Source organism: Nostoc favosum CHAB5714 (assembly GCF_020829495.1).
GTDB classification, from domain to species: domain Bacteria; phylum Cyanobacteriota; class Cyanobacteriia; order Cyanobacteriales; family Nostocaceae; genus Nostoc; species Nostoc favosum.
In genome coordinates, this window is sequence record NZ_JAIVFQ010000001.1 from 173,014 (window position 1) to 230,684 (window position 57,671).

Genomic DNA, 57,671 nt, shown 5'->3' on the forward strand with positions numbered 1-57,671 from the left:
CGCAGCATCCAGCCACAGAGATTGCTAGTGTAAAAAGTGCGATCGCTTTATCTTTAGGGCAGTTAGGCGAAATGCAAGCTATTGAACCATTGATTTTGCTGCTAGCTGATTCTAATGCATCGGTGAGACTACACGCGATCGCGGCACTGAAAAATTTGGATGGGGAAGCCACATATCAACAATTGCAGCAGTTAGCAAATAACCCCGAGCTTACACCAGATTTGCAACAAGGAATAGCGATCGCTTTAGCGGAATGGTAAATTTTTTCAAATGGCAACAAGACTGATTTGTATCAGCAATTGTGTCAAACCCAGATTTCACAGTTATAAATGGTCTCTCAAGGTATTTTTCAAATAACTCTATAAGGATTTTACTATAAACACCCTCTGATAAATATTATCCTCACAATCAAGGATTTATGGCTTTTTGAGCTACAATATGTCCTCAAACCGAGTATATTCGATAAAGACAAGATATTCTTGTCTTTTTATTATCGAAAACTACCAGCTAAATGCGAGTCCGTTTTTTTATGGCTGACACTTATTACTTTATTAAAGACTTGATTAATGATTTGGAAAGAGGAAGAATCAAGATTCCATCTTTTCAAAGAGGTTTTGTTTGGGAACCAAATCGCGTTGCCTATTTTATAGACAGTATTTATAAGGGTTTCCCTTTTGGCTCTGTATTACTTTGGAGAACTAGAAATCCTCTACGAACTGAAAGAAATCTTGGCCCTTACAGGCTTCCTGAGAATGATCCAGAGTACCCTATAGATTACGTTCTTGACGGGCAGCACTGATTTTTTCACAAAAAATGTCTTCAGAATGTCTTCAGTGGCAACTAATACTTTCATTCTCCTTCTAGCACAGGCTAAACCCTTAAACTTTATTCAGGGTACAAATATATCTTTACAGGATGTTTTATCTCAAGGCAATCGAAAAGAGTTTCATCATATCTTTCCTAAAGCCCATCTACAAAGATTAGAAAATCAATATAAGGATGAACAAATCAATTGTCTGGCCAACTTCTCAGTGCTTTCCAGAACCGATAACAACAAAATTAAAGATCAATCACCTAGTAAGTATCGTTCTGAAATGCCTACTGATGATCAGATTCTTGACCAAATATTGGCAACGCATTTTTGCCCAATTAATGTGTTTACAGACGATTATGAAAGCTTTTTAACTTCAAGGGCTGAATTGCTTCTAAAAAAAGCAAAAGAACTGTCACAGGTTATTTAGTATGCTAGAGCGTTCCAGTGAAGTTAAGTAGACGGCAAGAGCATTTGACATGGAATTTGAATGGAACCCAGACAAAGCGGCGTTAAACCTTGAGAAACATGGTATTTCCTTTCCGGAAGCCGCAACAGTGTTTAACGACCCGCTATCTGTGACCTTTCCCGATCCTGACCATTCTATTGGAGAAAGTCGTTATATTATCATTGGTGTATCTAGGTTTGGACAACTCTTAGTCGTTGCACACACTGATCGAGGAGAAAAAGTACGAATTATCAGCGCTCGAAAAGCCACCCGTCAGGAGAAAAGGTTTTATGAACAAAGAAATTGAGAATGAAATGGAAGACGAATTACGTTCTGAGTACGATTTTGCTCAAATGGAGGGAGGCATCAGAGGCAAGTATATTGAGCGGTATCGTCAGGGAACAAATTTAGTACTTTTAGATCCCGATGTTGCCCAAGCTTTTCCTAATGATAAAACGGTGAATGACGCATTGAGGTTGTTAATTCAGGTTGCCCAACGCCAGCAGCCTAATACTGCGGTGCAGCAGACAGAATAGAAATAATCTACATAATTCGTAATTAGTAAATGCAAGTATGACGCGATCGCAGCCGTATTCGCAAGTTGCACGGCTATTTGCTTGAGGTTGCAAAGAAAGTTGTGTTACTGAAACCTTATAATGTGATGAATTAAAAATCTTATTTAAAAATTTATATATTGCAGAAGAAAATAGTCAAGTCTTTTTTGGCGGAATTTACCAAAAAATTTTGTGCAAAGCGGATAATTTGCGAAAAAGGGAGTATAGCCCGATTTACATAAATATAAATTTTTAGAAAAGACATGTAACAAAATATACTAAATTTTAGGTAAAAAACCGTTAACTTTAATGAAAGTTATAAATGTAATTCAGGCTACATAAAAATGCGCCTAGAGCAGTTGCAAGCCTTTCTGGCGATCGCACAAACCGGCAGCTTTCAACAAGCAGCGCGAACATCTGGTGTTACCCAATCGACGATTAGTCGCCAAATCCAGGCATTAGAAGCAGATTTGGGTATAGAACTGTTTCACAGAAATAGTCAGGCAAAATTAACGCTGGGAGGTGAATGTTTACTACCCCGTGCCCGCAAAATTTGCCAAGAATGGCAGACAGCTACAGAAGAATTAGCCGATTTAATCGCCGGGAAACAGCCAGAACTTTGCATTGCCGCGATTCACTCCCTTTGTGGATCTTACTTGCCCCCAGTGTTACAAAAATTTTGCCATGATTATCCAAATGTGCAATTGCGGGTGACTTCATTGGGAAGCGATCGCGCCCTGAAAGTCCTCAAAGATGGATTAGTGGATTTAGCAATTGTGATGAATAATCGCTTCTTAACCACTGGTAGAGAAATGGTGGTAGAAGTACTTTATGATGAACCTATAGAAGTTCTAACCGCAGCCAATCATCCACTAGCCCAATATGAATTAGTCCCTTGGTCGGAGCTAATTCGTTATCCCCAAGTGGTTTTTAAAGATGGTTATGGGATGCAGCGTTTAATACAAGATAGATTTGAGCGAATGGAAGCTACACTCCAAGCGGCTTTAGAGGTAAATACCCTAGATGCCTTCCGGGGAGTAGTGCGCCAAGGAGAATTGATAGCTTTGCTACCTCAATCAGCATTAGTAGAAGCTCGTCTTGACCCTACCCTAGCGATTCGTTCCTTAGCTAGCAATAGTACTAGTGGTTTAGCAGATGGTTCCAGTTTGACCCGTCGGGTAGTTATGGTAACAACTCAAGATCGCCTTCAAATTCCCCCCATCAAGCACTTTTGGCAACTCGTGCGAGAAAATATCCCATTACAAATTGACCAGCAGCGATCAGCTTCTTAAGCGTTATTAGTTATTAGTCATTAGTCATTAGTCATTAGTCATTAGTCATTAGTCATTTTCGGTTATTCACAAAGGACAAATGACAAAGGACAAAGCACAAAGCACAAAGCACAAATGAGCAATATATTTAGGGAATTACTGCAAAAAGTAGGTAGTGGAAACCACACAAGCGAGAATTTAACTCGCGCCCAAGCAGCCACCGCCACTAAAATGATGCTGCTGGGTGAAGCTACACCAGCCCAAATCGGAGCGTTTTTGATTGCTCATCGAATCAAACGTCCCACAGGGGAAGAGTTAGCGGGAATGTTAGATGCATATCATGAACTGGGGCCAAAACTGCAACCAATCGTCTCTCGGCGACCAGCGATCGCTCTTGGTATCCCCTATGATGGCAGAACACGCACAGCACCAATTAGTCCGGTAACAGCTTTACTACTCGCCGCAGTTGGGCAACCAGTGGTAATGCACGGTGGCGATCGCCTCCCAACTAAGTATGGATTACCTCTAATAGATATTTGGCAGGGTTTAGGAGTCGATTGGACTAGCCTACCACTAGCAAAAACCCAGCAAGTGTTTGAGCAAACGGGAATCGGCTTTATTTATCTACCTCAGCATTTTCCCTTAACTAACAGTATTTGGGAGTACCGCGACCAACTTGGCAAACGTCCGCCATTGGCGACAATGGAGCTAATCTGGTGTCCTTATACTGGGGATGCTCACGTAATTGCTGGGTTTGTGCATCCGCCGACAGAAGGGATGTTTCAGATAGCTTTGGGGCTGCGGGGAGTAACAAAATTTACATTAGTGAAAGGATTGGAAGGTAGTTGCGACTTACCGCGCGATCGCACTGCGATTATCAGCTTATCTTCATCCGTAGCATCCCAAGAGGTAGAACGATTGCACCTCGTGCCGCGTGATTACGGCTTTACTACCAAGAACGTACCCCTTGGAACTACTGAAGAACTGGTGGCGGATATTCAGAAGGTTTTAGCAGGTGAACCAGGCGAACTAATGCAAACAGCCTTGTGGAATGGCGGTTTTTACCTATGGCGGAGTGGTATTTGTGGAGATATGCCAGAGGGTTTAGCTAAGGCAGAAGAATTATTAACCAATGGTGCAGTAGCAGCAAAACTCCAAGAACTCAGCCAGTTAGTAAATTCGCTCTCAGCAACATTTGTGCCAGTGTAATTAATTACGAATTACGAATTACGTAGCTTGCTTCTCGCCTTTGGCGAGTATTACGAATTATTTCGTCAGCAACTCCTCCAAAATAGATTTTTGTTGCAACCAATCCTGCCCTACTTGGATACTGATATCCGAGCCAAGGTTGCCAGTACTTTCCACACGCACTTCGCCAAACCCCAAAGTGTCACGAATTGATTCGGCACTGTCACCATCTCCTTGCTGGGCGACAATGTGAGTTACTTCTAGAGGTTCACCCCATGCCTTAGCCACATAGATGTTGCGATATCCAGATTTTTCCAAAGCTCTAATCAATGGTCGGAGGTTAGAGCGATCGCCACCTGTACTATCTTGAATTGCTACACGCAAAGAGCCTGGATCAGTCGCACTCGCCTGCTGTTCCTCTTCTGACTCCAAACCAAAGTGTTGAGCCATTAGTTTGGCAATACCATCTTTGTTGGGCAACCAATAGCTAGCATCAAATTCATTCTTATCGCTAAAGCGACCTGGCAGCATTAACATTTGCATATTAGAGCGATTTGTTCGCACCCCAAAACCCATCAGCGCCACTAACTCTTCAACCGTCAAGTTAGTATCGATGTGGTCTTTCACTACATCAAGAACTTGAGGTAATTGAGCAACAGTAGCGGGGTTAAGTGTTTGATCCATCAAGGCACGCATGACCATTTGCTGCCGCTGAATCCGACCAATATCACCGAGTTCGTCATGGCGAAACCGCAGCAATTGCAGTGTCTGCTCACCGTTGAGATGCTGCTTACCCGCCTTCAAATTGATGTACAAATGCTGAGAATCATCTTGGTACTTCATATCTTTGGGGACGTAGACTGTTACGCCCCCTAAAGCATCGATCAGCTTGGCAACTCCCAAAACGTTAATTCGCACATAGCGATCAATTCCTGCCCCACCTAAGAGATTACTGACGGTTCTGGCAGTCAAAGCTGGCCCACCTTCAACATTGGCGGCATTAATTTTTTTCACCCCATACCCCTCTATTTCTGTACGGGTATCTCTGGGAACGGAGAGCATAACTATTTTTTTAGTCTCTGGATCAAATTTGACCAAGAGCATCACATCGGCAAGACCATCAAAGGAGTTTACTTGGGGCAGGTATCTAAGGCTTTTGGTTTCTTCGGGAGGGTTTTGCACATCTGGGGGAAGTACACTCATCCCCATAACCAAGAGATTCACTGGGCGAGTTAATTCTGAAAATCGCAGCACACCTCCAGAAATGCGATCGCCATCAAACACCGCTTCATCCTGTGGACTTAGCTGGGCTTGTTGCAAAGGCGTACTGGTCAAAGACACTGCCAAAAGCGCCCCTGCTGTTGCTGACACCATTGCAATCCCACTCATACCTACCCAAAACCACAGCCAACGCCCGGATTTCGAGTTATGGGACAGGGGAATTCTTTTACTGGACTTTGAGGCTTTTCCCGACTGGTTTTCTTCCGCCGAACTTCTTTGAATGGTCACAGACTTCCTCACACTTACTCACTAATCAAATTCGGTAAATTTGCAAACTAAAAACATCCAAACAAATCAACCCATAATAACTAACTCTTAATTATCAGTGCTAATTTTTTTAATGTAGTGTCAACCACAACACTTATAGCAGCATTTTTCCTTTTTTTGGGTCAACCTAGAGATGTTTTACTGAAGTATGGCAATAATAAACTGGATTTAACTAGATATATAGATAAATCAACAGTAATTTTTTAGGAAATAGGTAAAACTACTGAAAAATTCTCACCCTAAAAAATTAAGATAAGTACTTTCCTAGCACTCGTTCGGCTAAAGTAGTAAACCCTGGTAAACGCCCAGATTTGCCCTGCATCAGGCGCAAAATCAACCAGACACTTACTAAAAAGTAACCCGACGTGAGAAAGCTATTCAGGATAAAAAGACGTAGCCCAAAAAAATCTGAAGTTGCTGCTCCGGTAGCTAATAATAGATATCCCAACAGCCAAGTAAGCGCCAAAGTAATAGACATACGGCTAATAGCAAGTTGTTCCCGACTCCCTTGGCCCCGATAGAGAGTCCACAAGGACGGAAAAAAGCCGATGATCGGAATCAAATATAAAAGCAACTGTGTTTTGGGAATTGGGCATTGGGCATTATTACTATCCCTCTGCTCCTCTGCTCCCCTGCTCCCCTGCTCCCCCAGTAGAGAAGCGATAAATCGCGTCTCTACCCACTCCCCACTCCCCACTCCCCGCTCCCTATTCTCTTTTGATTCAAAATTTTTCATTGGGGTTAGTCTAACTCCTAAACTAGAAGGATGAATGAGACTCGTATAGTTAGAGATAATAATCTGTAAAGAAAGATTTTATTTAGTTCTATTTCGCAATCAGCTCAAAATGCAGACACGTAAGCTACTCGACTGGTGGCAAACATTTACACCAATAGCGCGAATCGGGGCGATCGCGTTATTCCTTCCGCTGCTAGTTCTTAATGGTTGGGCACTTTCGGTATTTTTTGATTATTTCCATTCTCTCATAGTCATTTTAGTCGGAGCCTCAGTGCTAGCATTTCTGCTCAACTACCCCGTGAGCTGGATGGAGCATCATGGTGCTAGGCGAGAGCAAGTCGCTATCCTAGTATTTCTCTTGGCTTTATCGATTTTATTGGCGTTGGGTGTGACACTTTTTCCGTTAGCCCTTACCCAAGCTCAACAACTGGTAGCTCGTTTGCCAGAGTTGATCGACTCTGGACGCTCTCAGTTAATGATATTAAACGAAAAAGCTGAGACTTATAGTTTACCGATTAACCTTGATGCTCTGGTAGTGCAAATCAACGATCGCGTCAAGGGACAATTGCAAGCGATCGCTGGACAAGTTTTAAATCTGGCGGTAGTTACAGTCACTAGTCTGCTAGATATTCTCTTGACGATGGTTTTGACTTTCTACCTTTTACAGCATGGAGGTGAACTCTGGGAAAGTTTAGTGGAATGGTTACCCTCTAAATTTCGCGATCCTTTTTCTAAAACAGTCCGCCTGAGCTTCCAAAATTTCTTCATCACCCAGTTGATTTTATCGACTTGCATGGCATCAGCCCTGATTCCTACCTTTTTGTGGCTGAAAGTACCATTTGGTTTACTATTCGGCCTAACTATTGGTCTGATGGCTCTCGTCCCCTTTGGCGGTTCTGTAGGTATCGCGCTGACTACACTATTGGTAGCACTGCAAGATTTCTCAATGGGTGTGAGAGTTTTGATAGCGGCAGTAATTGTACAGCAAATTCTCGAAAACTTAATTGCCCCCCGAATTTTAGGCAGCTTTACTGGTTTAAATCCAGTTTGGATTTTAATTTCGGTCTTAACAGGCGCAAGAATTGGCGGACTGTTGGGTGTAATAGTGGCAGTACCCACAGCTGTTGTGATTAAGACTGCTTTAAGCGCCTTGCGTCCTGGGAGCCTAAGCAGCGAGATAGATGACAGCGCCACTGGGGAAATAACTGCACCTATTGCAGCAAACGATTCTCCAAAAGCTGACCCTAAAAACACTCTGAGTATTTCTGAAGCGACATTACCTTAAGTTAAATTCAAAATTCAAAATGAAGAAATTTTGAATTTTGATGTTACATATTTGCGGGATGATTTAGCAACTTCCAAAATTCTCCCCCTGCTTCCCTCAATTCATCCCACTGTTCTGCAATGCCTAAATTTTTTACTGTGGATCAATGATGGAACCCATAAACAAAAGACTTCCCGTCTGATTATCCCTAATGGCACAGAAGAAGGGACGATCAACAATCATTCGGAATGGTTCTGGTTCATCTCTCAAAGATGTTGCGACTATTCCCACTGAGGTAGCCGCAGCCGCTTCAGTGCCTTCTTCGTTCACTTCAACAAAAGTTTTATGTTTAACTTGGCTAATGGCAAAATTTTTACCCATGCCGGAAAAATTGGCTTTGTTGCTGAAAGCCTCCTCCATGCCTAATGTTTTCAAGGCATCATTTAGTGTAACTTCGTAATCTGTTTTGAAGCGGGGTAGGCGAATAAACCCTTTTTGCTTGTTGAACTGAGTCATCCATTTTTCCCAGTTCTCAACATTCAAGTTTTGATAGAAGGCTTTAAGGTTAGAGTTCTGTTTGGGCAGGAAAATATAAAAACTGAATTTCCCATCTTTGCCGTAAGGTAAACTAACTGCCTGAAACTGTTCGCTTTCATAGTACCTGTAGTCACCTTCCTGTGACATCATTGGGTGTTGTTTTCGTCTGCCAGATGTAATGTAAAAAGGGTATTGAGCAGTTTGATTTTTGTCAAATTCGTTACTCCAATTACCTTTAAAATAAATGGCGTTAATCAGAAATAACACTTGATTGGGTTCAATTGTTTCAACTATTTTAGTGATTTTACCCTTAGTATTTTCTTTTACCCAGTTATTAATAATACTAGATGCGGCGGCATCTTTAAAATTTAAATTGCTGACCTTAGCTTGATAGAAATCCTGGGTTCTCTTGAGGAAGTCTGGCGCAAAGCTAACATCTTGATTTGCCCAAAGTGAGTTAGCAATGCTCAATTGCACCTTCGCATCCTGATTGTCTAAAAGCTGCTTTAATGCCGCCGCGTAAGAAGAGTTGATTTCTGGTAGAGTCATCCCCTGTAATTCCAGGGTTTTTGCCATTGCTTGTTGAGTCGAGCCGCTAGCGCCGTTGTAGGTCATAGCAAGAGCGATCGCTACACTCGAAGGTGAGATAAAAACATTCTTCTCAGCCTGATCATCTTTGAGTTCTGAAAATAGTTTGAAGCCAAACTTGTTGCTAGACTCAACTATTCTTGTATCAGGGTTGACTGTTTTTTTTTGCAATGGAGTTTCTGGCTGAGGTAAACTAGATTGGGCGAGGGCACTTTTGTTACTCTCGACTTGAGAACACCCTAATACACTCAATAGAACAACACTTGCAGCTGCCAAAGCATAACGTCTGCCCAGACTAACACCGTAACGTCTTTGCAGGAAATTTTCTTTCGCGTCACTAAATTTTTGTCGATTCATTCTGCTACCTCACTTGCCAAAGATTCCCGATCTGTGCTCATGGTTGACGCAGAAACTGTGTCAATGATTAACTATTGCATTTGCTCCAATAGAAAATGGGACTGTTACAGAAACTGTAACAGCAAGTGATTAGCTCAGAGGAATTAAACACAAGCTATTAGAGTTGCTAATTCCTAATTGAGGCAGCGATGCAGACGAATTATGAAAAATCTCGATTCTTAGGAATTTTCCTATTTATCTATAAAAGTATTGTAGATTACCTAATCACCAAATAACCAGCGCTCTTGGTTTTTAAAGATAAAATCACGCTTTTCAGTTTACGAAATACCAAACTTTTATAGGGACAGACGGCTGTGCTACCCGATAGGGGAGTGTTGTTGAAATAAATGAAAAACGCTGTAAGTTGTACAGATAACAGTTGTGCTAGCCTATTTCAATTGATAGGTACACTCCACCAAGCTAAACTATATGGTTGAGTCACTTCATTTCGCTTTTGACGAAACTGGACGCGGATTTTGTAATTGCCAGCAGCAGCAACGGGGCAAAAAATATGTTCTACACTATCGATTTGGCTGATTGAGGAGCAAACAGCACCAGCATCTGAATTTTGAGCATTAGCTTTTACTAAGTATAGGTCGAGATTATTCAAACCGCGATCGCGAAAATTTTCGCCTATGTCATATTGCTGGTTTTTATTTTTATCGTTGAGTTCTACCAATCGATCCCAACTCAGAGTAACAGCAACAAAACTTTCCTGCTTTAACGGTTTTGCTAAGATATAGTCAACAGATGCTCCAGCATTGACTGTGCGATAATCCCAACCAATGGCTGGTATCGCAGCTGATGACTGCCATTGCCCAGCACTAAATTGCTGATAAGCGCGAAATACATTTAAATGACCCGCTCCCATTTCGGCATCCAAGGGAATTGTGGGATCTTTATAAGCATCAGAATCTAGCCAGTTTTGATTTTGTTTATCAATTAGCGTCCGGCTCATTCCCAACCGCAAGCCATCACCGCTATCTAGGATTTTGTCTGCTGAATTCAGCAATACAGCTTTCATTACTTGATGATGCCGAGAATTAATGCTCCATCGGGGTTGTTTTGTCCGTATCTGTCGATCAGCAAATTCTTGCAACAGAGCAACACTAGCCGTAACTTGAGGCGCTGCAAAACTGGTACCTGTAACCTTGTTCAATTTGCCATCTGGATTGAGCAAGGGAATATTATTCCCAGGAGCAACTAAACTGATAGCGCGACGCCCATCAAGATTAAATTCCCTTCCAGCTAGCCTTCCACTCACTCCTTGGTTAGCGCCCGCCAGATTAGCCACATCTACTTTGTTAAAAACTCCCCTTCGGCGGGATGAAAAAGCCACGTTCATTCCGTTAAAATTATCTGTAGGGATGGGAATACCGCCCTTACCCTGGTTGCCTGCGATCGCATACAAAACATCATGAACGCGACTAGACCAGTCAACACATAAAGTTAGTAAAGCATTGCCGTCTAAAGTAGCCTCTGGCCGAGGATCGCGGCTCAAAGGTTCACCAAAGCTAAAATTAATGGCACGGACATCGCCACCATTTTGTAGGGCTATGTGCTGGGCTGATAAGCACTCTTCTGGCTGACCCATGTTTTTAGTGGAACCCACCGCAGACGAATACAGTCGCGCTCCCGGAGCAACTCCCGGCAAAGCTTTATCTTTACTCACCATCACACCAGCGACATTGTAAGCGTGGGGGTCAACACCATTATTTGATTTAGCTGGCCCATTGCGTAAGAATACCGCCGCTAAAGATATAGCGCGATTTTTAGACACCGCCTTATCCCACCCAAACATTCCCGGTCGGCCAATTTCCACTTGACCAATAGCAATCTTACGACCGATTAAATTATAAGGAGCTTGGTGTAGCTTCAGAGCATCAATGCCGTTAGTTCCTAAAGCAGATTCTAAAGCCGAAGCAATTACCGGCGCACTCAGACAAGAAGCACTTAATCCCCAAATTATCCAGGTTAGTTTTTTAGCCATTAGTCATTAGTCATTAGTCATTCAATTTTAGATTTTAAATTTTGGATTTGGGATTGAAGGAAAAATCCAAAATCCAAAATCCAAAATTAGCAGAGTTAGGAGTTATTATTCTCCCCACTCGCTACTCCTCATTCCCTACTCCCCAAAAAGACCGGGATCAAAGTTATGAGTCTTGCTCAATGTTTTGTTACAATGCTTACAGACGAGGACGCTTAAAAACCCACTAGCCATGACCCAAAACCTATCTCAAAAGCCCATTGTCATTTCTCCATCTATCCTATCAGCCGATTTTAGTCGTCTGGGTGACGAAATTCGCGCCGTAGACGCGGCTGGAGCGGATTGGATTCATGTTGATGTCATGGACGGTCGTTTTGTACCTAATATTACGATAGGCCCTCTGATTGTGGAGGCGATTCGTCCGGTTACGACCAAGCCACTGGATGTCCACTTGATGATTGTGGAGCCAGAAAAATATGTAGAGGGATTTGCTAAAGCGGGTGCCGATATTATCTCTGTACACTGCGAGCATAATGCTTCCCCACACCTGCACCGCACCTTGGGGCAAATTAAAGAGCTTGGTAAGAAAGCTGGAGTTGTACTTAATCCTGGTAGCCCTCTAGAGCTAATTGAATACGTTCTAGATTTGTGCGATTTAGTACTGATTATGAGCGTCAACCCTGGTTTTGGTGGTCAAAGCTTTATCCCTGGTGTATTACCCAAAATCCGCAAGCTGCGTCAAATGTGTGATGAACGCGGTCTTGACCCTTGGATTGAAGTGGATGGAGGACTCAAGGCAAATAATACCTGGCAAGTTTTGGAAGCGGGAGCTAATGCAATTGTCGCCGGTTCAGCTGTATTTAACGCTAAGGATTATGCTGAGGCTATTACATCAATTCGCAACAGCAAGCGTCCTACGCCAGAATTAGCTAAGGTTTAATTCATTTTTGGATTAACCATTCTCTACAAAAAGTAGGGTGGGCAAATTGCTCACCCTATTTTTATTTACACTAGGACTAGCCCTTTCAAGGTGTTGTGTGACGGTATTCTGCGATCATAGACCATGTTGTAGGGGCACAGCAATGCTGTGCCCTTACGAAAGATATGGTTTTTAACCTTGCTCCATATTTATTTAGTATTTATTGTCAATGCGTAATATCATGTCCGCATAAATAGTTATGCTAACCACAGTCATTACACCCCACCCCCAACCCCTAAGAGCTCTTCGGGAGGGGAGACAAAGCATAGCTTTGGCGGGGTAGGGTTCTTCGGGTTTAATAAGCAATCAAGCGGACATGATATAAGTTGTATACACATAAAAAAACTGGAAGCTATTCAAGTTTTGAACTTCCAGTAGTTGCTATATAAATTGAAAATTTAGAAAGCAGAGATAATCCAGGTTGGGAGGACTAGGATTACAATAGTCGAAAGAGAAAGAGAAGCGTATGACCTACTAGTACAACACAGCGCAAATCAAGCTATCATTTTAAAACTTGCAAAAGCCTTGATATACAAAACTTTTGACTTTTGAATGCGTGACTTCCGCCTTGCGGTACTAGTTCTACCAGCCACGACAACGATTTTACCGTAACTTTTCTGTTTCCGTTCCTGTTATTGGTGTTAAGCGTTTGCAATATTTAACTAAAGCAACACCAACCACAGGATAGAAAGTTTTATAAGCATTACTCCCATCGTCTGCAGTCGATGAAAGCTGTGTAAAATTTGGATTGGGGGAATCCACCTCCCCAAATTCTCTTTGCTGAGACTTCCTCAGAAAAAGAACCACCAGTAGCAACGGTTGTATCGTTGGTCTTGGTATAGGAGTTATTTACTCCATAAACTGCTGACTACTTTTGTAATAAATTTGATTTATTTCATAGTCAGAACTAATCATTGATTTTATTTTTTTAAATTAACTTGTTGCCGCTAATCACCTCTATTTTGGTTGAAGTTGTAGTTGTTATTAGTTTATCAATATCGTTCAGTATATATTTGCCAGTTTGGCAGATTTTTGCAAATAAATATTAAATTAATCACTGCTATAGAAAACCTACCATGCTAAAAATTTTAAATTAGCATAGTAGGCTCTCAGATACTCAATCAACTCTAGGCCAGAATTTCTGGATTCCAAATTGTTTTTAATTGACTCCACAGCGTTTCAAGGAAATATCTTGGCTGCCTTCTGGTTTTAATGGCGATTTCCTTGATTGATGTTCGTTAATTGGGTGTCCCAATCTCTGCTCTAAACTACCACCACGGATTTCTGTTTTTTGCTTTCCAACTACTTCAAGATAAGCAGGTCTTGAATCTTTCAGCATTTTTAGATTTTCACTTTGCTGTTGTTTTGCTCTGTTGGTTTGAGAGTTTTCTTTAAGCAATCGATTGTAGGTACGGTACGGAATGTAATGGAGAGGATTATAACCAGCAAAACGTAGCATTAAAACACATGCCCAGGAATACTTTCCAGCAATAATTGCTTCAACTACTTTGTCAAATTGTTGAGCCTTGACTGTTGTATCTAAGTTACTACTAATACCAGCAATGTCTTGATTCATCATAGTGTTTAGTTATCTTGGATGAAGTAAGCTAGTTAAATTTCTGCGATTGTTAGTGTTTAAATTGAGGTTTACAAACTGCACTAACCTTTTTGCAGCTGTTGAATCGCTTTCAGGTAATTATCAGCAATTTGGCGGTGTTAGATGTTGACGAAGGATAAAAATCTATCAATCAACAGACACGTACATAATTTTCCCAAACTCTGATTGGCTCCCGTAGCTTTGAATGATAAAGATACAGGCTGAAACTTCTCTGCTGTTTAAGCTTTACCTTGGCGCTATTGAGCAGAGTTTTAGTAATTTTGGCTGATAACTCCCTTAATAAACTAGTTTTGGCAAGAGCTAGCTCGTAGTAGGGATACAAATTATATAGATTCATTCCTGAACTGTCCCCTTGGCTTGAGGTTTCGACTGCATTTGACCTGATGATTTTTTTCATGAAGTAACCATTGATTAAAAACTTGATTGTTTTTAATCAATTTTGTTGGCTGCTCAGTCTTAATTATCCAGATTTCCTGCGATGAATTGAGGAAACTTTCCTTATAGCTTGTTAGTAAGTGAAAGGTAAAAATTTATCTTTTGTCTTCTCATTTTACTGGTAGGACAAAAGTCTTGGCGTAGCTCTTAGTAGATGCAGTTTTGTCCTCTGAAACTTTCTCAACTCCTAATTCAATAAATCTTCTCTGTTAAAACGCCTGTATTTCTTACTACTGCTTAATTAAGCATTTTCCGGCAACTTTCCATATTTTTTCGATTAGTGGTAAAAATTTATTTATCTTTGAGCTTTAATAACGCCATTCGTATTTATACTATTTTTTGTCGTTAATGTCATCTACTAAGTTAGTAGATTTTTAAGTTAAATTTACTGAATGTATTTCGATACGTACTTGCGGATTGTGCAACTTTAAATTTTGTCCTACTTTGCTAATTCATGAGGGGTCTGACCCCCCATACAATCTCAATTTAAACCCTTTATTATTGTCGAGTTGCTAGAAAATACTACCATTAACTATGATGTAAAACAAGTTATAAAAATAGTAAAATTTAAAGAATAAAAACTTTCCAGGCATAAGATTGAACGTATTTTATTAATAAGTTCAATTAGAGAATTATATTTGTTATCCTTATATTTCTTGATTTACAAGAACTACAGCTTTAGCGTATCTAAATAAAATCACTGTAAACTTATCGTGAATTATTTCATGATTATCAGCTAGTAATGATAAATAGCCTAGTTGTGAAAAAAATACTGGCTAGTAGTAATAGAGATAGCTGGTTTGAATTATCATTAATTGAATAAAGCAAAATACTTGTAGCAAGATGCTTGGAATAAAAAAAATATATAGCAATCCTAAATCCTTTGTGAGATAAAAATCGCTGAAAAGCCTATAATTACGTACTTTTAATCTCAGTATTTTCTCACGTTTCAATTCGGATTGCTATAGCAGGTTAAGTCAGTAAAATATTCAAAAGCTTATTAATAGAGATAAAGTTAACTAACACATAATATTGTTAAGTTGATTCAACAGTAACTTATAGAAGAATCGTAATTTGTTTTTGAAAAAATTTAAGTAGTCTTGTAGGGTGTGTTAGCGGAGCGTAACGCACCATTCTAAGATTTGGGTGCGTTACGCTATCGCTAACACACCCCTACGTGGATTTCAAAAATAAAATCGGAGTCCTATATGTGTCTTAATCTTTAAAACTTTTATAAAGTTGAGATTATGGATGCTGTGGCAGTTGGGCTAAATGCTAGTCAAAACTACCAATGTTTATGAGTTCGCGATCGGTGCCTTGCTCAACACGAATACCTCGGTCTAAAACAAAGATATAGTTGGCATAGAGTAGTCTTGAATTCTCAATGCTCAACTCTTACCATTACTAAAATTTTCCTTCGCTTCCGGAAACACTCGGAAAATAAAATCACAAATCTAGACTCTGCTTTCTCAGAGAAAGACAGGCTAAATTTAGCAACGCATATACCATAAGTAGGTAGGCAGAAATAATTAGAATATAGTCTAGGGTGTATTACGGCTTTTAGCAGCTACTGAAAACCTAAAAACTTAAGCTAAATCTAGTTTCCAGCCTCTAGCTGGAAATGCTCCTCATTGGGTACTTGCTGCAAATATAGCGTTTCCCAAGCAACTGAGGTACACCAAAATCTTGTTTATCAAGGTTAGTAGCTTTGAAAACATACATCACCAGGTCGGGAACCGCTATAAAAGCTAATACGGTTCAGTTAAGGTTACAACTCTTTCAAAGTCAATTTTTTTAACGAACCGCAGAGGCGCAGAGAACACAGAGAAAATGCTTAACCCGAGCGTATTGCTATAAAAGCTTGCTCTAGATTGGCTTTCACCTTGAGTTGACACGCATGATAGCTGTGCGCTTGTATGTGTGTTTTATCAATTAATAACTAAGTAAATTCCCCAAATTGCCATTGCCCGTAAGTAAGTGCTAGCGCGGAAAGTACCAGCTGCGGTGATAGCTTCAGGGGTGCGGAATTGCAGCCCATTGTCATAAATTTGCTGCACCACAGCTTGCGTCAACCTAAACGCTTCATCTTTCATTCCCATTTGCACGAGAAAAGCCGCCAGGCCAAAGTTTATCCCTGTCCAGACTTCTAGGGGATGAGTCGCTTTGGGGTTTTCTGGTGAACCGTCAGGACGAACACCATTAGCAGCACCAAACTCACCATTGCAGAATTTTAAAAAGCACGCATCATAAACAGTTTTTAGGGCAGAGAGAGCGCGATCGCTCGGTACAATATCTGGTAAGTCCAGCAGACGAGCGTAGAATTGTCCGCATAATTGATCCGCCATCACCACATCGGAACCACTTTCACTATCAAGTTTGTAATATTGCCCATTCCAGAGTTTTTCTTGGTAGATAGGAAGAGATTGTTGTAACCAAGTTTCATAAGTGGATTTTTGAACCGCCAACTCTGCTGTGTCACCTGTCTGGTAAGTTAATAAAATATCGCTAATTGCGATCGCAGCCTCTAGCGCTGCTAACCACAACCCACCACAATAGGCGCTGACACCCTGTAACCGCCAATCATCAAAGGTTTGATCAGGCGCACCGGAATTTTCGGGAATCCCATCGCCATCAATGTCAAAAGTTTTCAGGTAGTCGAGGGTTTGAACGATCGCACTCCAGCAATCTGCCAAGAATTCTACATCGTCAGCACCTGTGAGCAAAAAATCACGGTATACTTGCAAGACAAAATCACTACCCAAATCTTTCCATAGATTGCAGTCTTGATAGCTGGTGTAGTTGGTTTTCTCCCATACGTGTTCATTCGGTGCGCCTAAATCGTGGGGTGTTGCACCTACTACTTTGCGAACTGCAATTGGGCTTTCTGCTTTAATTGTCATGTAATAGCCAATTATTCGGGGTGTATCATCACCTTGAGGAATCGCCCGTGCAAATGCCCGCATTACCGACTTTTCTAATTCTGGAAACAGCATCAGTAGGGCAAAAGAGCCGTATAATCGCACATCTAGACTTTCATACCAACGGTAATCTAGGCACTCCAGCACTGCAAACTGACCGATGGGGTCAAGTTCTGATGCTGCACTCCAGAGAGTACCGCCGCTAGTGAGGTCGTAAAGCTCATTAAATAGAGCCATTTTAAACCAGTCGGGTAAATCTTCTCGGTCGAGAATCGGTTTTTGCCAACTTTGAATTTGCGATCGCCAGCTTTGGTATTCTTGTAGGGCAGTAGATGCGATCGCCCAGGCGTTGTTTCCACTTTTACCAAAAAAATCTGTATATCTGCGGTAATAGTTAACTCCGGCGGCAAATTCTGTGATTGGCAAATCCCAAGCGAGGACAAAGGGGATTTCGAGAGTTTCGCCTGGTTGGAGAGTGAAACGGAGTGCCATCGCAGCTCCTAATTGTGTATTCTCTATTGCTGTTGTATCTAAATAATTAGGCAAAGAACCATCTTTAGTAAAGCTTTGCCACACCTCATCACCCGTTCCTTCAGGATTCCATCGGCTGTGGTGAAATACTTCCACCTGGGGATGCTTCAGTGTCGCAATACACCAAGTTCCGTCACCTTCTTGCAAAGGTTCATCACTACCAACCCGACCTAAAACACAGCCAAACTTTTGTGTGTTTTCAATTATCTGGTTGTAGTTTCCTTGACTTTCGCCCCAGCGTGGTTGGTATTCGTAAACCGGACTACCATCATCGCGCACCCGCAGTTGAGGGGATTTTAGAGCGTTTGTAAACCAGCCCACCATATTTTGCCAAGTCAGCATGATGCTGAGAGTAATCGGTGCATCTGTGGGGTTGTGGGCATTCCAGAGGAATATTGCCACAGGGTAGCTAGTTTCTTGATAATTACCTGCCCAGATTGGGGAAAACTGCTCACAAGTCAACTGTGCTTGAAATACATTTTCATACACAAACCAGCTACGTGGATATAGCACATGATAATTGCCCGTTCCCTTTGTGGCGGGAAGTGTCGGATACCATTGCCAAGCTTTGAGAGTGCCATCATCGGGCGCTTGGGTAGACAAAGCGTAGGCTTGGGAAGATGTGCTATTGGACTCAAACACACTGAATTGACAAGCGGGAACGTTTTTGAAGGTATGCTCACCGCCGTCGATGTGCCACAGGTTAAAATCTCCCCGTGAAGAACGACCGATGCAACCTGCACCAAAGCCACCTAAAGGCATACCATGCCAAGGGCCATCATCGATATTACTTGCGTAGCGGACAGTATAAGGTTTGTCCCAACCTAAGCCGATAGGACGGCTCCAAGTGCAAGAGGGAATTTTCGGAGAGAGTTGATTTGTCATCGCCTAATGTTACAGCGTGCGGTTACGTCAATGAAGACTAACGCGATGTGCGATTTTTCTCAAGTAAAACGCAGTAAGGGTGTAACAATGAACAATATTGTGACCTGACTATACAAATTTATATTAGACAAAAGCTTTTTAGATAGCATTAAATTAAGTGCAAGTTTAATGCATAATAAACTCTATGCTAAATATTAGTCGAGACATCCATTCACTCTCTAGTTTTAAGCGCAATACCTTGGAATTCGTACAGCAGATGAAGCAGACAGGCAAACCTGTAGTGCTGACAATTAATGGTAAGACCGAACTTGTGGTTCAAGATGCAGAATCTTACCAAAAACTGCTGGATGCATTGGAAAGATTAGAAGCGATCGCCTCAATTAAGCAGGGACTTGAAGATGTAGAGGCTGGTAGAACCAGTACCCTTAGCGAATTTGAGCAAGAAATGCAGCAAAAGTATGGCATTTCAAGTTAGGGTGACTCAGACTGCAAAAGCTGAAATTGATACTGCTTACTCTTGGTTGAGACAGCGTAACCCAGTTTATGCGGATAAATGGTTTCGGGAGTTGATGGATACTATTGCGACTCTGCAAGAAAAGCCTCTACGTTGCCTCTAGCTCCAGAAAATGATGCACTTACTGAAGAAATCCGTCAACTTATTTACGCTAAGTCAAGAAATAAGTACCGAATTTTGTTCGCTATTCGGGAAGATACTGTTTTTGTGCTTCATGTACGTCATAGCTCGCAAGCTCCACTGATAGGCGAGGAAGTTGACGAGGAAGAAGAATTTTAATTGTTAAAAGCGTGGCGTAGCCTCTCGTACAGAAGCGGCTTGTCGTAGACATCGCTCACCCTTTGAACTTGGTAATCTTTATTGGTCGCATTGAAATTCAAATTGTATATGTGGGCACTCTAAAGTTAAGCAACATATTGGAGACTAATTTCTATGTCCACAGCCCCAATTAGTGCAACACTAGCGCAATCAGAAAGAGATGCTGTGTTGCAAGCGATCGCCACAATAAAAGAAAAACTACCATTTTTGATTGATTTAAGTAACGAGGAGCGTAAAGCTTTACCCAAGATGGGAGATAAAAGCCGCGCATTTGTAAGCATTGCATTGGAGGTAGCGACACAGAACCCAGAGTTTTTACCGCGATCATTTGACCTCAATGAGATGCGGAAAGACGTACAATTATTTGAAGCTTTGTATCCAGTATTGCTGTCTTTGTCACAATTACAAGAGTTGCTGGATGATACTTCGCTAGCAGTGGGTAGTGAAGCTTATGCAGCTGCCTTGCAGGTGTATAATTATGCCAAAGCTAGTGGACAAGGCGCTGGTTTAGATGCAGTAGTTGAGGAAATGGGGCAAAGGTTCGCCCGTAAATCTCGGAAAGTCAAGCCTCAAGCAGCAGCATTGTAGAAAATAGCTCGGCGATGTCTACGACGGGCTACGCCTACGCACTTCTAAGGTGCAATGTTGAGGTTCAGAACTCGGATGTTGGAGTAAATTGCTCGGCGTTCCGAGTTCTGAACTCGAAGCTTCAACCTCGGAACATGGAATTTCGAGATAAGAACACGAAACTTTAAGCTATGAACAGCAACATCTGAGATACAAGAGTGAATGATGGAGAGTGGAAGGCGATGGTTTACTCTTTGAACTCGGAACTTCGACCTCTGAACTCGGAAGTTCGACCTTTGATCTCGAAACTTTATGCTCAGAACAGCAACATCTGAGATACAAGGGTGAATGATGGTGATTCAAGGGCGAATATTTTCCTTATTATTCCATCTTCACAAACTTGCAAACTAAAGCTACCACAAATATCTTGCGTAGGGGCACAACATTGTTGTGCCCTGATAGAACTGTTCACCGCAGCCAAGAATTTATTTGTAATTTTCCCTAAAAGAACTTTGATAGATAAAAAATGCGTTGCGTAGCCCGTTGTAGACATGACTTGGTATGTAATGGTACGTCTACGCTTATCCTGAGAACTCGGATATTCTAAACTATAACTAGATTGTTATACCAATTCTGTATGAAGATGCGCTAAACCATATATAAATACAAAAAAGAAAAAAGAAGTAAGAAAAACGAACCGCAAAGGACGCAAAGGACACAAAGAAAGAAAGAAAGAAAGAAAGAAAGAAAGAAGTTAGAAGGGTTTGGCGCAGCCTCACAAAGAAATGGTATTAGCACTCGATGATGGTACAAATCACATTTAAGGTTGAAGCATTTTGGGATTCAGACGCAGAAGTTTGGGTAGCAACTAGTGATGACGTACCTGGATTGGTAACAGAAGCTTCTACGATTGAGGTTCTGACGCAAAAGCTGCGAGAAATAATTCCAGAACTGATCATTCTCAACAAAATTGTCCCTCCTGACTATGTGGGTTCTATCACTTTTGAGTTAACCAGCCATCGACAAGAGTTCATTAAGGTGGCTTCATAGATGGGTGCGTCGTTTACTCCTGAGTTGAAAAAGATGCTTTCAGAAGTTGGGTGCTACTTTGAACGGCAAGGCAAAGGAGATCATGAAATCTGGTACAGTCCAATTACAGATCGTCGGTTTGTTGTAGACGGAACCGAACCATCAAGTCACGCCATACCGCTAACGAAGTTTTAAAACAAGCTGGACTTCCGAAAGCCTTTTAGGGAGGTAGCAAGTAGCAAGTAAGGAGGGTAGAACAGGAAAATAGACTTCTAATCAGCAAGCTTGAGGCTGGGAACTCGGAACTTCGTGCCTTGAACTGCAACAACCGAGTTCTAAGGATGAATGATGGTGAATCAAATGTATTGGAAATGGGGCTTTAGACTATTAATTGCATTCTTCGGGCTGTGGCTACTCCTGGATTTGAGTTCCCGCGTGGGAGCAGAGATTTTTTGGTTTCAGGAAGTCGGCTATCTCCAAGTATTTCTGTTGAGGCTAGTGACTCGTGGCGTTTTGTGGGTAGTGGTGGCTGGGATAACTGCCGCCTATCTATTGCTAAATCTGGCTCTAGCACAACGGCTAAAATATTCCCAGTCTTTGAAAATTGAGGAAGTCAGGCGTGAGGAAGCAGAACTCACCAGTGAATTAACAAATTTTCTCAGTCCTCATTATCCAAGACGCAACGAAGCCCGGATACTTGCGCCGCAACGCTTAAAAAAAATGAGATTGCGCGGGTTATTACCCCTAACTCTAGTACTGAGTTTGTTGATCGGGTTAATGCTGGCTCACTATAGTCAAATTGCTGTTTCTTACTGGCATTCTCCAGTTAATCAGGGTATTCTACCCATTCCCGGCCTATTCCGACCAGAGACAATCTGGCAACTATTGAGGCAGATTGTCTCTCAAGTCTGGTATCTCGGTTTAATTGTGGGAGTAGCGATCGCAATCTTAATCTATCCCCAATTTTTACTAACCGCGATCGCAGTTTTCTTCAGTCCGATTTTTGCGTTCATCATATTTCGACACTGGCCAAAGGTGTTGCAATATTTCCACCCCACCCTTTTCAACAGCACTGAGCCTTTATTTGGTAAAGATATCAGCTTTTACGTATTTTCTTTACCCTTTTGGGAACTGCTAGAACTCTGGCTGATGGGATTATGTTTGTATGGCTTCGTCGCCGTTACCCTCACTTATCTACTGTCGGCTGACAGTTTGAGTCAGGGGATTTTCCCTGGTTTTTCGCCCCAGCAGCAGCGTCATTTATTCGGTATGGGCGGCTTGTTGATGCTGGTAGTAGCTCTGAGTTACTGGCAAAGTCGCTATGAACTCGTGTATTCTAGCCGTGGAGTAAGTTATGGTGCTAGCTATACGGATGTGACAGCCCAGTTGCCAGCTTACACCGTCTTGTGCATCTTGGCAGTAGCGATCGCCTTTTACCTACTTTGGCGAACATTTTTCTGGAAACCCAAATCTCAGTATCGTCCCTTGGTATTTTACGGGTTAGGGGTTTATTTAGTAATAGTTGTAGCAGCTGATGTTGTTCTACCTGCTGTGGTGCAATATTTAATTGTTCAACCTAATGAGTTGCAACGAGAGCAACCCTACATTCAACGGACTATCGCCTTGACTCGCCAAGCATTTGATTTAGAGGCGATCGATTCTAGAAGCTTCAACCCACAAGGAAAACTGACTGAAGCTGATATTCAAAAGAATGACTTAACAATTCGCAATATTCGCCTGTGGGATGAGCGGCCACTATTAGAAACCAACCGTCAACTGCAACAAATTCGGCCCTACTATCAGTTCCCCGATGCCGATATTGACCGTTATACTCTCAAAACAGATGTAACTTCACGCCGGACAGCTGCTCCCCAAAAGCCACCAGAACCTAAGCAGGAACCAGTTGAACCAACAGAACGGCGGCAGGTACTGATTGCCGCACGAGAATTAGACTACACTGGCGTACCACAGGAAGCTCAAACATGGGTTAACCGCCATTTAATTTATACCCACGGTTTCGGGTTTACTGTTAGCCCAGTTAATACAGTTGGGGCGGGTGGGCTACCAGAATATTTTGTCAAAGATATTAGCGGTGATAGTAGCGCTCTGACAACTTCCAGTGCAGCCATTCGTGACAGTATTCCCATTGGGCAACCCCGGATTTATTACGGCGAGATTACTAATACCTACGTAATGACTGGCACAAGAGTTAGAGAGTTAGACTACCCCAGTGGTAGTGATAATGTTTACAACTCTTACGATGGTCTGGGTGGTGTTGAAATCGGTTCAGCGTGGCGACGCTGGTTATTTTCCATATATTTGAAAGATTGGCAGATGGTGCTGACGCGGGACTTTTTGCCAGATACAAGGGTGCTACTTCGGCGAAATATCAAGCAAAGAATTCAAGCGATCGCACCTTTCCTCAAATTTGACAGCGACCCTTATTTAGTGGCTGCTGCTGCTAATCAAGATTTACCAAGCAATCCCAGTTATCTTTACTGGATTGTTGATGCCTACACGACGAGCGATCGCTATCCTTACTCAGATACTGGTAGCGACGGGATCAACTACATTCGTAACTCGATCAAGGTAGTAATTGATGCCTACAACGGCAGTGTTAATTTTTATATTGCCGATCCAAGCGATCCGATTATTGCCACTTGGTCAAAAATATTTCCCAACACCTTCAAACCGCTCAGTGCCATGCCGGTTAGTCTCCGCAGTCATATCCGGTATCCGGTGGACTTTTTCAAAATTCAATCTCAGCGGTTGATGACCTACCACATGACCGACCCCCAGGTATTTTACAACCGGGAAGACCAGTGGCAGATTCCTAACGAAATCTATGGCAGTGAAACCCGTCCGGTAGAGCCGTACTATTTGATTACTAGTCTACCCACCGTAGCCTTTGAGGAATTTATTCTACTTCTACCCTATACTCCCCGACAGCGAACTAATTTAATCGCTTGGTTAGCGGCGCGATCGGATGGCGATAATTACGGTAAGTTATTTTTATATACTTTTCCCAAAGAAAGACTGGTTTACGGGACAGAGCAAATCGAGGCGCGGATTAACCAAGACCCAGTAATTTCCCAGCAAATTTCCCTGTGGAATCGCCAGGGGTCGAGAGCCATTCAAGGCAATCTATTAGTCATTCCCATTGAGGAATCGCTGCTGTATGTCGAGCCAATCTATTTAGAAGCCACACAGAATAGCTTGCCAACTTTGGTGCGGGTAGTCGTGGCTTACGAAAACCGGATTGTCATGGCACAAACATTAGAACAAGCCTTGCAGGCAATTTTTAAACCAGAAGCTACACCAGCCCCGGCGATTATCCGTCCCTTTGAAGAAGCAGCCCCGCCAGGTTAAAATAATTCGTAATTCGTAATTCGTAATTCGTAATTCGTATAAACTTAAGGTTGCCACATACTCACCCGAAAGGAAGTTTTTGCAAGATATCTATTAACAAAATTTATTGCAACAGACATAGTTTAATAGTTAAACATAATGTAATAGACACTAAAAGTTAATGGACATGGCACAAAGTAACCAACTAGAGATTCGCCACATTAGTCCTGAAGTGAGGCAGTTGATTAAAATGTACGCCGATGTTAATAACTGTACGCAGTCTGAGATGTTGGAACGCATTATTTTGGAGTGGAACGCCCAACAAAGCGAGAGCGAACGACCGCCAGGAGACGAAGATGAATAGCTTTCTTGGACAATCTCTGTCAGCTTCTAGCGAGAGGCTTCCATGAATTTGGCTCTTTAGTTGTAGAAAAACTTTCTAGAGATTGGGTCTTGTTTGAGGGATTGAATAAAATCCCTCAAAGTCATCATGCTGCCTGTTAAAGTGAATTTAGGAGTGCCATTTTGAGCAACGATTCTCACTTCACCATCTTGGATCTTAATCTTATTTTTAATACTATCCCATAGAGTCTCGAAGCTCTGATCATCATTGCAACCATTGGCTTCAAGGAATCTTTGGTGTACTTCTGTTTTTAGTACTAGTGCTTCTGCTGCTTGAGTCCGCGCCTCAAAGTGCTTAATTACATCTTCGTAAGCACTCTCCCTGAGAGTTTTGTTTTCAGCTTGAACTTGCTCTAATTGAGTTTTTATAGCTTGCAGTTGGGACGCTAAAGCAGCTGATTTATGGTATTCAAGTTTTAAGGCTTGCTTTGCATTGGCTAACAAAGTTTTATAATCTAGCTGATCTTGATTTTTTTCGGATTGCATTTTTATGTCTTGAGCAACAGATTTTCGGTGATCAACTCTCGTCAGTTATATGATAAAACTGGCGAGAGCTTAGTAAATATTCTGTGTGTTATCTGAGTATTCGTTATTTCACCAATAATGGTGTTTCTGAGTGAGGATTCTCCTGGATACTACTCAGACTAGAACTAATGTGGGAGCGGATAGCTCGTTCATAAACACTAGTCTGCTGAGTGCGTACCCCTACAGCCTGATATATTAAGTTTACATCTGGGAATTCAGACCAATACATTAAAAAAATGTCTTTAGCTGGAGTAATAATTTCATAATTATTCTCTTGTCTTTTCTTTCTAAGTTTACAATTATTTAGTTGCAATTTTTGTCTGAATAGTTTTTCAAATTCTGGAATTAAATCTGAAGTATTTTTCATGGTTCATACACGTTAAAACGTGTTAATTATGCAAAGACTATCTGGTGATATTACTAAGTATGACACTTCAGATACCTCTTACTATATAGTGTATCAGTTATCGGGTATTTGAGAAGGGGATTCAGACGCAGGGTAACTCGTTGGCTCAGGCTCTGGTAGAAAAGAGGCTGTGCGATCGCTGCGATCTGTTGATCAGGATTTTACCTAGCACAACTCTGGTATTTATTTACTTATACTTACTAACAGTTTCGCGTAGACCCATATTCCTAGGTCGAAGCAAGCTACGCATAGCGTCTGGTAGAGAAGCGCCTTGCCGTAAGGCATCGCTGTTTCAGTGTAGCTAGTTAGCAGAGACACCCTATATAATCACATAGCTAAATCATATTCTCTTTAGAGCCTTGCGGGGCAATCAGTATCTACAGACTACAGCCTGGGCCTTCAAGACCCTCTCCAAAGCTAATTAATTCCAAGTAATCAGGATTATCCAGCAGCTTTTTGGCTGCTAGCAATCCAGCAATGCTCCAAGTTTGATAAATTCTGGCTTCTTTGCCAATCAAACGACCATTGTTGCCATCGTAGTATTCCGGGAATTTATCCTTAAATAAACGCCTTTCGGCAATGGCTACAGCTGCTTGGGCAAGTTCTGTTCGACCTGCTTTTAGTGCTGCTGCGGTAAATAACCACAGCAAAACGGGCCAGTTACCGCCGTTGTGATAAGACCAAGCCCTGTTCTTAGAATCACATCCTGTAACAATTCTCCACTCTAAACCTTCCAAAGCGGGAAAGCAGATTTTAACAGGCATATAGCCGATCAAGTCTTGCCAACGTTGGGCAAATAAATTCATAATGCTTTGAGATTCTTTAACGCTTGCTAAGGAAGCTAAGATAGCCATCAGATTTCCCAGAGCAAAAAAGCGAAAATCGATCCGTCCCGGCCCCAGATTTCCTGCTAAATATCCTCCAGTTTCGGGCAACCACTCGGTCAACCAACTGGGAATTGATTCTGAGTTGATGTTGAATTTATTAACAATTTCTTTACCAAATTCGTTATCCTTGTAACGATAAATTTCCCCCAATCGCTTCAGGTCTAGCCAGTAATAGTTGCGGATATGATATTTCAAAGATCCCAATCGCCTATTGACTTTGCCAAGGTAGGTATCGCCATCCCCATCTGGTAAAAGCAATTCACTAGCAGCCCTGAGGGATGCATAGAATAACACCTGAATTTCTAGAGGATGTTCGTAGACTCCCATGCGACGGTCAATCATAAAGGCGCCATCGGGAACTAACATTGTTGGGTACATGGAAAAGCGATGTACCAAGCAAAGATCCAAAATTAACTTGATTCCTGCTTGAAAATCTGGCTGACGGGCTAGAGTCAAATCGCCTGTAGCTTTTTCATAGGCGCGTAGCAGGAGAATCCACCACATACAGGAATCAATTGGGGGAACGCGAGCGATCGCTAGTTCACCAAAATCAGCGACCAAAAATTCCTCATTCCCATTAGAATGTACTTTGAAACTTGCAGGCATTAATCCCGCTCCTGGTTCAAAGCAGTCTATCTGCTTTTCATGACTTTGTAATTTCAGTGTTTCTACTAAGAAGTTATGCACAATCTCTGCTTTGCCGTGCATGAGAAACACCAATGCAGAAGGGACAAAATCGCGGAGGAAGCACTGGTCATAATTGAGTGCATCTGACTCCCGATCGTGGGCGGCTACAGTCCCAATGGGTTTTCCCTGGTAATAGATTACCGACTTTTCCAACAATTCCCAGGCTTCTGCTTCCAGCAGACTGTTCTTATCGATCGCGCTAGTCATGGGCGTTTAATTCCACTAATGGTATGTATCGACTCAATTGTGGAAAGTACGCAAGCCTTACCTCACTCAAGCTGACCAAGATTCTCGGAAGTCAGCATACAGAGTCAATCCACCATCTACAAATAGCGTTTGTCCGGTGATGTAGGCGGCTTCATCCGAAGCTAAAAAAGCTACTGCGGCTGCCATCTCCTCAGAGGAGCCAGCACGCCCCATTGGGATGTGACTTTCCACGATCGCCTTTTTTTCAGGATCATCTATCCAGGCTTGATTTATTGGCGTGACTGTTGCTCCGGGGGCAATGGCGTTGACACGAATACGTTGCTTGGCATATTCCAATGCTAAAGTTTTGGTCAGGTTTTCCATACCACCTTTGCTAATGGAATAACTTATATACATCGGTCGCGGAATAATTTCGTGAACGCTGGAAATATTAATAATCACTCCCGGACGATTAACAGACAGGAGGTGTTTAATAGTTTCACGGGCGCAGAGATAAGCACCCCGGAGATTGACTGCAATTACCCGGTCAAAGTCTGCTGTGGTAACTTCGTGGGATGGACTTTCTGTTTGAATGCCAGCATTGTTAACTAGAATATCTAAACTGCCAAATTCCTTTACTACGGTGTTGACCATCTCAACAATGTCTGATTCTTGGGAGACATCTCCCTGAACCGGTAGCGACTTCACACCACAATTTTCGATATTTCCGCAGGCTTTTTGCAATGCCATCTCTTCCGTGTCTGCCGCAGCTTCGGGGTCTTTGCGATAATTGATGGCGATGTTGCACCCTTCTTGAGCGAGTCTGATAGCGATCGCCTGACCAATACCTGAAGTTGCACCTGTAATTAAAGCATTCTTTCCTTTTAACCCTATCATATTTCCTGCCTAAGCTGCCCTTACTTGAATTTGCACCAGTCAAAAAATTTTGGATTTTAGATTATTCTTTCATCCATCTAAACTTGCTGTTGTCAACCCCCAATAGAGGTAATTTAAAAATATAAAGGTTCTCGTTTGCATGAAGTACATTTCATCCCCAACTCCTCTCCTTGCCAAGGAGCTACGGTGTAAACACAAGTTATACGATTACCCAAAAGTCCTCTAAAACCTCACCCTGTCCTATCGGACATCCCTCTCCTTAGTAAGGAGAGGGACAGGTTTTGCACAAGCAAAACCAGGGTGAGGTATCTCAGGGGCAATGGTATTAGTCCCTAGCGCAAATTTGCTGGCACTTTTTCAGGAACTACCCAATAGTAAATAGTTTTGCCCTCTACATTCAGCGTCTGATCTGGTTTCCAATCGCCCATATCGAAGGCGTGGGAGACAATGCGAGTACCAGGTTTGAGTTCACTCAATAGCTTGGGACGAAGTTTGAGGTTGATTTCAGGCAGCAAGTAAAGTGTAACTACTGTTGCTTTACTAAAATCAGTGTTGAACAAGTCTTGTTGGACAAACTTCACGCGATCGGTTACTCCTGCCTTCTGGGCGTTCTCATTAGCTTCTTTGACGCGTTGGGGGTCAATATCTATCCCAAAACCCTGCGTACCAAACTTTTGTGCCGCAGTATTAACAATTCTGCCATCACCGCTACCAAGGTCGTAAAGTAAATCATTCTTACCTACTTTTGCCACTTTCAACATTGCATCTACCACTGGCTGTGGTGTAGGTACATAGGGAACATCGCCGGGGCGTTCTTGTGGTTGAGTTGTGGGAGTTGTCGCAGCTGGTATTTCGGTTTCGGTCTGACCCGTCAAAGTAGAAGGTTGTGTCCCGACTTCCAAGTCTGTCCCTTGGGGTGTACACCCAGCAATTCCCAAGCTGGTAATACTAACCCCTGTAACCATTAAAAACAGAATTCTTTTGAAGTTCATGAATTTTCTCCTTGATTGAGTAGCTTGTGGTCAGTAGTTAGTAAAACAACTGATAGTCATAGAATTTTGAATTGCTTATAGTCTGAGGTTTAGGTTGCACAATCCAAAATCCAAAACTGTATTAGGGACTTCCAGAGAATAAATTAGCCAATTTATTCAATTTATTCAGATGATATTTTTCTTTCTCCCCCCTGCTCCCTGCTCCCTGTCCCCTTGCCTACACAACGATTGGTTGTTTTTTTAATTGGAAGCCTCTTAAGCCCTACCTTGGCGATAGTTATTCCAGAACAACAGGGGGATACCTGCTGCGACAACTAAAACACCTGCAACTGCTCCCACACCTGTATAAACCAAGCTGGAATAAAGCAAGTAAGCGCAGACGGCACAAAAGAGTAATGGTGTGAAAGGATAAAATGGCACACGGAATGGGCGCACTATGTGGGGTTCGCGGATTCGCAATACTAGCAGTGATATCCCGGAAAGCAAGAAGAAGAACCAAAATATCGGGGCGGTGTAATCCACCATTGTTTCAAAGCCTTTGCGGGTGAGCGTGCCTAAAAAAACCAGTGCTAAGGCGATCGCTGCTTGCAATAATAAGGCATGGGTAGGACTACTAGGACGTTGTTGCCAGTGCCCCATAAAACCAAATAGCGAAAAATCCTGTCCCAGTGCGAAATTGGTACGCGCTCCGGTAAAAATTGTGGCGTTGGTTGCTCCCAAAGTAGCGATCGCAATCAATACACTGATAAACAAGGCTCCTGGTGCGCCCCAAAGAGAGCGCATTAAATCTGCGGCTACTGCTTCTGACTGGGCCATGTTCGCTAATCCCAGTCCCCGCAGGTAAGCCAGATTGATGAGTAAGTAAATGGCAGTGATGATGCCAATACTCCACATTAGCGATCGCACAATATTACGTCGTCCATCTTGAATTTCTGCCGAGATGTAAGCCGCTTCATTCCAACCGCCGTAAGAGAGCAGCACAAACACCATCGCCAATCCCCACGTTCCTGATGATGCAGATTCCACAGGGGCGGCAGAATTAGGAATGGCGGTAAGCCCAAGAATTACTACCAGTAATAAACCCAGAACTTTCGCAGCACTGAGCAAGTTTTGTGTCCACTTACCCTGCTCCAAACCGATGATGTTCAAAGCAGTTAAAAGTGCGATCGCTATGGCTGCATAGATAGAAGACGAAAACGTTCCTAGCCGCCATATCTGAGAAACATAATCGCCAAAAACAAATGCTAACAGAGCAATGGAACCAGTTTGAATCACTGTCATCCGCGCCCAGGCAAATAAAAAGGCGACTCTTTGCCCGAATGCACGTTTCAAATAATAGTAAGCACCACCAACATCGGGATAGACAGTGGCTAACTCTGCATAGCACAGCGCTCCTACCAGAGATACCACACCACCAATTAGCCAAAAAAGCAGTACAGCAATATCACTACCTGCTTGATTTGCCACTAAAGCCGGGGTTTCAAAAATCCCCGCCCCGATAACAATACCGACAATCAGAGCCACTGCGTCTGGTAATCTTAGCGATGGCTTAGGTGCTGCCACTTCTGTTGTTGCTGACTGCTGAAGCAAACTGTAGTCTTTACGTCTACTCACATTACTTCCTTATTAGTGTGGAGTGGGGACTCGCCGCTTTGTTTCATCTTTTTTTTGCACTGTTTTACCTATATCTCTATGGTTCAAAACAAATGTGACTCAAAAATGACAATCATCAGTGATATGCCTGCAAACGGGAATATCCATCTCGCCACATTCAGAGCAATCTCTATACAGCGATCGCTTCAATTTCTCGTGTTAGACAACATCTATGCTTCTCAAAAGAATGGCAACTTAATGTGAAACAAGGAACTATGTCCCAGTTCGCTGTTAAGACCCAAATGCCCCCATCTACCTCCGATTTTTTTCAGAAGTATTTACATTGTTAGCTTGTCTTAATTCTGGTAATAGGCTAGAAAATCTGATTCAATAAAACGTCTTCCGTGAGTGGGATTTTATAGTAACCTAGAGAATGATTGACTAATAGTAGGTAATCGTGCTTTATTTTAGCAAATAGCTAGAGACAGCGATCGCTTAAAACTTAAAATTAAGTAAGGGCGCACATCTGGGTGCCCTTACGGAATAAATAACAAAAATCTCTTTTTACCCTTACTCCTTTAGTATCTGCTACTGGGAAAAAGTAAAATATCTATCAATTCGCCAATCACCAAACCTAATATTGCTATGACTGTTAAAACCCAAAATGAATCTAGCTTGTTGAAGCCAGAAAAGCGCATTTCCAAATCAGCTAAAAGCGTAGTTGCTAAGGGTATGAGAAAAAGCCTTAATAATAGCGACCAAGTTGCTACAAAAGCAATTGATATACTTAAAAATAATATAACAGCTAAAATTTTAGACCCAAATTCAACTAAACGCTCTAACCAAGAAATACTTTTCCGCACTACAGCTATAACCATAGCAGCGACAAAAGCTCCTACTAACCAAATAATATGATGAGCAGCAAGATACCATCCCAAAAGAGTGTAAGCCAGCCATAGTAATATTAAAGGCATCAAAGGAATCCTGTTAAAAAATTCCACATTCATACTGCCAAAGCTTGTAAAAATACCAAGTTAATATCTTAATTGTAGTCAAAGCTTCTTACCACTTAAACATTTAAATATATCAACCTTACTCAGGATATTCCTCTATTTACAGGGCAAATTTAAGAACATACTCTTTTGTTGTGACAATAATATATAGGTCTACTTAATTTTTCGATTTGGAAATCTGAGCCTTAGACGCTTATAAGGTCTATAGCAACAACAGCTTGCTAAATCGTAAATTTTATACTTAGTAATCTAATTTAACTTTATTTAATGCGATCGCTTGTAGCTTCAAGTTCAGAAAATCAGGCTTATCCAGCGATAATAATATATTTTTTATACGTATGACCATTGATAGTAAAGTTATATTTAAAACATAATTTTACTAACTTAATGAGCAAAAGTACTAGATTTTAAAATACTAGTACAGCGAGCGCAAAAATAAACATACCATTTCAAATGGCGCAATAGCTTGGAATACAATTATGCATGACTTTTGACTTACGCCTTGCGGTACTAGTGATGTATAAGTAAATTGATTTTAATTCTCAGCTATTTGCCATGAAATTTAATGAAGAGGTAGTTATAATTCACCGTGTACAACTTTGATAACTGTCCACAATAGTGTTGCATGTCTCAAGCTCATGGTAATATTATTTTACTGTTAGGAGATATTATTTTATACATCAAGTTGCAAACATGCTGGAACAGCTAGTTAGGTGCGCTACCTCCAAAAAAAATTATTCAACTCACCAAGGAAATCCACAAAAGCGCCAACGTGCAAAGCACATAGCTTTTGAAATTCTGCTTATATAAGGTAATAAATAGCTCACAAAGTCCTCTTCTAGGAATGATTAGAGCTAGCTAAGAAGGTATAAAATCCTCTTAAAACGGCAAAAAATTAGACAAGAGTAAATACAAAAATTTTGAGGTTAAGTTAGTTTTTTTTCGTATATGTAAAAATATCGAAAAGCCAAATTTGTCTTGTCAATCAGACATTAATATTGTGTGTTTTATTTAGATATTGATTTCTCTTTGTGGTTAATTACCTATATAAAAGCCCTATTTCATTGTTGAAAACTTAAGCTACCTCGATTAAATGAGGCAAACACTTAAATTTAACAAATGATTTAGGACTGCTAGATCAATCTTGATTTAGTAACTACTCGATTATTACCAACATCAGCAACAGTAACAGGAAAAACATGAATATCATTGTTCGTTTGTTTGGAGCGATCGCTCTCCAAATATCTGCGATCGCTACGATGTCTACTATGGCAATGGCTGATGACAAGCCCCTACGTGTCTATACCCAGGAGACTCCTGCTGCTTCTCAAGGGAAAACAACGCAGAGGATTTGCTCTTTAGATCCCATTGAGGATTTATTACCTCCAGTACAAACAAAGGCAAGTAATTCTTTGCTTTCTTACCTTGCTGAACAAGGTTTTATACAGAATCAAGAGGGTTCTTGGGTCTGTTATGCAAACGATCCTAAAAAAGAAGGGCGTTATTTTACCCTATTTAAGGTTAAAGAAGTTGATGGCAAGCTCATAGCAAGTTCTTTCCTAGATGAGGGCAGTCTGATTCAGGGACAGGAAAATCGTAGTTTGGACTTCTTTATGATGCTGATTAAGCGTCATCTCAATACTAGTCCAGAGAATCGTCAAGGTATACGTAGGTATTTAGAAGCCTTTGTCTCCTTAGTAAAAGAAGGGAAGATCAAACCCACACGTCGTGGGTTTCTTTTTGACCAACCAAACCGGGCATTGGTCTTATATCACACACTCTCATCAGGAAATCTCAAAGGTACCGGAATCACGATCAACATTTCTTTACCTAAGAGTTGAACTGGAACTGGGGAGTAGGGAGTGAAATGAGTATAGATGGGGGATTCAAACCTCACTCAACTCGTAAAGAAATTTTCTCCCAATCCCAATCCTAAAACACCGATTCATTAATAAAACACGAGGCAAATAAACCCTGTTTTAACGTCTTCTACAACCAAAAACTCCTTGTTTCAGCCTCAATAAACCCAGTTTTTGGTCATGATTCGGAATACTGAATCGGTGTTCTAGCTACGAAGGATAGGAATGCTGTTGGCAGACTCGATGAGTCTGCGGTATTGTTGCGACCCCACGGACTGAAAGAGGGACGTGAACAACCAATGAAATTGCTGTCATTTAGTGGAGGTGCATCTTGCCTAAATCAATCGTTCAAAGAATTGCAATGCCGTACCACTTCGTGGAAGCAAGCTACGCGGAGCGTCTCGGAGAGAAAGCCGTTCGGTTTGCGACCATCGTATTCTCATCTGTTGCAGTAGTACTCACTACGTGTCAGTCTGCTTTTGCACAGCTCAATATTGGACGTTATGGTATCCAACAAGGACTGGAGTATGAGTATCTCCAGTACCAAATCAATAACCAGAATCTGAGCCAGATGCGAGTCATTCCTGGATGTGATGTGGGATTTGGGCTGACCTGCAATAAAACTGGATCGGTAATCCAACGATTACTAGATTCAAACGACGGGACTAGCTATCAAGACCTCTTGATACGAGCAGCTGGTGGAGAGGAAAACTTCCAGAATTTCGCTAGCTTTTACGGTAACAATCCCAATCTCTCTGAGGTGCCTTACGCCTCATTTTGGAGAAACCAATCCCCCGCAATCATGGATGGATCTCAATACCTTCTTGGACAACCTGTTGGTCGCAATCCAGTAGAAGGACTCGGACTTGTAACCAAGCAGTTCTATTGGTCACCATACTCAGGAACCAATAACTCGGTCAGTCTCCGTGATGGATTAATAGACTTGAAGTTGTCATACGGACGACTACTCTTTGAGGAAGCCTCAAAAATCCCCAACATTAAGGACGAGATTCAGTCTCTGGGTCTGTCGCCAGAGATGACGAATTTCTATTTAGATAAAATCTCAACAGGCTTGGATGCGTTGAGTTCTGGAAATCCAAACCAACTCCAACAGAGGATTTTTGAAGTACTATCCTTTCCATATTCCGAAGATGGTGGGGAACTCGGACGTCCCAATAACGCAATTCCACAGGAATTTAGTCAGCTCTTGGGAGAAGATATCCCAGGAGATATATTGCTGAGTGATAATCCACTAGCATTGGACGGAGAAGCAATGGGCCTCGATACTTCCCCTGCCTCTGTAGGAGATGTTTTGGTACAAGACAGTCCTGATTCCTTTCCACTCTGGCCAATATTCGGAATTGGGGGTCTTGCTTTAATTCTGCTTCTACTACTCGATGGTGATAGTTCTTCAGCTCAAGCATCTGTTTCTTCAGAAAATCCACCTTTGTCTCTCACTAGCACAGGCGAATGCGATCTGACTCGCAGTGGTAATGGTTATGATCACACCCAGATCATTGAGATTCCATGTAACGTTACTCCTAAAACCCCTACGGAAGTGAAGAAGGTAGTGGAGCCATCAATGATCAAAGCGCTTATATTGCTAATTGTTCTACTATGCATAGTCCGTTACAAACATCGGTCTTTAAAAATCCGTAATTCATAATTCTTACAGCAGCTTTCATTTATGTAAGGGTACAGTAATGCTGATTGGTGTCAACAAAAGCCTAGAAATAGCAAAACTTTCGGCTTGACTTACCCGCCTTGAACTTTAGTTCCAGGCTAATAGCTAAAGTCTACTCAAGTAGACTAAAGATTTTTGGGTATATTTATCTTGGGTTGCCAACGGCAACCCAAGACTCCCCCCATTGTAATGATTATCATTTTTATTTAATGTATATTTTATTTCCTGGAAGTCCCTTAACTACTTGCTGGATATTACCCACTTACTGGGATAATACCAATTCAATTAATGATGTTTCTGATTTTTATCTCGTCAGAGTCATAAAAGAGCGATAAGCTTTTCTCAGTCGTCTAAAGACGTCTTTAGCTATTAGACTCAGAATTCATTCTGAGGCTGGCTCTACGAGAATGAAATAGCCCTGACCTTAGTTGTCAAGTAATTTGAGCAAAAATACTCAATAAAATAGAGTTAACCATTGCCAATGCATGGGGCCATTTACACGCATTCCAAAAGCCCCATCTTCAGCGAAACCCCCTACTAGATAAGCTGCCAATGCAAAAATAATTGCATTCAAAACTTTTCTAATAAATATAACTTAAAAGTAGCATGGTTTTAATGTTTAGAAACTTTTAAAAGTATTTTTCCGTAGATTTTAACATAAAAGCATCTAGTTATAAGTCCATAATCTAATTTCTCCCCTTGGGTATATAACTTAAAAATATAAGCAAAACTCTTGACAGATATGCCGGAAATTTTATTTTGCTAAACCTATAATTAAACCCTTATCACCATTAAAAGTTGAGCTACTGAAAAATGTGTAGTGATTTGTTAATTAAAAAACAGATCAATAAACATAAACCCTAAATATCGTTATCTCCCAAAATCTATTGATATTTACATCTCTAATACGGAAGATTTCTAAATTTGCCATTATTTAGGTAAACTCAAGTCTTGTTTATAAAATTTTGCTGAATTTTCTTCCTCAAAAAACGTCTATATATTCCCAACGAAACAGTATTACCAACCTAATCCCGATGACACAGTAATAGTCAGGATATTTTTCCAAATAACTAGTTAGTTACTCGGCTATCAAAAATCAAGGCACTAAAAACATATAGTAAAAGGTAAATAATATGTATCATCCTCAAATGTTGCCAACAACTGTAGCAGCCAATAGTAATTTACATCAAGTAATAGTGAGTGAAGCAACAAAGGATAAAGCACAAACGCATGAATTAACTATTACTGATATAGCGATATCTTTATCCCCTGTTGGCTTTGTAATTAGTTGGATGGTTTTTTTCCTAATATTGCGAAAAATCCGCGCATTTATAGATTATAAAATGGTGTTTCCCGTCAAAGCTTTACACAAACTTCCCTGTAAAAACTGTAGCTTTTATTCCAATAATCATTATCTAAAATGTGCAGTCAACCCTTCTATTGTTCTCACCGAAGAAGCGATGAATTGCTCTGAATACTCACCCAGCAAGAAAGATTCTTCCTCCAAAAATCCTTTTGGCTAGAAATAATAATTATTAATCTGATGCTGCACGAGTAGCGGAAACTACATATTAAGTAGGTTCTTTGGCTGGTAACGCCTTGGTTCGGACAGCGATCGCTCACTGTACTGTGTATTGTTAGTTGCCCACCTTGCTATCAGCAATTGGGCCCTACCTGCTGGACAGGTTGAGTCATGTAATTGCCGTCAGTTGTTGAACGTGTTTGAGATTGTGGGTTTGGCGTAGGTAATTGTCGAGCATTCCTGACCTCTCTGGTAGAGACGCATCTAGCCTTGCTACCTATCCCTAACAAGGCTAGATAAAGCACAGGTTGCTTGAAAAGTTGTTTCATATTTTTTGATCGCAACAGCACCAAATCAGATTTTGCCTAAGTCTTTTATCTAGCTGCGCTCTGATTTAGTTGAATTAATAGCCAAGTGAGATAAGTACCGAAAGGGCCCCAAAGAGCATAGGGTAGGAATAGCCAGGAGGCTTTTTGGGAAATTGGCTTAACCAAAAATGCCAAAATATAAACGAGAAGCGTTGCCAAGCCACCAGCAATCATTCCACCTGTTAGGCTGCGAAGTTCTACCACAATGGGACTATAAACGGAGGTTAAGAGGGCGATCGCTGCGTACATAGCCATCAACAGCCAAGGATGAGACTGTTTTGAGCTTTTCTCCCACACGATAATTGCTGAGATTGTCAGACAGACCCAAATGAATATCCAGATAAATGGGATAAGGAATTCAAAGGTCAACCAGTCGGGACGCTGCAAGTTCTGAAACCAAGGGTCACGCAGTGATGTCAGCAGGCTACCACCGAAAAATAGTGCTGCTGAAACTGCTGTAATAATCCATCTAGCTTTCACAAAAGTTTCCTGTCATAGTAGGATTACACTTGTAGTCTAGTTCGGGGGTGCGTTAGCGTTCCGTAGAGAAGGTATCGCTGCACCTGTCTTGAGACTTTCAATTAAAAAATATCCAATTTTGTAGCAACGATCTTCGTAATGCACCGCAACAGTTGAAGATGCTACGTTACAACTTACCCATTATTCAGCTTAATTTTTTAGTTTTAATCTGTCTGTAGATAGATGCAATGTTGCGGGCATCATCAATACCACGATAGTGTGTACCTTTTAATTCTATCCCCAACTCATTGAGAGCCTGTGCCATGCCAAATTTTTTAGACACACCAAGATATTCTGAAAATTCCTCTTTGATATTTATGTGTTCGGAACTAAAAGGATAAGGTAAATTATGAAACGCGCAATCTTGAATAAATTGCTTTTTGTCGTAATTGCCCCAAGAACAAAAAATATGATTGGGAAATGAATAAATCCATTCTTTGAAGCGAGAAATTCACTCTTGGCTTGGCTGGAGTTTTGAGTGACTTCCTGTGCAAGGCGTAGTTCTTTTTCGATGCACTTGCGCTCTACAATTTCAGTTGAAAGCGCTCGATTGATAACTTATAACTGGGCAGGGCTAGGTAGTGTTAGAGCTTGAGGCATGAGATAAAATAACGCAAATGCCGTATATATCGAAATAATGGCAGTTAAAGCTTTTAAACCACCTGCAATCCAATAGTCTGGATGCCAAAGCGTCCAAATATCCATCAAGTGTCCAGTACCGCAGGCAATAATAAAAGCACCAAATAACAAAAAGACTCCATTGAAAGGAACGTCTTTGCGCTTGGAAATAAAGTAAATTAGTAGGAAAGGAATAGAATAATAGGCCAGAGCAATCGTGGCATCAGAAATAATGTGGAGCCAAACTAATCCAGTTTTCCAGAGATAACAATGTCCGTGGGCAACAAAACCGTTAGAGTGGAAAGGATAGTTGAAAAATGTCGGCATGATACTAGGGGTTGCTGGATTTGAAATATATACGCATAACCCTAGTATTCCCAAACTATCAAGTGGGAAAGCGCGATCGCTATTTTTTTACATTCGTCTTTATTAATGCTTGAACTACTAGCGTACCAAGAAAATATGTTGTATCGTTTGCGACGCCGAATAGCCCGCACTTCTCTACGAGACGCTCTTGCTAGCTTGCTTCCCCGTAGGGGTACGACAAGCTCAGTGACCATTGTAGACATCGCCCGCAAAACTTAGAACGTCATTTATAAAAAAAATCTGAGCCTGCCCAATCCCTGTATGATAATTATTAGAAACCTTTTGTAATTATTTGAAAAGCGGGACTATGGAGATTTTGACACTAGGTTGGGTATCACTGTTAGTTGTGTTCACTTGGTCAATTGCAATGGTAGTTTGGGGACGTAACGGACTGTAGAGGCATCGTGGAAAGTCCATTCTTGAGTATTTTAACTTTAGTTGCCGTAGTGCTGCTCGTAGTAGTCACTGGTGGTATTGGTTATTTGACCGTGGCAGATTGGCGCGATCGCCGTCGCCGAGATGATGACAAACGCAGCAGCCGCAGCGCCACTCCCAAGCGGCGATAATTTGCTTGTGGTTGAACAATCTTTTTATAGGGACACGATAATATCGTGTCCCTACACTGTTTTTCTGGCATTCCCAGGAAATAACTGTTACCTTTGCGATCGCTAGGGGAATCATGAGATAGAAGACTTTCAATATTTAAAGTCCCACTGGGAATGGAAAACTCCTCTACTACTCAACCCATAGAACCAAATTCAGAACAGCAAGAATCTCATTCAGATGTGACACTCTCTCTGCGTCAGAATGAGCAACAAAAAGCCTTGTCTGGAGTTATTGCCCGCATACGCGAGTCTCTAGATATAGAAACCATCTTCAAAATTACAGTTACTAAAGTACGCCAGCTTCTGAAAACCGATCGGGTTAGTGTCTTTCGTTTTTATCCCGATTTGGGATGGGAAGGGGAATTTATCTATGAAGACGTGGGAGCAGAATGGGGTTCGGCACTAGCAGCCAAACTGCGCGACCACTGCTTTGCTGCGGAGTTTGCAGGATTATATCAGCAAGGTCGGATTAAAGCAATGACTGATATATATCAAGCTAGTGTCAGTGATTGCCACGTCCAAATGCTAGAAAGATTCCAAGTCCGTGCCAATATAGCTGCCCCCTTGATGAAAGGTAAAGATTTATGGGGATTGCTGTGTATTCATCAGTGTAGTAGCCCTCGGCAATGGGAAGCATCAGAAATTGAGTTTGTGCAATTAATCGCCGAACATTTAGGAGTTGCTTTACAGCAAGCAGATTACCTGGAACAAGTAAAACTACAATCAGCAGAACTAGCACAAGCAAAAGCCAGAGAAAAAGCAGCCCAATGGCAAAGAACCATAGCCATAACCATTGAGAAAATTCGTCAGTCTCTAGACTTGGAAAGCATTTTCCACACAAGCACCGGAGAACTTAGACAGCTGCTAAATGCTGACCGCGTGGCTATTTATCGCTTCAATCCCGATTGGAGTGGTGAATTCGTGTTTGAATCAGTGGCAGAGGGTTGGATTTCCCTCATCCATGAGCAATTGCAGCGGCCGGAAGTGAGTGAAAACGTCAGTGAATGTAGCGCCAAAGATTTAGCTAAACCTCCAGTCGCTGACACCTACTTACAAGATACAGAGGGTGGTAGCTTTAGTCGCTGTGAAGTGTACCGTGTTTGTAATGATATTTACAATTCAGGCTTTAGCGACTGCTACATTAAAATCTTAGAAATATATCAGGCAAGAGCTTATGTGATCATTGCCATTTACCACGGTCAGAAGCTCTGGGGCTTGCTAGCAGTTTACCAAAATGCCAAAAGCCGTGATTGGCAAAAAGATGAGGTTTACTTGCTTACCCAAGTGGGCACACAACTAGGTGTAGCTTTGCAGCAAGCAGAATTTATCCAACAAATGCAGATCCAAGCAGCAGAGATCAGCAAAGCTGCTGATAGGCAAAGGGCGTTGGCCAACACCGTAGAAAAAATTCGTCAGTCTCTTGATATTGAAACCATTTTTAAAACCACAACTCAAGAAGTCCGTCGGTTATTAGAAGTGGAACGAGTAGCAATTTATCGCTTCTATCCTGATTGGAGTGGCGAATTTGTCGCTGATTCTATTGTTGATAGCTGGACACCAGTGGTTAAGCCGCAGCCTGTGACAGAAGGCGTTCTTGTACAAGGAAAGCAAACAGGTAAGTATGCACGAAATGAAGTTTTTGTCCCAATTTCTCAAGGCGAGAAGTTGTGGGGATTGCTAGTAGCTTATCAAAATTCCCAGCCTCGTTATTGGCAAGATGAGGAAATCAACTTATTGGCGCAAGTTGGCGTTCAATTGGGGGTAGCATTACAGCAAGCTGAGTCTTTGAAACAGATGCAGGTGCAAACCCAAAAACTGGCTCAAGCTGCTGCACGAGAACGGAAAGCAGCCGAAAGAGAAAAGGCATTAGCCACAACGGTGGAGAAAATTCGCCAGTCTCTTGATATTCATACCATCTTTGCCACCAGTACAGAAGAAGTCCGGCGGCTATTGGAAGTTGATCGAGTGACAATCTATAGATTCCAGGCTGATTGGAGTGGCAAATTTGTTGCTGAGTCTTTAGCCCAAGGTTGGACACCAATAAGGGAAATTCTACCTGTAGTTGCAGATGATTACTTACAAGAAACGCAAGGCGGAAGGTTTGCTAATGCTAAAAGTTGTGTCATTAAAGATATTTACAGCGCTAATTATTCTATTTGTCATATTGCCTTGCTTGAGCTAATGCAGGCTAGGGCATATATGATTGTGCCGATTTTTCAGGGTGAGAAACTCTGGGGATTACTAGCAGCTTATCAAAATATCAAGCCCCGTGATTGGCAAGAGGATGAGGTAGATTTGCTGATGCAGATTGGTACTCAGTTAGGGGTAGGACTTCAACAAGCGGAATTACTCGAACAAACTCAACGTCAAAAAGAAGAAATTACCCAGACTCTTAAAGAATTACAGCACACTCAGAGCCAGTTAATTCAAAGTGAAAAAATGGCAGGTTTAGGGCAGTTAGTTGCTGGTGTAGCACATGAAATTAACAACCCGATTAGTTTCATCTATGGCAACATCACTTATGTTACTGAACATGCCGAAAATTTATTAAAATTACTGCACCTCTATCAAAAACAGTATCCTAAGACAACAGGAGAAATTCAAAAGCAAGCAGCAGCACTGGATTTAGATTTCATTAGTGATGACTTGCCTAAAGTTCTGACTTCAATGAAGATAGGGGCAGATCGGATCTCTCAACTAGTTTTGTCATTGCGAAGTTTTTCTCGACTTGACGAAACAGGAATGAAGCCTATTGATCTTCATGAAGGCATCGACAGTACTTTGTTGATTTTACAACATCGACTGCAACCAGAGACTAATTCTTTTGCTATTGAGGTAGTTAAACAATATGGTGAATTGCTTCCAGTCGTCTGCTATGCAGCCCAGATGAATCAGGTGTTTATGAATATTCTCAACAATGCGATTGATGCATTAGAAAACTCAGAAAAAGCTGGAAAAATAATTGATAATCCTAAAATTTTGATTCGTACAGAAGTCCTTGAAGGGAATACTATTCTGATCCGCATTGCTGACAATGGTTGTGGGATTCCAAAGATGATGCGATCGCGCATTTTTGAACCTTTCTTTACCACCAAACAACCTGGACAAGGTACTGGTTTGGGGTTATCTATTAGCTACCAAATTATTGTGGAAAAACACGGCGGTAATATCAAGTGTGTTTCTGAACCTAGTAATGGCTGTGAGTTCTGGATAGAAATCCCGATGAAACGAACAGTTAGTTAAAAAAAATCAGGCGATGCCAACTCTTGGAAATGCTACGCCAATGCCTACGCTGTTTGGAATGAACCGCGAAAACTAAAAAAGTGCGACGCCGAATAGCCCGTCGCAGACATCGCTTGTTAAAATACATATCTTATCGATGCTGTTGTAACCAAACCACTAAATCAGCTTGCATTGAGAAATTTAGTAAGGTTTCGGCTAAATCCTCTAATTGAGTTAACGATAACCCACGCAGTTGCTCTTGTAGTCTGGAAAATTTATTCTTCTTAAACATTTAGTCGCAGGTAGGTATCAATAAACCCAGAAATAAATTGTATTCGCGCTGGATTTAGCTGCAAGGTAGCTAGCAGGCGCAGACACTCGATACCTGCTGTAAGCTACGCTAACGCACACTCTGAAATAACAGAAGTAATGTTAAAATTATATATCTATAAAGGAGAAGATTATGGGCAATCAATCTGTTCCTAAAACCAATAGTCTCTATGCACAGGATTATCACTTGTGGTTAGAACACACTGTTGATTTATTAAAAAACAAAAAGTTTTTAGAATTAGAGTTAGAAAATTTAATTGAAGAAATTGAAAGTATGGGAAGAAGTGATAAAAATGCTTTAAGGAGTAATCTTAGAGTGCTTTTAATGCACCTTCTCAAATACAAATTTCAACCGCAGAACCGATCCAATAGCTGGTTATATACAATCTATGAACATCGTCAAAGGTTACAAGAAGCATTTGTCGATAGTCCTAGCTTAAAATACTATTACACGGAAGTTTTTGACAGTTGTTACCAACACGCTCGAAAAGAAGCATCTATTGAAACAGGGCTTCCTCTGTCTCTTTTTCCTAAAGACTATCCTTTTTCTGTTGATGAAACCTTGGATTCTGATTTTTTTCCAAATTAATCATAATCGCAGAGTAGAGATTTTTCAGGCGATGCCAACTCTTGGAGACTCTACGCGTAGCAAGATCCCCGTAGGGTTACGGCGGGCAACTCTTGGAGAGGCTATGCCAACGCCTACGCTTTTTTAACGAACCACTCCAGGCGCAGAGTAAAAAGAGAGCGATCGCTCACATTGTGGAATACATATCTTATTACTGCTGTTGCAACCAAGCCACTAAATCAGCTTCAGTGGAAAAATCTAGTAAAGCTTCGGCTAAATCCTCTAACTGAGTTAAGGATAACCCACGCAGTTGCTCTTGTAATTCAGCAGTAATTACACCAATTCGCTTTGTTAATAGACGCTGGATTATTTTTAACTCTCCTTGTTGTATACCTTCCTCCATCCAACTGGTGACGATTTGCATAACTATCTCCTGTTGAGTTGGTTCAAATTGAGCAATTTCAGTCTGGAAAATTTCTTCCTCTTGGGCATTTAGTCGTAGATAAGTATCAATAAACCCGGAAATCAATTGTATTCGCGCTGGATCTAGCTGCAAGGTAGCTAGCAGGCGCAGAGACACTCAGATTTTACTCTAGGACGGTCTTTTGGGAGCGATCGCACTGTGGAGATTTGGCGATCGCTCTTTTTAACGAACCACAGAGGCGCAGAGAACACAGAGGAACAAGAGGGCGATCACATGATGGCGGTTAAATATCTACTATGCTATAAATTATACTAATTGTCGTATAGTAGATGATATTTAGGAGACAAGTATTGTTATATCCCTAATGTATACAGCAATCTTTTACTCTGCCCAGAGCTTGAGAACACTGTAGCAGATAGAAACAATATTATATTTACATAACAAAATGCTAGATATATTACTATCCTGTAAAATACTATTGGCTCCAATGGTCACAAACTCTTTATAGATTGGCACGTGCAATGATAATTGTTGACCAAAATGATGACGATGTGAAATTTTCGATGCCCCTAGACGTACTCCTTGATTTGAAAGAATTAATAGTTTCATGTGATCAAAAGAAATTAATGGATTATGCGGATTATATGGAAAAATTATATGGACACAAAGATTAACATAATTCTTCTCGTAAAATTAGTTGAAAATAATAATTTATAAAAAAAGGCAAGTTAACCTTTAATTAATTTAAACATAAACTAAAACAAAAAAATTTTCTATAAATACCCCTAATGACATAAGTATTTTTTGATTAACTAAAAAAATTGCCCTGGGAATATCACACTCCTAAGGCAAACAAACTCTCTAATTCTTTCTTTACTTCGCGTCCTTTGCGCCCTTCTCTGCGAGACGCTACGCGAACGCGGTTCGTTCCTCTTAAAGTTGCTTCACTTCCGAAACCAACTTCGCCACCATATCCTTAGCGCTACCAAAAAGCATCGTCGTCTTATCCTTGTAGAACAACTCATTATCTACACCGGCAAAACCCGTACTCATCCCGCGCTTAATCACAATCGTCTGCTTCGCCCGATCTACTTCCAAAATCGGCATACCATAAATCGGGCTATTTGTATCACTCCGCGCCGCCGGATTTACCACATCATTTGCCCCAATTACTAAAGCCACATCCGCTTGATCGAACTGGGGATTAATATCATCCATATCGTACAACTGGGTATAAGGCACATTTGCCTCCGCCAACAACACATTCATGTGCCCCGGCATTCTCCCAGCAACGGGGTGAATCGCATACTTGACATCAACGCCCATTTTTTCTAACTGATCTGACAATTCCCGGACGCTATGTTGCGCTTGAGCAACTGCCATACCATAACCAGGCACAATTACCACAGAACGAGCATAACCCAACATCATCGCCCCTTCTTCAGGATCGATGCTGCGGACAGTTTGATCAGTTGCACCACCACTAGCAGCAGCACCACCAGAACTAGAACCTGTACCAAAAGCGCTAAACAGCACACTAAATAAGGAGCGGTTCATCGCCTTACACATAATCTCGGTGAGGATTAAGCCAGATGCTCCTACCAAAGCACCAGCGATGATTAACATATTGTTCATCACCACGAATCCAGCCGCCGCCGCCGCCACACCTGACAACGAGTTCAACAGCGAGATTACTACTGGCATATCGCCGCCACCAATGGGGATGACGAACATCACACCCAGTACCAATGAAACACCAACCACTCCCAAGAATATGGGTAAGCTATCTGGTGTAATGATTAAATAGGCACTACCTACTATATAAGCACCCAAAAGCAAGAGGTTAAATGGTTGCTGGAATGGAAATGTAATCGGGGAACCGCTAATTAAACCTTGCAATTTGGCAAAGGCTAAAAAACTACCTGTGAAGGTAACACCACCGATTAACACATCCAACAGGATGGAAATGTTGACATCTAGGGGTATCGCCTGAGAACTATCTAATAACCGCCAGAATTCGGCAACGGCTACTAATGCCGAAGCCGCACCGCCCAAACCGTTGAGTAAACCCACCATTTGGGGCATTTCGGTCATTTGGACTTTGTAGGCAACGATCGCACCAATTCCTGATCCAATCGCCAAGCCCAACAATATCATCTCGTAATTCAATACATGCTGATCCAGCATTGTCGCTGCGATCGCCAGCAGCATCCCTACAGCCGCTACGATATTACCGTTTCTCGCTGTAGCAGGTGATCCCAGCTTTTTCAAGCCCAGAATGAATAACGATGCAGCGACTAAGTACGTCAGCTGAATGCCAGTTGGTAAAAAGTCGCTCACGCCTTAATCTCCTTCTTCTTGAACATTTGCAACATTCTGTCTGTCACTAAAAAACCGCCTACAACGTTGACTGTTGCCAGTACCACAGCAATCAAACCGAGAATTACGGACACATTTGTGTCTCTTGCACCAGCAGCAACTATTGCTCCAAGTACCGCAATCCCAGAAATCGCGTTTGAGCCTGACATTAAGGGCGTGTGTAGAGTCGGTGGGATTTTGTTGATGACTTCAAAGCCGATAAAAGATGCCAAAACAAATACAAACAAAGCAGCAAGTAATGCCTCTGTCATGAAATCAAAACTCCTTTTATACGTGGGCATTGGGCATTGGGCATTGGGCATTGGGCATTGATTCTTCTCCCTTATCTCCCCCTGCTTCCTCATCCCTAATTAACCGCCGGTTGTTGAGTATTCAAAGCTTGTAGCGCATCCCGCACTCGTTGATTGCGAATTTCACCAGCGTGGGTAACGCAAGCTGCATCAACGATGTCGTCGCTAAAGTCCACCTGCAAAGCTTTGTCTTTAATTAGCAATTGCATCAACGAAGTTACGTTCTTGGCATACAATTGGCTGGCGTGAATTGGCATCGATGATGGGAGATTGATGGGGCCGATAATTGTCACACCGTTCCAGACAATATCTTTACCTGGTTCTGTGCAGGCGCAGTTACCACCCTGTTCAGCAGCCAAATCCACAATTACTGAACCTGGTTTCATTTGTGCCACCATTTCTTCTGTAACTAGCCGTGGTGCTTGTCTCCCAGGTACTTGGGCTGTAGTAATCACCACATCAGAATTTTTAATGTGTTCGGCGACAACTTCTTGGGTACGTTGTTTGCTAGCCTCAGAAATTTCCTTGGCGTAACCACCAGCAGCAACGGTTTCTTCTTCTAATTTGACTTCAACGAATTTTGCCCCTAAGCTTTGCACTTCTTCTTTGACGGCGGGACGGATATCAAAGGCTTCTACCACTGCTCCCAAGCGTCTGGCGGTGGCGATCGCTTGCAATCCCGCTACACCAGCGCCCATAATAAATACTTTCGCTGGGGCGATCGTACCTGCGGCTGTGGTTAACATCGGAAAATATTTCGGTAATGCAGCTGCGGCAATTAATACAGCCTTGTAACCTGCTAATGAAGCTTGCGAGGACAAAGCATCCATACTTTGCGCCCTGGTAGTACGGGGAATCATTTCCATACTCAAGGCTGTGACTTTCCGATTTGCTAGTTGCTGTGCTACAACGGGGTTTCCCAAGGGATTGAGGAAACTGACTAAAACAGCCCCTTCCTTTAACAAATCAATTTCTGAGCGTCCATCTTCTCGTTCTTGTGGGGGGCTGACTTTCAGCAGAATATCTGTTTCGCCCCATAATTTGGCAGTATCGCTGATTATTGTGGCTCCTGCGGCTTCATAGTCAGAATCGCCAAAAAATGCTCGCTCTCCTGCACCTGTTTCTACCCAAACTTCCAAACCTTGTTTTACCAATCGAGCAACGGTGTCAGGAATTAATGCCACACGACGTTCACAAACTTCAATTTCTTTAGCAACTGCTATTCTCATGAAATCTCCTGAAGATAAATACCTAATCTCTGCCAAGTAAGCGATTGTCTAGATGAGGCGTGTTCCGCACTCATAGTACTTAGGCAGGAACATCACCCATGAATTTTACTTGTAGATTGAACCTTGAAACTTTCCTCTCCCATTCTTAGCTGTCCAGGCAAAGCCTGACTTTGCCGCTCGCAGATGTCATATTTTCAGATAGTTGCAAACAGGGTTACGTATTGCACATCCTAAATTGATTCCCAAATTTTGCATCTTTATCTTCAGCTTATTTTCGGGATTGAGAAATTTTGGTATTCCTTTCTTATAGAGTAATATTGACCAAATTTTGAAAGCTTTATAATTTCCCAATCAAATTTTAATAATTACGACTCTGATTCCAACTTATTTTAATCAATTTAGCCCAACTTAACTGGCGATCGCTGATGGCACGCCTCAATTTTTATAACAAAATTCTCAAATTTAGATACACTTGTACATATTTAGAAACACAATCCAATCCCGACTGTGTTTATATTGAGTTCAAAATTTGACCAACCTAGTCATAAAATCAGCACTCTGTAAGGGTAATGAAGTAAATCGAGTATATGGTAAATTTATAACTAAGTAATTTTGTTGTCGCCCAAAGCTCAGTGAGGATGGCACTTTTTTTTGTTATTGAACGTCAATTGTCAGGAAGTCAGTAGTAAAGTTTAGTAACGAATACTAACACACAGTTATTTTACATAACAGATTTATATTTTGGTAGAGGAAGCCTGATTATGCGACGTTTACTTTCTGCTTTAGCCGTGACTAGCTTTCTGGTTGCTGGATTACCAGCCTTGACTTGGGCGCAAAGCTTACCTGGATTTACGCTCTTTAGCGGCATCAAAAGCGAAAATCAACTGCCCTTCCGGTTAGATTTTGGTGGACAAGCTAATGGTTGGGATCGATACATATTAAGGATTCCAGCCCAAAGAATGAAATTGGCTGTTGGTCAATTTGCCATTACCTACCCTGATTATTACAAAGGAACTTTTGACCAGAAAAACATTGAAGTACGAGTCAAAGGCAAAGCAGTTCCGCTTTCTGAGGTGAAGTGGGACAAAGAAGGTAAGCTAATTAATATTTTTCCCCAAGAGCCGGTGCCAGCAGGTAGCCCAGTTGAGGTAGTCTTATCTAACGTGAAAAATCCAGCCTTCGGTGGAGTTTACTATTTTAACTGTCAAGTCCTCTCCCCTGGCGATGTGCCACTACTGCGCTACATGGGAACATGGATTTTGAGCATCAATTAAGTTTGGGGAGTGGGGAGATGAGGGAGATGAGGGAGATGAGGGAGATGAGGGAGATGAGGGAGATGAGGGAGATGAGGGAGATGAGGGAGCAGGGGGAGAAAGAATAACTAATGACTAATGACTAATGACTATTCCCTATTCCCTATTCCCTATTCCCTAATAAAGTGATACAATTAGAGATTGTGAGTTTTTATAAAAATCACCTAAGAGGAGAACAATATGAAAAGAACACTGGGCGGTACTAGCCGTAAGAGAAAAAGAACCTCTGGTTTTCGCGCCAGAATGCGGACACCAGATGGCAGAAACGTGATTAGCGCTAGAAGAAGAAAGGGACGTCACCGTTTGAGCGTTTAGGGAATATTAAGCTAAAAGAACATCTGTGGCTTTGCCTAAAGCAAATCGGCTAAAATCCCGCAAGGATTTCCAGGCAGTTTTCCGGGAAGGGATTCGGCGTCATGGCTCTTATTTAACATTGAGAGCCTTAAAGCCGTTACGTTCAACAAAACCTTCTTTGTCTACTGCCACCCAGACTACACAAGCGACTGACTCAGCACATCTTGCCAGCACGCGGATTGGCATTTCCATAAGCACAAAAGTCAGCAAAAGGGCAGTGGTTCGGAACCGAATCAAACGGCAAATTGCTTCTGCTTTATATAACTTGCTGCCCAAATTATCACCAGGATGGCGGCTAGTGTTCATTGTCAAACCCACAACAGCAGAATCTAAGTGCGTAAGCCCACAATTTCTGCAAGAATTAGAGCAGTTGTTGGCACAAGCTGAGGTGTTCGATGGGAATTCGTGAAGATGTTTATTATGAAGGTGGCCCCCATCTTGGGGATTTAATTGTCAACCTGTTGATTGGGCTAACCATTGTCGGGATACCATTAACAGTTGGGGCAATTGTCAGAGCATTGTGGCTGCGTTTCCGCATCACCGATCGCCGAATTACCGTGACGGGAGGTTGGCAGGGACGCGATCGCACTGACATAATTTACTCAGAAATTGTCAAAGTCGTCACAGTCCCCCGTGGCATTGGCTTGTGGGGAGATATGGTACTAACCCTAAGAAACGGCAGTCGTCTCGAATTGCGTGCAATTCCCAAGTTTCGGGAAGTCTATGACTATATCAACGAAAGAATTGCTGCGAAAAATCCCGAATATAGCGCTGCTGCTAACAAGTGATGAGAGTAGGGAGCAGGGAGCAGGGGAGCAGGGGGAGATGAGGGAGAAGAACCAATGCCCAATGCCCAATGCCCAATGCCCAATGCCCCATTTGAATGTGCGGCTATCCGTAGCGAAGGGTAGTCGCACATAATTTATGATTTAGATAAATTAGATTCAGTTTACAGTACCTCAGGTTGAATTCAGAATAATGGATTTTGGTATCGGCTTTCTCTCGAACAACGTGATGCTGCCAATCATAGATTTCTTCTATGGTATTGTGCCTAGCTACGGATTGGCGATCGTTGCTTTGACCCTGATAGTCCGCTTCGCGCTCTATCCCCTGAGTGCTGGCTCAATTCGCAACATGCGGAAAATGCGAATTGTACAACCTCTGATGCAGAAGCGGATGGCAGAAATCAAAGAGCGCTATAAGGATGAACCGCAAAAGCAGCAAGAGGAAATGGTCAATGTTCAAAAAGAATTTGGCAACCCCTTAGCAGGCTGTTTTCCATTACTAGTGCAAATGCCGGTCTTATTAGCGCTATTTGCTACTTTGCGGGGTTCGCCTTTTGCAAGTGCTAACTACAGCGTTAACCTGCAAATCCTTCCCGCAGAACAAATCGAACAAATTCAACCGCAAGCCTTTGCGACTGCTCCTCAAAATATTTACGTTGCTGATGGAGAACACGTTAAAGTAGCTGCGATCCTTCCTAGTGGTAACAAACTAGCGGTAGGAGAACAAACTAAAATTCAATATCAGACCGTTGAGGGCAAACCATTTCAGGTACTTTTAGCAGAACACCCAGAAAATAACCTGATTCCTGATTGGAAAGTCACCAAAGGTGAAGATAGGGTAAAAATTGATGCCCAAGGTAATGTAGAAGCCTTGCAGCCCGGAGAAGTCACTATTCAAGGAACAATTCCTGGACTAGCAGCAGAAAAAGGCTTTCTATTTATTGATGCTTTAGGTAGGGTTGGCGCAACTGATCCAGATGGCACAATTCACTGGGATATCGTCGCCATGATCGTCTCCTTCGGAATCAGCCTTTATGTTAGCCAAATGCTTTCTGGGCAAAATTCCAGTGGTGGCAATCCGCAGCAAGATACAGTTAACAAAATCACTCCAGTTATTTTTTCTGGGATGTTTTTGTTCTTCCCCTTACCAGCTGGGGTGCTGATGTATATGGTGATTGGTAATATTTTCCAAACCGCACAAACTTATCTTCTCTCCCGCGAACCTCTACCAGAAGAACTGCAAAAAATCGTAGCAACCCAGGAAAAAGAAGCAGTAGTCGCAGAACAAAAGGCATTGCCATTTGAACCAAAAAGTGCCAAGAAAAAGGCTACAGGGGGATCATGAGCAATATTCCCATGCAGCGAGGTCAGCAGTGGTTAAAATCCCTGCTGGAACTCACTGGAATACCTGCTGATATTCAGGGTCATTTAGAAGCGGCCCAATCTCAAGACGGCGATTCCCCAGAACCAGATAACTACTGGTTAACAATTGATCAAACTAATTTAACGACAGAACAAATCCAGGTCTTAATTGGTGCCGATGGTTCTGTGTTAGATGCGATTCAGTATCTAGCAAATTCGGTTTTAAACCTGAGTCAATCCCTGGAAGACCAAGCCTCTTACACTATTGAGTTAAATGGCTACCGGGTTAAAAGAGAAGCCGAAATTCGCGCATTAGCAGAAGCAGCAGCCGATGAAGTGCGCTTTTCTGGTAGAGAAGTGGAAATCAAATCGCTCAGTTCTGCTGAAAGGCGTCAAATCCATACCTTCTTGAAGGAATTTGGAGATTTGGAAACCTTCAGTCGCGGTAAAGAGCCGCATCGTCATCTGGTTGTCCGTCCAGCTTCGTTGGAAGGAGTTGGGAGTTTGGAGAGACGCGATTAATCGCGTCTGTACAGGAGTTAGGAGACGCGATTAATCGCGTCTGTACAGGAGTTAGGAGTAGAGACGCGATTAATCGCGTCTGTTAGGGTTAATGAAGCTCATAACGATATAGTTTCAAAATTTATCTTGTTCTTAAGAGATAAAGTAAAAATGTAATATCAGTATAATTGCTGGTAATGAAGATAAATTTTAGTGAGGATGTCTCACAAATCCTATGGACGCAATTTTTATTCCGCAGCTAGCTAAAGCCCCGGAGCGGACAGAGGAAGTTCAGGTTCAGGAATTTCTGCCTGGTCTGGAAACGTTGACGCCAGTTCGCGGTCATGTGCGCGTGCAGCATCATGGCAATTACCTGGAAGTGTCCGCTCAGGCAGAAACAATTATTACTTGTACCTGCAACCGATGTTTGCAGCAATACAATCGACGTTTAGGGCTTGATACAAAGGAAATCATCTGGTTAGATGAAACTGCAAATCAGGGAAATGACTTGCCCCTAGAGCGGGAAGTGACTATGGAAGAGTTGCTGGAAATCCTACCGCCCGATGGTTATTTTTATCCCAACGAATGGCTGTATGAGCAAATGTGCTTGGCAGTACCCCAGCGCCAGCTGTGCAATCGCAATTGTCCAGGTATTCCTGTAAGTAATACAGTTGATAATTCTGATATTCCTGAAACTCCAGTTGATAACCGTTGGGCTTCTCTGGAAGCACTGAAAAAGCAACTTCCCGGATAGACAAATCACTTTCAACTTCGTTAACGCGCCATTAGTAGCGCGTTTATTTTAAGTAGTTAATTATTATACCTGTATGGTACACACTAAAGCTAGGAACTGAAAGTCTTTAACCATAATAATAAACACAAACTGGCAAAAAATGTTCTTTATTTATGATTATGATTATACTTAATTTAGTCTTGGCTAAGTGCTTGATTTAATCGTCTCCCACACTTGGTACAGAAGTTGAAATTCGCCGGATTAGTGCGACCACAATTGGTACATACTATATTATTTTCAACTGGAGTTTGACATGGAGTGTGTTTCTTCAAATTGTTGGTTGAATTAAATTCAGTGAGTGTATTATTCCTATCAGTAGATTGATGAATTTGTTGTGAAGTTGGTTGAATAAATACTGGCTCCATTTGGGCAAAATGCTCCAGCAACATTCGATGGATAAAAATGTAACCACCTCCAACCTTTTGCAAAAAGATGTGTTCAGTCGCATAATCAAGAAATCGGACATAGTTTAGAGGTATGCAATTCTTGCTGCAAAGAATGAGGTGTAAGGTAAAGTGTTGTAGGCAGGCTTGACCACCCCCAAATACAAGCCCAGATACAAGCCCAAACACTAAACCCAATTGCAGCCATTCTTTTTTTCCAAAGATTTGTTCACCAATTAATCCCCCAAATAATCCGCCAAGTAATCCGCCAAGTAATCCTATTATTAAGGCATTCTTCGCTGAGTTCCATATCCCTTGGTTAGGAATTGTTCTTATCACTATGTCTGGGCCTCTCAGTCCACCTAACAGCCCTAAAATTAGTCCACCAGTTAGCCCATATAGTAACCCTAATTGCAACCCAGTTTGGAGATCAAATGGAGTCTTAACTAGCTTAAAAAACAGTCCTACAATTAGCCCCAAAAGCAATCCACCTGGTAGTCCATTCTTCAAAAACTTTTTGGCTTCTTGCCAAGACCATCTCAAAGTTTCAACTGGTTTGATTTCTGCCGTATTCCACGCTAAAGGTAATCCAGCCGTAATTCCACCAATTAACGCCCCGGGTGATTTATGTATTTGCCAGCCGATTAACCCACAAATGATGACTCCAAGCAAACAAGGCGTAAATTTATAAAGTGTTTTTTGAACTCGATTTGACAACCAGGCAGGCTGTATTCTTTCAATAAGAAAAACCGTTTGCGACTTCTGAAACATCTGCTGTGCTAGCCAAATTAGCCAGCGCATTGCTTGCACTTTTGAGTATCTTGGCTCATACTTACGACGCTTAAACATCCGTTCAATATAAGTATCAAACAGGTGCTTTCGGCGTTCTTCTTTAGAACCTGCATTAGGTAAATCTTCAAGTTTCTTACCTTTATAAGCTAGAGTCATGACGCTTAAAGTCAGGGGAGACTTGGCTAACTCTTGCAACGTAGTGTCTTCTTGAAGCAATGTTTTTACTGCTTCCAGTTGTTCACCAGCCCTATCTAAATATTGTTTAACTTGCTGAAATGTCAAAGATTGGATGCAGATAGCACCTTGCAATTCTAAACGAGTAGAGAGAGCTTCATAATCTCGGATACGGCTTGTCACCACAATCTCAATCAGCCCATGTTCTTGCATGAATTGGTTGATGGCTTGGATGCAGGTTTCCCGACGCTCAATTTTCACCTCATCTAAACCATCTAGCAGCAGTAATAGTTGTTGATCTTCAATCCAGACTTTAGCAAGTGTTTTAGAAACTTGATATGTACTATTCAATTCCTCAATCAGCCAATCAGCAATTGTTTGCTGTTTATTTCCCCAAGAAGATAAGTTCAGCACTACTGGAATAGGTTGGCTCAAATCTTTTTCGGTACGAGCAATTAATTCTTGTGCCAGCTTCAGGAGAGTGATCGTTTTACCCGCTCCTGGTTCTCCTAGAATCAGTAAGGTTCGTCCTTTTCCCATCTGATTGAAGACATCAGTGACACTTTTCCCTTCAGGTAAGGTTTGCCCAGACTCATTAGGAATTTCTTGGACAATGCTAGATGGACGCTTTACTGCGTCTAATCGTTCTTCCAGCCCCAGATCAATTAGACCTTTAGTATACAAAGATTTTTCGAGTACGCCTTTAATCCAATACTGTTTGACTTTATTAAGTAAAACTTCTCGGAAACGGTACTCCTGTTTCCCTGAAAAAGGTTTTACCTGCCTGTGACCTATTAGTTTAGCTAGGCTGAAGCTTTCATTCACAGTTAGGTACTGAATTTGGTGCAAGTCGCGTCCAGCCTGTCCAATTTGAGCTTCCCGAATCAAAGCACCATCAATATTAAGATTTTGAGTCATAACCTTTTTTTATGTAAAAAGTAAAAGACTTTTAGCTGCAACTCCTAACCAAGGAGCTAATTGTTTGGCAATTGGCTCTAACTTTTTCCAAATCCCTTCGCCTGCATTAAACGTTTCATTCGCTTCTTTGAGGACTTTACTAGCTTTTTGCAAACTTTTTGCCGCAGTGTCTTTGTCTGGTTCTTTTTCATTAACTGCGTCGGTTGCATAATCGAGATGTTTCAGTGCTTGTTTCTTTTGGTCTTCTGGTAAATCTGAATTACGAAATATGGATTCAATTTGTGCCATTAATTCCGCAACTTCAGGTAAGGTCAATTCTTTCTCAGCCCCACCCTGAGTATTTTGCTGATTTTGGGTCATGTCGCCAGCAGCTTGTCCAACTTGAACACCTGAAAATTGACCACCACCAATGTTGAGGGACATTCCTCCAGGATTTTTGGGCTGTGAGTTATTTTCTGCCATTTTAATTTGCTTAATAAAAACATAACTTTATTTAAGCTTTATTCCAGATTGAGCAGATAACTTTCCCGAATATTCAAAAAATTGCGTATATAGTAAGCCAATTACTACATTCACAGATGGTAAGCAAATTCACTTATTCCCAGTTCCCACCTGTAGATACAAGCTTTGTGGCTTTGCTTCAACTTTTATGTAAAGAGCTTCTTCAAGTTTCATTGCCTGGTAGAGCCAGGTAAGGAGAGATATATTCGTTTTTAGTTGTGAGACACAATACAAAGAAAGAACAATGAGAGAAGAACTAATAACGATAGCCAAATATGAACTTCCGTGAAGAGTTTAAACTGCTGCTACGCGCCCGCTACCCCTTAATTTATATTCCTACATACGAGGAAGAACGGGTAGAAGCAGCTATCCGGGAAGAAGCAACCAAGCAGGGTAATCGCCCAGTGTATACTTGGGATTTTGTCGATGGCTACCAAGGAAACCCCAATGATGTTGGGTTTGGGCGGCGTAACCCGTTGCAAGCTTTAGAATTTATCGAAAAATTACCAGCTTCCGCGCCAGCTGTATTGATTCTCCGAGATTATCATCGCTTTTTAGATGATGTAGCGATCGCCCGCAAACTCCGCAATCTGTCCAGACTTCTCAAGTCGCAACCAAAAAATATTGTCCTACTGTCGCCGCGCATCGCCATCCCTGACGACTTAACCGAAGTGCTGACAGTCGTCGAGTTTCCCTTACCCGCCGCCCCAGAAATTAAAACTGAGGTAGAACGCTTGCTACAAAGTACTGGTAACTCCCTTTCTGGCAAAGTTTTAGATGATTTGGTGCGTTCTTGTCAAGGGCTTTCGATGGAACGGATTCGCCGAGTTTTGGCAAAAGCGATCGCTACCCACGGAGAATTGCAACCAGAAGACGTGGATCTCGTTTTGGAAGAAAAGCGCCAAACTATCCGCCAAACCCAAATCTTGGACTTCTACCCCGCCACTGAGCAAATTTCTGATATTGGCGGACTGGATAACTTAAAAGACTGGCTGATTCGGCGGGGAGGCTCCTTTACTGATAAGGCGCGACAGTACGGATTACCGCACCCCCGTGGTTTAATGTTGGTGGGTATTCAAGGAACTGGTAAATCGTTAACGGCAAAAGCGATCGCTCATCACTGGCATTTACCCCTGTTACGTTTGGATGTGGGAAGGTTATTTGGTGGTTTGGTGGGTGAATCAGAATCTCGGACTCGGCAAATGATCCAAGTAGCTGAAGCCCTTGCTCCCTGTATTTTGTGGATTGATGAAATAGATAAAGCCTTTGCCGGACTTGGTAGCAAAGGTGATGCAGGAACAGCCAGCCGTGTGTTTGGTACTTTTATTACCTGGCTAGCCGAAAAAACCTCACCCGTGTTTGTCGTCGCCACCGCCAACGACATCCAAGCCTTACCGCCGGAAATGCTTCGTAAAGGGCGATTTGATGAAATTTTCTTTGTGGGATTGCCCACCCAAGAAGAGAGAAAAGCAATTTATGATGTTCATTTATCGCGATTGCGCCCCCATAACTTAAAAAGTTATGACATCGAAAGGTTAGCTTATGAGACGCCCGATTTTTCTGGGGCAGAAATTGAGCAAACTTTAATTGAAGCAATGCACATTGGATTTAGCCAAAACCGCGACTTTGCTACTGATGACATTTTAGAAGCAGCCAGTCAGATCATCCCCTTGGCGCGAACTGCTGTAGAGCAAATTCAGCAACTCCAAGAATGGGCTGCTGCTGGGAGAGCGCGTTTAGCATCTAAACACAGT

The 57,671-nt window shown here is 41.9% G+C and carries 56 protein-coding genes and 3 pseudogenes (2 of these 59 only partly in view); 33 read left to right on the plus strand and 26 right to left on the minus strand.

Annotation, left to right across the window (positions count from 1 at the left end; genetic code table 11):
• From LC586_RS00765 to LC586_RS00795, 7 genes are all read left to right on the plus strand, one after another.
• Positions 1-260 carry the 3' end of a HEAT repeat domain-containing protein gene (locus LC586_RS00765; RefSeq protein WP_229482501.1) on the plus strand. Its footprint begins 1,060 nt before the window's first position, so 260 of the gene's 1,320 nt are visible here — the last part of the coding sequence; its start codon lies beyond the left edge, outside the window; it ends in the stop codon at positions 258-260.
• 269 nt (positions 261-529) lie between these two features.
• Entirely contained in the window at positions 530-799 is a 270-nt protein-coding gene (locus LC586_RS00770) for a DUF262 domain-containing protein (RefSeq protein ID WP_229482502.1), read from the plus strand.
• Between the two features lie 34 nt (positions 800-833).
• Positions 834-1,241: a hypothetical protein gene (locus LC586_RS00775; protein ID WP_229482503.1), complete on the plus strand. Its 408-nt coding sequence runs from the start codon at positions 834-836 to the stop codon at positions 1,239-1,241.
• Positions 1,242-1,290: 49 nt separating this feature from the next.
• Positions 1,291-1,566, plus strand: coding sequence for a BrnT family toxin (locus LC586_RS00780; RefSeq protein ID WP_229482504.1), 276 nt, complete (start codon positions 1,291-1,293; stop codon positions 1,564-1,566).
• Positions 1,550-1,795: a hypothetical protein gene (locus tag LC586_RS00785; RefSeq protein ID WP_229482505.1), complete on the plus strand. Its 246-nt coding sequence runs from the start codon at positions 1,550-1,552 to the stop codon at positions 1,793-1,795. Before LC586_RS00780 ends, LC586_RS00785 begins: the two co-directional genes overlap by 17 nt.
• Before the next feature lie 362 nt (positions 1,796-2,157).
• The gene (locus tag LC586_RS00790) at positions 2,158-3,105 is read left to right on the plus strand and encodes a LysR family transcriptional regulator (protein WP_229482506.1); all 948 of its coding nucleotides are present in this window, start codon (positions 2,158-2,160) and stop codon (positions 3,103-3,105) included.
• Between the two features lie 114 nt (positions 3,106-3,219).
• The gene (locus LC586_RS00795; RefSeq protein ID WP_229482507.1) at positions 3,220-4,293 is read left to right on the plus strand and encodes an anthranilate phosphoribosyltransferase family protein; all 1,074 of its coding nucleotides are present in this window, start codon (positions 3,220-3,222) and stop codon (positions 4,291-4,293) included.
• Between the two features lie 57 nt (positions 4,294-4,350).
• On the opposite strand, the gene LC586_RS00800 is transcribed toward LC586_RS00795, so the two are convergent.
• Together LC586_RS00800 and LC586_RS00805 are read right to left on the minus strand one after the other, a co-directional pair.
• Positions 4,351-5,781: an LCP family protein gene (locus tag LC586_RS00800; protein ID WP_229482508.1), complete on the minus strand. Its 1,431-nt coding sequence runs from the start codon at positions 5,779-5,781 to the stop codon at positions 4,351-4,353.
• A gap of 286 nt (positions 5,782-6,067) precedes the next feature.
• Positions 6,068-6,517: a hypothetical protein gene (locus LC586_RS00805; protein ID WP_438822863.1), complete on the minus strand. Its 450-nt coding sequence runs from the start codon at positions 6,515-6,517 to the stop codon at positions 6,068-6,070.
• A 148-nt stretch (positions 6,518-6,665) separates the two neighbouring features.
• Here LC586_RS00805 and LC586_RS00810 point away from each other — a divergent pair, with 148 nt between their 5' ends.
• Complete coding sequence (locus LC586_RS00810) at positions 6,666-7,841, plus strand: AI-2E family transporter (RefSeq protein ID WP_229482509.1); 1,176 nt, start codon at positions 6,666-6,668, stop codon at positions 7,839-7,841.
• A 132-nt stretch (positions 7,842-7,973) separates the two neighbouring features.
• On the opposite strand, the gene LC586_RS00815 is transcribed toward LC586_RS00810, so the two are convergent.
• Positions 7,974-9,302, minus strand: a complete 1,329-nt coding sequence (locus LC586_RS00815) for a serpin family protein (RefSeq protein ID WP_229482510.1) — start codon at positions 9,300-9,302, stop codon at positions 7,974-7,976.
• Between the two features lie 433 nt (positions 9,303-9,735).
• Positions 9,736-11,331: a S8 family serine peptidase gene (locus tag LC586_RS00820; protein WP_229482511.1), complete on the minus strand. Its 1,596-nt coding sequence runs from the start codon at positions 11,329-11,331 to the stop codon at positions 9,736-9,738.
• 229 nt (positions 11,332-11,560) lie between these two features.
• On the opposite strand from LC586_RS00820, the gene rpe reads away from it, so the two are divergent.
• A complete protein-coding gene (rpe, locus tag LC586_RS00825) occupies positions 11,561-12,268 on the plus strand; it encodes a ribulose-phosphate 3-epimerase (protein ID WP_012408248.1) in 708 nt (235 codons plus the stop codon).
• A 1,198-nt stretch (positions 12,269-13,466) separates the two neighbouring features.
• Here the strand turns inward: rpe and LC586_RS00830 are convergent.
• Together LC586_RS00830 and LC586_RS00835 are read right to left on the minus strand one after the other, a co-directional pair.
• Complete coding sequence (locus LC586_RS00830) at positions 13,467-13,883, minus strand: HetP family heterocyst commitment protein (protein WP_229482627.1); 417 nt, start codon at positions 13,881-13,883, stop codon at positions 13,467-13,469.
• A 2,405-nt stretch (positions 13,884-16,288) separates the two neighbouring features.
• Positions 16,289-18,694 carry a GH116 family glycosyl hydrolase gene (locus LC586_RS00835; protein ID WP_229482512.1) on the minus strand — a complete coding sequence of 802 codons (2,406 nt, stop codon included), beginning with the start codon at positions 18,692-18,694 and terminating at the stop codon, positions 16,289-16,291.
• Positions 18,695-18,878: 184 nt separating this feature from the next.
• Here LC586_RS00835 and LC586_RS00840 point away from each other — a divergent pair, with 184 nt between their 5' ends.
• The 8 genes from LC586_RS00840 (at position 18,879) to LC586_RS00870 (ending at position 24,834) form a co-directional block, all read left to right on the plus strand.
• The gene (locus LC586_RS00840) at positions 18,879-19,169 is read left to right on the plus strand and encodes a type II toxin-antitoxin system Phd/YefM family antitoxin (protein ID WP_229482513.1); all 291 of its coding nucleotides are present in this window, start codon (positions 18,879-18,881) and stop codon (positions 19,167-19,169) included.
• A complete protein-coding gene (locus tag LC586_RS41040; protein ID WP_306423217.1) occupies positions 19,153-19,311 on the plus strand; it encodes a type II toxin-antitoxin system RelE/ParE family toxin in 159 nt (52 codons plus the stop codon). The genes LC586_RS00840 and LC586_RS41040 overlap by 17 nt, the downstream gene beginning before the upstream one ends.
• On the plus strand, positions 19,302-19,487 hold the full coding sequence (locus tag LC586_RS41045) for a hypothetical protein (RefSeq protein ID WP_306423218.1): 186 nt from the start codon (positions 19,302-19,304) through the stop codon (positions 19,485-19,487). The genes LC586_RS41040 and LC586_RS41045 overlap by 10 nt, the downstream gene beginning before the upstream one ends.
• Positions 19,488-19,640: 153 nt before the next feature.
• Positions 19,641-20,114: a hypothetical protein gene (locus LC586_RS00850; protein WP_229482514.1), complete on the plus strand. Its 474-nt coding sequence runs from the start codon at positions 19,641-19,643 to the stop codon at positions 20,112-20,114.
• Between the two features lie 783 nt (positions 20,115-20,897).
• Positions 20,898-21,143 carry a DUF1902 domain-containing protein gene (locus LC586_RS00855; protein ID WP_229482628.1) on the plus strand — a complete coding sequence of 82 codons (246 nt, stop codon included), beginning with the start codon at positions 20,898-20,900 and terminating at the stop codon, positions 21,141-21,143.
• 33 nt (positions 21,144-21,176) lie between these two features.
• Positions 21,177-21,317 carry a type II toxin-antitoxin system HicA family toxin gene (locus LC586_RS00860; RefSeq protein WP_229482515.1) on the plus strand — a complete coding sequence of 47 codons (141 nt, stop codon included), beginning with the start codon at positions 21,177-21,179 and terminating at the stop codon, positions 21,315-21,317.
• A gap of 165 nt (positions 21,318-21,482) precedes the next feature.
• Complete coding sequence (locus tag LC586_RS00865) at positions 21,483-24,491, plus strand: UPF0182 family protein (RefSeq protein WP_229482516.1); 3,009 nt, start codon at positions 21,483-21,485, stop codon at positions 24,489-24,491.
• Between the two features lie 160 nt (positions 24,492-24,651).
• Positions 24,652-24,834: a hypothetical protein gene (locus LC586_RS00870; RefSeq protein ID WP_229482517.1), complete on the plus strand. Its 183-nt coding sequence runs from the start codon at positions 24,652-24,654 to the stop codon at positions 24,832-24,834.
• Between the two features lie 56 nt (positions 24,835-24,890).
• Here LC586_RS00870 and LC586_RS00875 read toward each other — a convergent pair whose 3' ends face one another.
• The 6 genes from LC586_RS00875 to LC586_RS00900 all read right to left on the minus strand — a co-directional run bounded on the left by LC586_RS00875 (position 24,891) and on the right by LC586_RS00900 (position 31,066).
• A complete protein-coding gene (locus tag LC586_RS00875) occupies positions 24,891-25,358 on the minus strand; it encodes a hypothetical protein (protein ID WP_229482518.1) in 468 nt (155 codons plus the stop codon).
• Between the two features lie 103 nt (positions 25,359-25,461).
• Positions 25,462-25,764 carry a hypothetical protein gene (locus tag LC586_RS00880; RefSeq protein WP_229482519.1) on the minus strand — a complete coding sequence of 101 codons (303 nt, stop codon included), beginning with the start codon at positions 25,762-25,764 and terminating at the stop codon, positions 25,462-25,464.
• A 416-nt stretch (positions 25,765-26,180) separates the two neighbouring features.
• The gene (locus tag LC586_RS00885; protein ID WP_229482520.1) at positions 26,181-27,584 is read right to left on the minus strand and encodes a glycoside hydrolase 100 family protein; all 1,404 of its coding nucleotides are present in this window, start codon (positions 27,582-27,584) and stop codon (positions 26,181-26,183) included.
• A gap of 66 nt (positions 27,585-27,650) precedes the next feature.
• Positions 27,651-28,460, minus strand: a complete 810-nt coding sequence (locus tag LC586_RS00890; protein ID WP_229482521.1) for an SDR family oxidoreductase — start codon at positions 28,458-28,460, stop codon at positions 27,651-27,653.
• Between the two features lie 332 nt (positions 28,461-28,792).
• A complete protein-coding gene (locus tag LC586_RS00895) occupies positions 28,793-29,452 on the minus strand; it encodes a class I SAM-dependent methyltransferase (protein WP_229482522.1) in 660 nt (219 codons plus the stop codon).
• A 255-nt stretch (positions 29,453-29,707) separates the two neighbouring features.
• Positions 29,708-31,066, minus strand: coding sequence for an APC family permease (locus tag LC586_RS00900; RefSeq protein WP_229482523.1), 1,359 nt, complete (start codon positions 31,064-31,066; stop codon positions 29,708-29,710).
• Positions 31,067-31,171: 105 nt separating this feature from the next.
• Between LC586_RS00900 and LC586_RS00905 the strand changes: the two genes are divergently transcribed.
• Positions 31,172-31,309, plus strand: coding sequence for a hypothetical protein (locus LC586_RS00905; RefSeq protein ID WP_229482524.1), 138 nt, complete (start codon positions 31,172-31,174; stop codon positions 31,307-31,309).
• Positions 31,310-31,623: 314 nt separating this feature from the next.
• Here the strand turns inward: LC586_RS00905 and LC586_RS00910 are convergent, their stop codons facing one another.
• A complete protein-coding gene (locus tag LC586_RS00910; RefSeq protein ID WP_229482525.1) occupies positions 31,624-32,052 on the minus strand; it encodes a hypothetical protein in 429 nt (142 codons plus the stop codon).
• A 1,205-nt stretch (positions 32,053-33,257) separates the two neighbouring features.
• On the opposite strand from LC586_RS00910, the gene LC586_RS00915 reads away from it, so the two are divergent.
• The 3 genes from LC586_RS00915 to LC586_RS00925 all read left to right on the plus strand — a co-directional run bounded on the left by LC586_RS00915 (position 33,258) and on the right by LC586_RS00925 (position 37,124).
• Positions 33,258-33,899 (plus strand): hypothetical protein, encoded by a 642-nt coding sequence (locus LC586_RS00915; protein WP_229482526.1) that lies wholly within the window; start codon positions 33,258-33,260, stop codon positions 33,897-33,899.
• A gap of 349 nt (positions 33,900-34,248) precedes the next feature.
• Entirely contained in the window at positions 34,249-35,583 is a 1,335-nt protein-coding gene (locus LC586_RS00920) for a hypothetical protein (protein ID WP_229482527.1), read from the plus strand.
• A gap of 1,151 nt (positions 35,584-36,734) precedes the next feature.
• Positions 36,735-37,124, plus strand: a complete 390-nt coding sequence (locus tag LC586_RS00925; protein WP_229482528.1) for a hypothetical protein — start codon at positions 36,735-36,737, stop codon at positions 37,122-37,124.
• Positions 37,125-37,257: 133 nt separating this feature from the next.
• Here LC586_RS00925 and LC586_RS00930 read toward each other — a convergent pair whose 3' ends face one another.
• The 5 genes and pseudogenes from LC586_RS00930 to LC586_RS00950 all read right to left on the minus strand — a co-directional run bounded on the left by LC586_RS00930 (position 37,258) and on the right by LC586_RS00950 (position 39,197).
• A complete protein-coding gene (locus LC586_RS00930) occupies positions 37,258-37,452 on the minus strand; it encodes a hypothetical protein (RefSeq protein WP_229482529.1) in 195 nt (64 codons plus the stop codon).
• 45 nt (positions 37,453-37,497) lie between these two features.
• On the minus strand, positions 37,498-37,971 hold the full coding sequence (locus LC586_RS00935; protein WP_229482530.1) for a TspO/MBR family protein: 474 nt from the start codon (positions 37,969-37,971) through the stop codon (positions 37,498-37,500).
• 184 nt (positions 37,972-38,155) lie between these two features.
• Positions 38,156-38,461: pseudogene (locus LC586_RS00940) on the minus strand (3'-5' exonuclease); the annotation flags it as partial.
• Positions 38,422-38,955: pseudogene (locus LC586_RS00945) on the minus strand (hybrid sensor histidine kinase/response regulator); the annotation flags it as partial. The pseudogenes LC586_RS00940 and LC586_RS00945, both read right to left, overlap by 40 nt.
• A 41-nt stretch (positions 38,956-38,996) precedes the next feature.
• Positions 38,997-39,197, minus strand: coding sequence for a hypothetical protein (locus tag LC586_RS00950; protein ID WP_229482532.1), 201 nt, complete (start codon positions 39,195-39,197; stop codon positions 38,997-38,999).
• Positions 39,198-39,301: 104 nt separating this feature from the next.
• Here LC586_RS00950 and petN point away from each other — a divergent pair, with 104 nt between their 5' ends.
• The 3 genes from petN to LC586_RS00965 all read left to right on the plus strand — a co-directional run bounded on the left by petN (position 39,302) and on the right by LC586_RS00965 (position 42,842).
• The gene (gene petN / locus LC586_RS00955; protein ID WP_012408302.1) at positions 39,302-39,391 is read left to right on the plus strand and encodes a cytochrome b6-f complex subunit PetN; all 90 of its coding nucleotides are present in this window, start codon (positions 39,302-39,304) and stop codon (positions 39,389-39,391) included.
• A gap of 7 nt (positions 39,392-39,398) precedes the next feature.
• Complete coding sequence (locus LC586_RS00960) at positions 39,399-39,560, plus strand: hypothetical protein (RefSeq protein WP_229482533.1); 162 nt, start codon at positions 39,399-39,401, stop codon at positions 39,558-39,560.
• Between the two features lie 153 nt (positions 39,561-39,713).
• A complete protein-coding gene (locus tag LC586_RS00965) occupies positions 39,714-42,842 on the plus strand; it encodes a GAF domain-containing sensor histidine kinase (RefSeq protein ID WP_229482534.1) in 3,129 nt (1,042 codons plus the stop codon).
• Between the two features lie 130 nt (positions 42,843-42,972).
• Here the strand turns inward: LC586_RS00965 and LC586_RS42485 are convergent, their stop codons facing one another.
• Positions 42,973-43,113 carry a DUF4351 domain-containing protein gene (locus LC586_RS42485; protein WP_438822864.1) on the minus strand — a complete coding sequence of 47 codons (141 nt, stop codon included), beginning with the start codon at positions 43,111-43,113 and terminating at the stop codon, positions 42,973-42,975.
• A pseudogene (locus LC586_RS42490) lies at positions 43,112-43,201 on the minus strand (DUF4351 domain-containing protein); the annotation flags it as partial. The pseudogene LC586_RS42490 and the gene LC586_RS42485, both read right to left, overlap by 2 nt.
• An 83-nt stretch (positions 43,202-43,284) precedes the next feature.
• On the opposite strand from LC586_RS42490, the gene LC586_RS00975 reads away from it, so the two are divergent.
• Positions 43,285-43,740 (plus strand): DUF29 domain-containing protein, encoded by a 456-nt coding sequence (locus tag LC586_RS00975; RefSeq protein ID WP_229482535.1) that lies wholly within the window; start codon positions 43,285-43,287, stop codon positions 43,738-43,740.
• A 190-nt stretch (positions 43,741-43,930) separates the two neighbouring features.
• Here LC586_RS00975 and LC586_RS00980 read toward each other — a convergent pair whose 3' ends face one another.
• From LC586_RS00980 to LC586_RS00995, 4 genes are all read right to left on the minus strand, one after another.
• Positions 43,931-44,299 carry a DUF4351 domain-containing protein gene (locus LC586_RS00980; protein WP_229482536.1) on the minus strand — a complete coding sequence of 123 codons (369 nt, stop codon included), beginning with the start codon at positions 44,297-44,299 and terminating at the stop codon, positions 43,931-43,933.
• Positions 44,300-45,076: 777 nt separating this feature from the next.
• Positions 45,077-46,483 carry an NAD(P)(+) transhydrogenase (Re/Si-specific) subunit beta gene (locus LC586_RS00985; RefSeq protein ID WP_229482537.1) on the minus strand — a complete coding sequence of 469 codons (1,407 nt, stop codon included), beginning with the start codon at positions 46,481-46,483 and terminating at the stop codon, positions 45,077-45,079.
• Positions 46,480-46,773 carry an NAD(P) transhydrogenase subunit alpha part 2 gene (locus tag LC586_RS00990; protein ID WP_174711256.1) on the minus strand — a complete coding sequence of 98 codons (294 nt, stop codon included), beginning with the start codon at positions 46,771-46,773 and terminating at the stop codon, positions 46,480-46,482. The genes LC586_RS00985 and LC586_RS00990 overlap by 4 nt, the downstream gene beginning before the upstream one ends.
• Before the next feature lie 95 nt (positions 46,774-46,868).
• The gene (locus LC586_RS00995) at positions 46,869-48,041 is read right to left on the minus strand and encodes a Re/Si-specific NAD(P)(+) transhydrogenase subunit alpha (protein WP_229482538.1); all 1,173 of its coding nucleotides are present in this window, start codon (positions 48,039-48,041) and stop codon (positions 46,869-46,871) included.
• A gap of 761 nt (positions 48,042-48,802) precedes the next feature.
• On the opposite strand from LC586_RS00995, the gene LC586_RS01000 reads away from it, so the two are divergent.
• The 7 genes from LC586_RS01000 (at position 48,803) to LC586_RS01030 (ending at position 53,110) form a co-directional block, all read left to right on the plus strand.
• Positions 48,803-49,315, plus strand: a complete 513-nt coding sequence (locus LC586_RS01000; RefSeq protein ID WP_229482539.1) for a DUF2808 domain-containing protein — start codon at positions 48,803-48,805, stop codon at positions 49,313-49,315.
• A 219-nt stretch (positions 49,316-49,534) separates the two neighbouring features.
• Positions 49,535-49,669 carry a 50S ribosomal protein L34 gene (gene rpmH, locus LC586_RS01005; RefSeq protein ID WP_094327629.1) on the plus strand — a complete coding sequence of 45 codons (135 nt, stop codon included), beginning with the start codon at positions 49,535-49,537 and terminating at the stop codon, positions 49,667-49,669.
• A gap of 25 nt (positions 49,670-49,694) precedes the next feature.
• A complete protein-coding gene (gene rnpA, locus LC586_RS01010) occupies positions 49,695-50,117 on the plus strand; it encodes a ribonuclease P protein component (RefSeq protein ID WP_229482540.1) in 423 nt (140 codons plus the stop codon).
• Positions 50,104-50,496 (plus strand): PH domain-containing protein, encoded by a 393-nt coding sequence (locus LC586_RS01015; RefSeq protein WP_100900815.1) that lies wholly within the window; start codon positions 50,104-50,106, stop codon positions 50,494-50,496. Before rnpA ends, LC586_RS01015 begins: the two co-directional genes overlap by 14 nt.
• Before the next feature lie 190 nt (positions 50,497-50,686).
• Positions 50,687-51,838: a membrane protein insertase YidC gene (yidC, locus tag LC586_RS01020; RefSeq protein ID WP_229482541.1), complete on the plus strand. Its 1,152-nt coding sequence runs from the start codon at positions 50,687-50,689 to the stop codon at positions 51,836-51,838.
• Positions 51,835-52,377, plus strand: a complete 543-nt coding sequence (locus tag LC586_RS01025; protein ID WP_229482542.1) for a Jag family protein — start codon at positions 51,835-51,837, stop codon at positions 52,375-52,377. The genes yidC and LC586_RS01025 overlap by 4 nt, the downstream gene beginning before the upstream one ends.
• A 214-nt stretch (positions 52,378-52,591) precedes the next feature.
• Positions 52,592-53,110 carry a YceD family protein gene (locus LC586_RS01030; RefSeq protein ID WP_229482543.1) on the plus strand — a complete coding sequence of 173 codons (519 nt, stop codon included), beginning with the start codon at positions 52,592-52,594 and terminating at the stop codon, positions 53,108-53,110.
• Between the two features lie 173 nt (positions 53,111-53,283).
• On the opposite strand, the gene LC586_RS01035 is transcribed toward LC586_RS01030, so the two are convergent.
• The gene (locus tag LC586_RS01035; protein ID WP_229482544.1) at positions 53,284-55,416 is read right to left on the minus strand and encodes an NACHT domain-containing protein; all 2,133 of its coding nucleotides are present in this window, start codon (positions 55,414-55,416) and stop codon (positions 53,284-53,286) included.
• Positions 55,417-55,425: 9 nt separating this feature from the next.
• Positions 55,426-55,878 (minus strand): hypothetical protein, encoded by a 453-nt coding sequence (locus LC586_RS01040; protein WP_229482545.1) that lies wholly within the window; start codon positions 55,876-55,878, stop codon positions 55,426-55,428.
• 314 nt (positions 55,879-56,192) lie between these two features.
• Here LC586_RS01040 and LC586_RS01045 point away from each other — a divergent pair, with 314 nt between their 5' ends.
• A protein-coding gene (locus tag LC586_RS01045; RefSeq protein ID WP_229482546.1) for a Ycf46 family AAA ATPase crosses the window boundary here: on the plus strand, positions 56,193-57,671 show its 5' portion. Its footprint extends 33 nt past the window's final position; only the first 1,479 of its 1,512 coding nucleotides appear in the window; its start codon is at positions 56,193-56,195; the stop codon falls past the right edge of the window.

Bases quoted from the DNA above. Each gene is read 5' to 3' on its own strand.
- LC586_RS00925 (WP_229482528.1), top strand. From the start codon at position 36,735: ATGTATCATCCTCAAATGTTGCCAACAACTGTAGCAGCCAATAGTAAT.
- LC586_RS00820 (WP_229482511.1), bottom strand. From the start codon at position 11,331: ATGGCTAAAAAACTAACCTGGATAATTTGGGGATTAAGTGCTTCTTGT.
- LC586_RS00965 (WP_229482534.1), top strand. From the start codon at position 39,714: ATGGAAAACTCCTCTACTACTCAACCCATAGAACCAAATTCAGAACAG.
- LC586_RS01015 (WP_100900815.1), top strand. From the start codon at position 50,104: ATGGGAATTCGTGAAGATGTTTATTATGAAGGTGGCCCCCATCTTGGG.
- LC586_RS01030 (WP_229482543.1), top strand. From the start codon at position 52,592: ATGGACGCAATTTTTATTCCGCAGCTAGCTAAAGCCCCGGAGCGGACA.
- LC586_RS00880 (WP_229482519.1), bottom strand. From the start codon at position 25,764: ATGAAAAATACTTCAGATTTAATTCCAGAATTTGAAAAACTATTCAGA.
- LC586_RS00875 (WP_229482518.1), bottom strand. From the start codon at position 25,358: ATGCAATCCGAAAAAAATCAAGATCAGCTAGATTATAAAACTTTGTTA.
- LC586_RS00910 (WP_229482525.1), bottom strand. From the start codon at position 32,052: ATGAATGTGGAATTTTTTAACAGGATTCCTTTGATGCCTTTAATATTA.
- LC586_RS00865 (WP_229482516.1), top strand. From the start codon at position 21,483: ATGTATTGGAAATGGGGCTTTAGACTATTAATTGCATTCTTCGGGCTG.
- LC586_RS00930 (WP_229482529.1), bottom strand. From the start codon at position 37,452: ATGAAACAACTTTTCAAGCAACCTGTGCTTTATCTAGCCTTGTTAGGG.
- LC586_RS00770 (WP_229482502.1), top strand. From the start codon at position 530: ATGGCTGACACTTATTACTTTATTAAAGACTTGATTAATGATTTGGAA.
- LC586_RS01000 (WP_229482539.1), top strand. From the start codon at position 48,803: ATGCGACGTTTACTTTCTGCTTTAGCCGTGACTAGCTTTCTGGTTGCT.
- LC586_RS00885 (WP_229482520.1), bottom strand. From the start codon at position 27,584: ATGACTAGCGCGATCGATAAGAACAGTCTGCTGGAAGCAGAAGCCTGG.
- rpe (WP_012408248.1), top strand. From the start codon at position 11,561: ATGACCCAAAACCTATCTCAAAAGCCCATTGTCATTTCTCCATCTATC.
- LC586_RS00870 (WP_229482517.1), top strand. From the start codon at position 24,652: ATGGACATGGCACAAAGTAACCAACTAGAGATTCGCCACATTAGTCCT.
- LC586_RS00950 (WP_229482532.1), bottom strand. From the start codon at position 39,197: ATGTCTACAATGGTCACTGAGCTTGTCGTACCCCTACGGGGAAGCAAG.
- LC586_RS00990 (WP_174711256.1), bottom strand. From the start codon at position 46,773: ATGACAGAGGCATTACTTGCTGCTTTGTTTGTATTTGTTTTGGCATCT.
- LC586_RS00780 (WP_229482504.1), top strand. From the start codon at position 1,291: ATGGAATTTGAATGGAACCCAGACAAAGCGGCGTTAAACCTTGAGAAA.
- LC586_RS01040 (WP_229482545.1), bottom strand. From the start codon at position 55,878: ATGGCAGAAAATAACTCACAGCCCAAAAATCCTGGAGGAATGTCCCTC.
- rpmH (WP_094327629.1), top strand. From the start codon at position 49,535: ATGAAAAGAACACTGGGCGGTACTAGCCGTAAGAGAAAAAGAACCTCT.
- LC586_RS00855 (WP_229482628.1), top strand. From the start codon at position 20,898: ATGGTACAAATCACATTTAAGGTTGAAGCATTTTGGGATTCAGACGCA.
- LC586_RS00895 (WP_229482522.1), bottom strand. From the start codon at position 29,452: ATGAACTTCAAAAGAATTCTGTTTTTAATGGTTACAGGGGTTAGTATT.
- LC586_RS01025 (WP_229482542.1), top strand. From the start codon at position 51,835: ATGAGCAATATTCCCATGCAGCGAGGTCAGCAGTGGTTAAAATCCCTG.
- petN (WP_012408302.1), top strand. From the start codon at position 39,302: ATGGAGATTTTGACACTAGGTTGGGTATCACTGTTAGTTGTGTTCACT.
- LC586_RS00850 (WP_229482514.1), top strand. From the start codon at position 19,641: ATGTCCACAGCCCCAATTAGTGCAACACTAGCGCAATCAGAAAGAGAT.
- LC586_RS00905 (WP_229482524.1), top strand. From the start codon at position 31,172: ATGACAATCATCAGTGATATGCCTGCAAACGGGAATATCCATCTCGCC.
- LC586_RS00830 (WP_229482627.1), bottom strand. From the start codon at position 13,883: ATGAATCAAGACATTGCTGGTATTAGTAGTAACTTAGATACAACAGTC.
- LC586_RS41040 (WP_306423217.1), top strand. From the start codon at position 19,153: ATGGCATTTCAAGTTAGGGTGACTCAGACTGCAAAAGCTGAAATTGAT.
- LC586_RS00835 (WP_229482512.1), bottom strand. From the start codon at position 18,694: ATGACAAATCAACTCTCTCCGAAAATTCCCTCTTGCACTTGGAGCCGT.
- LC586_RS00840 (WP_229482513.1), top strand. From the start codon at position 18,879: ATGCTAAATATTAGTCGAGACATCCATTCACTCTCTAGTTTTAAGCGC.
- LC586_RS00785 (WP_229482505.1), top strand. From the start codon at position 1,550: ATGAACAAAGAAATTGAGAATGAAATGGAAGACGAATTACGTTCTGAG.
- LC586_RS42485 (WP_438822864.1), bottom strand. From the start codon at position 43,113: ATGTTTAAGAAGAATAAATTTTCCAGACTACAAGAGCAACTGCGTGGG.
- LC586_RS00810 (WP_229482509.1), top strand. From the start codon at position 6,666: ATGCAGACACGTAAGCTACTCGACTGGTGGCAAACATTTACACCAATA.
- LC586_RS00975 (WP_229482535.1), top strand. From the start codon at position 43,285: ATGGGCAATCAATCTGTTCCTAAAACCAATAGTCTCTATGCACAGGAT.
- LC586_RS00860 (WP_229482515.1), top strand. From the start codon at position 21,177: ATGCTTTCAGAAGTTGGGTGCTACTTTGAACGGCAAGGCAAAGGAGAT.
- LC586_RS00790 (WP_229482506.1), top strand. From the start codon at position 2,158: ATGCGCCTAGAGCAGTTGCAAGCCTTTCTGGCGATCGCACAAACCGGC.
- LC586_RS00890 (WP_229482521.1), bottom strand. From the start codon at position 28,460: ATGATAGGGTTAAAAGGAAAGAATGCTTTAATTACAGGTGCAACTTCA.
- LC586_RS00915 (WP_229482526.1), top strand. From the start codon at position 33,258: ATGAATATCATTGTTCGTTTGTTTGGAGCGATCGCTCTCCAAATATCT.
- LC586_RS00815 (WP_229482510.1), bottom strand. From the start codon at position 9,302: ATGAATCGACAAAAATTTAGTGACGCGAAAGAAAATTTCCTGCAAAGA.
- LC586_RS00795 (WP_229482507.1), top strand. From the start codon at position 3,220: ATGAGCAATATATTTAGGGAATTACTGCAAAAAGTAGGTAGTGGAAAC.
- yidC (WP_229482541.1), top strand. From the start codon at position 50,687: ATGGATTTTGGTATCGGCTTTCTCTCGAACAACGTGATGCTGCCAATC.
- LC586_RS01035 (WP_229482544.1), bottom strand. From the start codon at position 55,416: ATGACTCAAAATCTTAATATTGATGGTGCTTTGATTCGGGAAGCTCAA.
- LC586_RS00995 (WP_229482538.1), bottom strand. From the start codon at position 48,041: ATGAGAATAGCAGTTGCTAAAGAAATTGAAGTTTGTGAACGTCGTGTG.